The sequence below is a fragment of the Paenibacillus aurantius genome (assembly GCF_032268605.1).
GTDB lineage: Bacteria > Bacillota > Bacilli > Paenibacillales > NBRC-103111 > Paenibacillus_AO > Paenibacillus_AO aurantius.
In genome coordinates this window covers 4,490,934-4,547,695 of sequence record NZ_CP130318.1, presented here as the reverse complement: position 1 = coordinate 4,547,695, position 56,762 = coordinate 4,490,934, and the positions used below count along the sequence as shown (strand labels likewise).

The following is a 56,762-nucleotide window of genomic DNA, read 5'->3' as shown; positions in this document are numbered from 1 at the left end:
GAAAGCGGGGCTTGCGGCAAGGGTGATCCGGCCGGTTTTCTGGTTCTGGTATGCGGCCGGGCTGCTCCTGATGCTTTTCTACAAGGTGCCGGAGGCGCTTGGCTTCTCGAACGGGCTGTTCCTGCTGTTCTTTGCCTCCTATGCGGTCTTTCTGGAAACGAGAACGGGGAGAGGGATCCCGGGGATCGTCTTCCGCACAACGCTCGTGGCCGCGGTTACCTTCGGCGTGGAAGCCATGGGGGTGGCGACCGGGTTCCCGTTCGGATCGTATGCCTACACGGATGTTCTCGGCATAGCCGCGGGGGGTGTCCCGCTCGCCATAGCCTGCGCCTGGATCGGCGTGATGGTGACGATGCTGCTGCTCGCCGAAGACGGGCCGCGCTGGGTTCGCGCCCTGCAGGTGGGGGGAGGTCTGCTTCTCTTTGATCTGGTGCTCGATCCGGTCGCCTACGCCAGAGGCTTCTGGGTATGGGAAGGGACGGGTGTATATGCGGGCATTCCCTGGACGAATTTTGCCTCGTGGTTCCTGATTGCGGCCCTGCTCTCCTTCGTCTATCCGCGGAGGACCGTACCGGCTCCTGTCCGCCGGGAGGCAGGCCTGCTATATGGCCTGATGCTCGTTATGTTCGCCCTTCTCGGGATAAAGGAAGGGATGCTGCTTCCGGCGGGATTCGCCGCCGTGGGCCTGCTGCTGGTGTATGGGAGGGTCCAGAGGAAGGAGGGGAGCGCCCGATGATCGAAGCCGCCAAAAGCCTCTGGTTCGAGCGTCTGTTTGACCGCTACAACCGGCATTATTTGCTGCCCCGACACTTTCATTCCGTAAGTCTGTCGGGGGATCCGGACACCGGCTCTCGAGGCCCCCTTGTCTATATGGCCAACCACTGCTCCTGGTGGGATGGCCTTCTTGTCCATTATGCCGTTCGCCGGGCCTCGAGGGGGGATCACTACGTCATGATGGAGGAGAAGCAGCTAGAGCGCTATCCCTTCTTCCGCAAAATCGGCGCCTTCTCCATTAACCGAACGAGCCCCCGCTCCATCCGCGACTCTCTCCGGTATGCGGAAACCCGGATTAGGCACGGGGGAAGCATCTGGCTCTTCCCGCAGGGAGAGATCCGGCACCTCGAGGAGAGGCCGCTTGCGTTCCAGGGAGGGATCGGCAGCCTGCTCGAAAGGGTGCCGGAGGCGGCGGCCGTCCCGGTTACCCTGTACTATTCGCTCGCCGGCCATCAGAAGGCGGACGCTTCCCTCCTCTTCGGAACGCCCGTGAAGGAGGATTGGCGCCGGCTCGGCAGAAGGGCGGCAGCGGAGGAGCTGCGCCGCCTGCTCCAAAGCCAGCTCGACGGCCACCGGGAGCTGGCCCTGCGGGCCGTTGCCGCGGAAGACGGGGGCATGCCCTGCGGCTTCCGTCCCCTCATGAAGCCCGGTGTCTCGACCAGCGACGCCTTCGATTCCTTCAAGAAGAGGGTGGGCCTATGACAGCCCTGCTCTGGATAACCGCCGGCCTGCTGGCCGCCCAGCTGCTGTTCGTCTGGTGGAACCTGACGCAGCTTCCGAGCCTTGGAAACGGCCAGTGCTCCTCCGACGGGGAGAGGCCGGACACGGCTGAAGGAGGCTACTCGGCGGGAAAAGGTTCGCCGAGGGATGCTCCCTTCCTGTCGGTGCTGATCCCGGCCCGGAATGAAGAGGGCAATATCGGGGACTGCCTCCGGTCCGTGCTCTCGCAGAGCGGCGTCCCTCTGGAGGTGCTCGTGCTGGACGACGGCTCGACCGACGGCACGGCGGAAGCGGTCCGGGAGGCGGCGAAGGGCGATCCGCGCCTGCGGCTGCTGCATGGGCTGCCGAAGCCGGACGGCTGGGTCGGGAAATGCTTCGCCTGCCACCAGCTTTCGCTCGAGGCGAAGGGAGACTGGTGGCTCTTCCTGGACGCGGACGCCAGGCTGAGACCGGGCGCACTGGAGCGGGCAATGGGGACAGCCGAGGGTCAGGGAAGCGGCCTCATTACCGGCTTCCCCCGCCAGGAGGTCGGCTCCTGGCTGGAAAGGCTGGTGGTGCCGCTCATGATCTTCACGGTGGCGTGCCACCTCCCCGTCCGCTTGGTGCGCACGTCCCCCGATCCCCGCTTCACCGCCGCCCACGGAGCGTTCCTCCTCATCGAAGCGGAGAGCTACCGGGCGGCAGGTGGCCATACCGCCTGCCGGAATGAGCTCGTCGATGACATGAGCCTCGCGCGCGCAGTCAAGCGGGCGGGGCGGCCGGTTCTGCTTGCCGACGTTACCGGTGAGGTCTCCATGCGCATGTACCAGGATGCGCAGGGCGTATGGAACGGCTACAAGAAGAATATTTACGCCGGCGTAGGCCGGAGCCGTCTTCTGTTGGCGGGAATTCTTCTCCTGTACGGAGGGATGTACCTCTTTCCTCCGGCTGCGGCTCTCTTTGCCTGGGCAAGCGGAGGAGACGGGCTTGTTCCCGCCCTGATCGGCTGGGGGCTCGGGACGGCCGTCAAGCTTTCGGTCGACTTGCGGAACGGACAGCCGTTCTGGCTTTCCTTCCTGCTTCCGGCCAGCATCGTCTGCCTGACCGGTATTGCGCTTGCTTCCTGGAAGGCCGGAGCGGGAGGCCAAGGGTACGTATGGAAAGGGAGGCGGTATTCATGAAGAAGGTCATCGTCATCGGCGCCGGACTCGGCGGGCTGTCGTGTGCGATCCGGCTCGCCCACGCGGGGTACCGGGTCACGGTAGTGGAGGCGCAGGAGACGGCTGGCGGCAAGCTCCAGCGGGTCCGGATGGGAGAGTATTCGTTCGACCGGGGCCCGAGCACGATCACCATGCCGCATCTCTTTGAACGGGTGTTCACCTCGGTCGGCCGAAGAATGGAGGATTATTTGACCCTCCGCCGGCTGGAGCCTGCCGCCCGCAATATCTTTCCGGACGGCAGCCGGGTGGACCTGACGGAGGACCGGGAGGCCATGCAGGAGCAGATCGCCCGCTACAGCCCCGAGGATGCGCTACGCTACCCGGCCTTCATGAAGGAGGCGGAGGCTTTGTACCGGGAGGCGGAAAAGCATTTTCTGAGCCGGATGCTTCTGACCTGGAAGGATAAGCTGAGTCCCCGCCTGGCGGCCGGTTTCCTGAGAATCCGGCCGCTCACGACGCTGCAGGAGAGATTAGAGAAACACTTCCGTCATCCCTACACGCTCGGCTTGTTTGGCCGGTACGCGACATACGTAGGGTCGTCCCCCTACCGCGCACCGGCCATCTTCGCGATGCTGGCCCATGTGGAGGCCTCTCTCGGCATCTACGCTGTACAAGGCGGAACGTATGCGATTCCGGAAGCGTTCGTCAGGCTGGCCCGGGAGCTTGGCGTGGACATCCGAACCGGGGGTAAGGTCAAGCTGATTCTTGTCCGCGGTGGAAGGGCAGCCGGCGTGGAGCTGCAGGAGAGGACGGAGCCGCAGGGGGGACCCGGCGAATCGGCGGATGCAGGGTACGGCGCCCGGACGACGCCGCAAGGAGAGCGGCTCGAGGCCGATCTCGTCGTGGCGAACGGGGATGTGCTGACCGTCTGCCGCGAGCTCTTGGACGAAGAGGACCGGCCGGCCATGCCCGACAAGCGGATCGACCGCTACGAGCCCTCCTTGTCCGGCTTTGTTATACTGGCCGGAGTACGGAACCGGTATGAGGAGCTGCTTCATCATACGGTTTTCTTCCCGGAAGACTACGGCTCGGAATTCGGCGAGATTTTTGACAGCCGGACGGCTCCCCAAAGCCCCGCCATCTACTTGTGCCACAGTGGACATAGCGAGCCGGGACTCGCCCCGGAAGGAGGGAGCAATCTTTTTATTCTCGTGAACGCTCCCTATACCTCGAAAGCCTGGGATTGGGAGGAGCACGGGGAACGGTACCGCGATTTCATCCTCCGCCGGCTTGCGGAGTACGGGTTGAAAGGGATCGACCGGCCGGACGTGTCTGCCGTCTACACCCCCGAGCAGCTGAAGCGCGACACCGGTGCCTACCGCGGGGCGATCTATGGCATCTCCTCGAATTCCGCCCGCCAAACGTTCTTCCGGCCCACCAACCGGGCGGCGAATATTCCCGGTCTCTGGTTCACCGGAGGCACCACGCATCCCGGCGGCGGAACGCCCATGGTGACCCTGTCCGGGCAGCTGGTGGCCGAGCGCATTTTGGAGGAAGACAGGGGGCGGGCTGCGGCCTTTCGTCAAGCGCGGTTGTGAAGGCAGGGGAAAACGCGCTATACTAATACCGCTATTAAAGTGGACGGCGGCATAAGTGCGCTTATCCGGTAACGAGGGTCCGCCATCCTAGAGTTAGGGAAGCGCGAGACACAGACTTTCTTGCCAACCAAGGGGACGGATAAGGAGCTAGAACACAACGGGAGGTTACAGCAGTGGGGACGGAGCGACGCAAGAACGAGCACATCGGCATCTGCCTGAACGAGACGGTGGAAGGAACGGGGATTACGACAGGGCTGGAGGAGTACCGGTTTCTTCACAACGCCCTTCCTGAGCTGGACTTCGCCGCGGTTTCCCTCGAAGCGGAGTTCCTCGGTCGGAAGCTAAAAGCCCCGCTGCTCGTCAGCTCCATGACCGGCGGCACGACAGAGGGCGGAGCGATCAACCGGAGGCTTGCCGAGGCAGCCGAGCGGCATGGCTGGGCGATGGGGCTCGGCTCCGTACGGGCGGCGATCGAGAATCCGGCCGCAGCGGAGACGTTCCGGGTGCGTGATGCCGCGCCGTCGATTCCGCTGCTCGCGAACCTTGGCGCGGTTCAGCTGAATTACGGCGTATCGGTGGAGGACTGCCGCCGCGTGATCGAACGGGTGGACGCCGACGGCCTGATTCTCCACCTGAACAGCCTTCAGGAGGTGTTTCAGCCGGAAGGCGACGTCAACTTTGCGGGGCTGCTGCCGAAGATCGAACGGCTGGCCCGGGAGCTCAGCGTGCCGGTCGGCGTGAAGGAGGTCGGCTGGGGCATCGACGGCGGCACCGCCCGGCGGCTGTTCGACGCCGGGGTGAGCTTCGTCGACGTCGCGGGAGCTGGCGGCACTTCGTGGAGCCAGGTGGAGAAGCACCGCTCCCGCGACGACGTCCTCCGGGCGGCGGCCGATGCCTTCGCCGGCTGGGGCACGCCGACGGCCGAATGCCTGCGCCGCGTGTGCGAGGCCGCGCCGGACGGCACCGTCGTCGCGAGCGGCGGGCTCGCCACCGGCGTCGACGCCGCCAAGGCGCTGGCGCTGGGCGCCAGCCTGGCCGGCTTCGGCCGGTCGCTGCTTGCGCCCGCGGTCGACTCCGCCGAACGGCTCGATGCGTTGTTCGCGCGCATCACGCTCGAGCTGCGGGCAGCGATGTTCGGCATCGGCGCCCGGGACGTGACGGCGCTTCGAGCGACAGACCGGCTCGTGCGCATTTAGTGCCTTAGCCGCAAATGAAGTTCTGCTTTCTTATTCATTTTCGTGCGCTTAGAGAGGGTCTTCTCACCAAGAAAGTTACCGGCTAAGGCACTAGTGCCTTAGCCGGTAGTGTCGATCCGCTTCCTAAGGCAGCGGGCGAACGGAAAAGGCCGGACCTCTGACCGGCTCTCCTTGGTGTTTTGGTTTCCTCCTGCTAAGCTGGACTTCGTCTCCTCCTCCATACCGCAACCTTCAGCCCCTTCCCCCGGAAGGGCTTTTTTGCATTTCTTCCGTTTTGGGATTGAAAGGTGTGGTATGTTGGCGGATAATGAAGGGAGTTGACTAGTCCTCCAGCCGCTGCTGCCGGTATTCGGTCGGGGAGAAGCCGGAATGCCCGCGAAAGGCGCGGGAGAAATAATGAAGCTGAAGGCCCACTTCCTCGGCAATCTCCGAAATGCTTTTGTCAGTCGTGACGAGGAGGGTTTTGGCCTTTTCCATCCGCCGTTTGGTGATGTAGAGGATGGGCGGGGAGCCCAGCATCGTTTTGAAGAAGCGGATGAAATAATTCGGATGAAAATGCACGAGCTTGGCCAGCTCCTCGACGGTTACGCTTTCGGCCAGGTGGCTATCGATGTACTGCAGCACCCGGTTGATCTTCTCCATGGAGGAGCCGCCGGTTCGGATGGTGTCGACGGATGTATGCTCGATATAGAGGCAGATGATGTCCAGCAGGACGGCTTTGCTTCGGAGGGCCGAGGTAAACTCCCCGCTTTCGGTCAGGTCCATCAGCCGGCGGAAGCATCCCTCCAGATAAGCCTCGTCCCGGACGTCGATGACGGAAGGCAGAACGAGTAGATCGAACAGGCTCACATCGCCGATCTCGGCCGTAAAATGGCACCAGTATTTCAGGTAGGTGTCGGCAGGCTCCGTTCCGTACGAATAAACGGTACCCGCCGGAATGAGGACCAACTGGCCCGGGACCGGGCAATAGACCTTTCCGCCGATTTCGATTCGTCCCCTGCCTTGCCGGATGAAGTAAAACCGGTTGTAAGGGGATATGTTGTTCGTGTCCTTCCAGCTCTCGGATACTTTGGTATGGGCCACCACCTCCAGATTGACCTGGGTGTTGGACAAGTAGCTGTGAATAAATGCTTGGTTGGATTCCTTCATGGTTCACCTCGGAGTCAGGGGTAGCAGGGCCGCAGAAATGGCCTGTTTCCATTATAAAAGGGTCAAGCCCTCATGAGAACGCAAGAATGAGAGGCGCGGCCGAAAGGAGTAGAAGAGCATGCCGGATTCGGTTCCCCCAATCCCGGACGGCGCTAAGAACGTCATCTGGATCTTCGGCGATCAGCACCGGGCCCAGGCCATGAGCTGCAACGGAGATCCCAACGTCTCCACCCCCCATATGGACATTCTAGCCGCAACCGGTGTTCATTTCACCTCCGCCGTAGCGGGCTTCCCGCTATGCTGCCCTTACAGGGGCTCGCTGCTGACAAGCAAATACCCTCACGAGGCCGTCCCCGGGCACCAGAAGCAGCTGCCGCCGGATATGCCGACCGTCGCCCATGTCTTCAACGATCATGGATATGATACCGCTTATTTCGGCAAATGGCATCTCGACGGCTTCCAGGAGGACAAGGGCAGAGCCGCCATGCACATCGTGCCGCCGGAACGCCGGGGAGGCTTCTCCCGCTGGGTCGGGTACGAGAACAATAACAGTCCCTGGGACTGCTGGGTTCATGGAGGCGAAGGGGAGGAGGCCTTTCATTACCGGCTGCCCGGCTTCGAAACCGACGCCCTGACGGACCTGCTGATCGATTATGTACGGGAAATAGGGGGCGCACGCCGGGAAGGGCGAAGCCAGCCGTTCTTCGCCGTGCTGTCGGTGCAGCCGCCCCATGACCCTTATGCGGGCCCTGAGCCGTTCATGGGGCGCCGCCGTCCCGCGGAGATCCGGCTCCGGCCGAACGTCCCGGCCGTGGAGAGAGTGACCGCGAGAGCCCGAAGAGAGCTGGCGGGCTACTACGCCATGATCGAGAATCTGGACTGGAACCTGGGCCGCCTGCGGGAGGCGCTGGAGAGCGCGGGACTTGCCCGCGATACCCACCTGGTCTTCTTCAGCGATCACGGGGATATGCACGGGTCCCACGGGCAGATCCGCAAAACGACCGCCTACGAAGAAGCGATCCGGGTGCCTTTTATCATGAGCGGGGCCCAGCCTTATTACGATGAATACCGCAACGGCTTCTTTCCCGTGCCTTTGAATCACGTCGATATTGCCCCGACGACCTTGGGGCTGTGCGGAATCGAACCGCCCGCTTGGATGGACGGGACGGATTATTCCCATTACCGGCTCGCGACGCGTCCGAAGAAGGAGGAACCCGATTCCGCCTATTTGCAGTGCGTCGTTCCGACGGGGCACCATAACAGCGTAGACCGGGCTTGGCGCGGAATCGTTACCCGTGACGGATGGAAGTACGTTTGCTTTGAGGAAGTGCCGTGGCTCTTGTTCAACCTCAACGAAGACCCGTTCGAGCAGGTCAACCTGGCCCATAACCCGCTTTACCGGGAGGAACGGCGGAGGCTTGGCCTTAAGCTGCAGGAATGGATCGACCGGACGGCGGATTCCTTCCGCCTGCCGCTGCCCTAGGGCACTCCGGATACAGTAACCATATTGGCGGATAAACCGGTCCATCCGCAGCAGGATCCTAAGAGGCGGGCGACTTTCCATTGCGGCCAAGGCACGGGGAGTCCCCCAATAAGTAACCCCTTTTAAACCCGCTTCGTGCTCCTGGCTCCAGGAAAACGGCGGGTTTTCTTACGGGGATGGGAGAAAAGCTAACGTTAGTAGGCCATAAGTCATGGAATAGGGTAAAGTAGAACGGCAAAATCCAAAAACCGGGTTCCTAATCACCCGGGCTTGGGTTATAATATTTGTAAAAGTTTGTCTAATTTTGGCGATTTCTTAAGCGTAATCCGGGAAGGGGATCCATTTGCTTCGCGATTTTATTATCAATATCAGTCTCCTCATCTCCTGCTTCGTTATTTTGGGCGAAGTCTTCAAAAGCCGGCCCTTGTCCCCGCATTTATCGTGGCCCCTTCGGGCGGGCTGGGCCGTCGGATACGGAATCGTGGGGATTATCCTCATGCAGTTCTCCCTTCATTTGAAGTTCGGCGTTATTGCCGATCTGCGCCATCTGGCCATTGTCATTCCCGCCGTCTACGGAGGCATGGGGGCCGCTCTGGCAGCGGCGGGAATCATGGCGGCCGCCCGCCTGGTCATGTTCGGCGTGACCCCCACTTCAATTTATGCCGCGGCAGGTATCCTTCTGATCGGGCTGATCTGCGGCCTCCTGTTTCGCCTCAGGCTTGGGTTTGCGCTCAAAGCCTTTCTCATGAACGTGTTCAGTCTGGCTGCGATTATTGTGTTGTTCTATCTGCACCTTGAGGAGCGGGAGCTTCTCTGCCTGGTGCTTTCCTACCATATTCCCATTTCGCTCCTTGGCGGGGCCGTCGCCTTCTATGTCACCCACTTTATCCGGTACAGCAATGAAGCCCGCCGGCGTGTGGCGGAGAACGAAGGGAAATTCCGCCAGCTTACCGAGAGGTATGAATCGGTTGTCAACAATGTCCAGGAGATTATCTTCCAGACCGACTGGAAAGGGCGCTGGACCTTTCTTAACCCGGCGTGGGAGCACCTGACCGGCTACCCGGTGAAAGAGAGCCTCGGTACTCCGTTCACCCGGTACCTGCATCCCGACGATCTGGCGGGCAAGGAAGAGCGTTATTCGGCGGTCACTTCGGAATGGAAGGAGTCTCTGCATCTCATCACCCGGTACGAAACACGGGAGAAGGAAACCCGCTGGATGGAGATCAGGGCCAAGGTTCTAAAGGATGAGAACGGCCTCGTGACCGGGACCTCCGGCACCATGAATGACATTACCGTCCGAAAGGAAGCGGAGGATGCCCTTCAGGAGGCGAACCGCAAGCTGCAGGTGCTCTCCTCCATGGACGGTCTGACCAACATTGCGAACCGGCGGTTCTTTAACGAAAGACTGGAGCACGAGTGCCGGGTGGCGGGGGGCAGCGGCCCGGCACCCGCCCTTATTATCTTCGATATTGACTGCTTCAAGGCTTACAACGACAACTATGGGCACCTGGCCGGCGACGATTGCCTGAAGCTCGTCGCATCAACTGCAGAATCCCTTCTGCGGGACCGGGAGGCGGTTGTGGCCCGCTACGGCGGAGAGGAATTCGCCGTCATCCTGACCGGCCCGGATGCCGGAAGGGCGTTGGAATGGGCCGAACGGATTCGCTGCGGAATCGAGCAACTGGCGATCCGCCACGAGCACTCCCAGGCAGCGCCCTGGGTGACGATTAGCGCGGGGGTGGCCGCCACTGTCGGCAATCCATACCCCAATGAATTGATTGATGCCGCCGACCGGGCTCTGTACCGCTCCAAGCATGCGGGACGCAACCGCTGCTCCGCCGCGGAAGCGGTCGTCGGGCGCCGCCAAATTGACAGGCCCCGGAAGGTACCGTCATAATCGAAGGAACAAGGAGGCGGTTGTTCTTGAAGACGAATCCAAACAAGGAAAGCTTGCTGTTTGTCGGAACCTATGCGCAGAAAGAATCGGAAGGCATTTATGTATGCACGTTGGACGGGGATTCCGGTGAAATCCGGACGAAAGGCTCCGTTTCCGGGATCGAGAACCCTTCGTTCCTGACAGTGGACAGCGAGAAGGCTGTCCTGTACGCCGTCAGCGAGGCTTCTTTCTTCGGAGAGATCCCGGGCGGATCGGTGAGCTCCTATTCCTTCTCTCCTGATGACGGCGGCCTCATAGGGCTTCAAAGCGTTCCCGCCCACGGTGAGGCGACCTGCTATGTCAGCTTGGATCCCCCTCGGCGATGGCTCCTCGTTTCCAATTATTCCGGGGGGAGCGTCTCCGTTCACCCGCTGGATGAGAACGGGGCGGCAGGCGAGAGCGCGGACCTCGTCCGGCATGAGGGTTCTTCCGTGAACAAGGACCGCCAGGGGGAGCCTCATCCGCATTCCATCCTGACGAGCCCCTCCGGGGAGTATGCGTTCGTCCCGGACCTCGGAACGGACAAGGTGGAAATCTACAAGCTGGACGGGTCATCCGGGAAGCTCACGCCGCATGGAAGCGCCGCGCTGGCCCCGGGCGCCGGTCCGCGCCATATGGCTTTTCATCCGACGGGCCGATGGGCGTATGTCATCAATGAACTGGATTCCACGATCACGGCTTTCCGGTATGACGCCGGGGAAGGCAGGCTCGAGGAGGTCGGAACGGTCTCCACGCTCCCGGACGGATTCAGGGGAACGAGCTATGCGGCGGATCTCCATGTTCATCCTTCGGGACGCTTTCTGTACGGCTCCAACCGGGGGCATGACAGCATTGCCGTCTTTCGGATAGACGGGGAAACGGGAAGGCCGGAGCCGCTCGGGCATACCCCGACCGGCGGGAAGACGCCGCGCAACTTCGCTTTGTCCCCCGAGGGGCACCTGCTGCTAGCCGCTAATCAGGATTCCGATACGGTCGTCTCCTTCCATTTGGACGGGGAGACGGGGCTTCTTAAGGAGACCGGCTACACGGTCCGTATTCCTAAGCCGGTTTGCCTTGTGTTTCAGTGAGGTAAGCTTCCGGCCATAAGGTTTCTCTTACGCCGCTCAGAGAGTCTGGGCGGTATTTTTGTGTGCTGGTGGCGGAAGGGAAGGGGGGCTGCGGCTTTTTGGCTTTCGGGAAGCTGGCGTCACCCCTCTCTTCGATGCTTGATCAGGGCTCGGAACAGTCCTGACACGGCCGGGCCGGTCGGATGCCTTGAGAACCATTGGGCGATTGCCACATATACTGTAGCAACTACGGGATAAAGGATGTCTGTTTATGCCCTCCATTGTAGGCAACATCAAAATATTGACGGTCGGTCCCAGCTCCATCGTGCATATCGGGGATTCGCTCGTACTGAACCCGGTCAGCTCCTCCAAAACCTATGCCGGTTCAGGATCATTCAATACTGGTGATTTGCCGGTAACCAACAACGGAGTCAACAACACCAACACCTATGACCCCGATGGCGTTGACGGGTCCGTCGGAGGAGGAGTGGTATGAACCTCACCGTTCACCAAAGCATCGTCATCCACACCTTGAAGGTAGACACCATCACCAACTCCTCCGTGCTGCAGATCGGAACGGCGGGAACGGTACGGGCGCTTTCCAATCTTTATAACACCGGGGGGTTCACGGGCCCGGCTCCGGTGCCGGGCCAGCCCCCCAAGCTTCCGCCCATCGTGGTCCCCCTTCCTTCTCCCCGCAAATGGTGACATGAACGGATGGAGCCCAGGCATAAGATGTAGAAGCCGTTATCCGTGCCGCTGGCCAGGCCCGGTCCCGGCTTACCGGCATCAGCCGGCAGGCCGCAGACTAAGACGGCGGGGAGGCGGGCTATGGACTTTTACGGTATGCTTTGTCAAATCAAGGGTCATCTGGAGTGGCAGAGCCGAAAGCTGCTGGAAGTGGAGGCGAGGCTGGTCAAGCTGGAATCCTCCGTGGCTTCCCTGCAGGATAAGCCGCAGACCCGGATCGATAAAATTGATTATCATTTTGACCAGCTGAAGGTGGAACGCTTGGACGGTACCCTGAATATCGGCATCACGCCCGGTAAGGACGGGGCTGATTCGATAGAGGAATTTGCGGTAAACCAAAGGAAGCCGGTACAGGCGGAGGGGCAGCCGGCGGAAGCCGGTGCCCCTTCGGAGGAGCTCGTCCGGGAGGCGGGAAATGTGGTGGAGGGCTACTTGCGCCGGGAGCTTCCCGGGGTCATCCGCGCTTTGGAGGAGTGCCACCGGCTTCCGCTCGGCGAGAGGTACCGGGAATGGATGGTGGAGGACCTGCGCAAGCAGCTTAAGCCCCGGGTAGAGCATTACGCCCGCGGAATCGGGAAAGCGGAAGACGGGGAAGGCGCCTCTCCTGCCGAACGGATAGCCGATCAGGTGAAGCAGGATATCGAGGCGGCGCTGCAAAGCCATTTTGAACGTTTGCTCGAACAGGGAGGAGAACGGAATGAATCTGACGGTTTACAATGACGAGGTGGCGGTGGGGTATATCCGGATCATTGCGGTAGCGAGCTCCTCGGTCTTTCTGCTCGGGGATACGGCGGAGGTTAACCTCTCGTCCTTTGCGGATACTCCCCCCGAATCGGTCCAGATCGGCCCGCTCGTTCCTCTTCCCCCCTCGAGAGAGCTATAAATGAGCCGGCCGGTTTTCCTAGGTTTCCTTAAAGTCCGGACCGTTCTCTTCTCGTCTACGGTGTTCGTAGGGGACAACCGGGCGGTGATTCCGCAGACGCTGGCAATTGCCGTGCTGAGGGAGATACCGGATTTCCTTGGCCGGGAAGGAGACTACCGGGATTACCCGATCTTCGGTCTTCCCGTGCTCCGTCTTGGGGCTGAGGAAACCGATGCGGTTCCCCGGCTTCCCTGCAACCAGTCCGCACCGATTAAAGTGGGGGTCGTTAACATTACGAGTATTTCCACGTCGGGCGTGGTTCAAGTCGGCTCGACCCGCGTGATTGACAGCGAGTACCGGGTCAAGCAGTTCCGCCAGCTTCTCCCCCTGCCGGAGCCGCAGGCGCCGACGACCTCCTGAACCTTGCCGACTTGCCGGCAAGGTTATTCGGCGTATGGGGATGGCGGTTTAACCTTCGGAGGAAGGGATATGGAAATCCTCCTTCGGAAATAGGAGAAAGTCTCACTCAACCATTTCCCTCCATCGGTGTTCTTCCCTACGGCCTGTTTCTTCCCGCCCTCCATTGGGGTAAGAAGAACTAAACATCCAAAGAACGGGAGGGAAGCCGTATGTGGGGAAGCCGTCAATTTACGATGGGGTTTGTCAACGGGCTGTTGTTCAGCCTGTGCGCGTGGATCCTTCTTGGATCGCTTTATCTTCTTCTTCGTTAGCCCGGTTGCGAATGCGCTTACATAGAATCCGCTTAACCCAGCCTCTCGGTTCTTCCCGATGGAAAGAACGGGGGCTTTTGTCGTTTAAAGAATAGACGGCAGGAAAGAAAGGGTGACGGACAAGCCCTTAATTCCTATGGTTTAACTGGGTTTATGTCATAAAGATAAGAAGTTGAAGATATCGCTCGCTGAACTCCCTTTACACCCGTCTATTTTATCGTTTTACCGTTAGTTGGGTAAAATGTTTATTCCAATTTGGAATTAAGTCAGGTATACTTAAGGGACAGTATCTTCTATGGAGTTGAACCGGTGTGAGTCCAAAAAAGGAATATGTAAGGCAGCTGGGGTCTATCTTCTGGTCCTTTTGCAAAATCTCCCCCGTTACCTTTGGCGGAGGCTACGCCATGATCCCGGTTATCGAGCGCGAGGTAGTCCAGAACCGGAAATGGATCACGTCCAAGGAGATGGCGGATGTGTTGTCCGTATCAGGTTCCGCCCCCGGCGGGATCGGAGTTAACGCGGCGGTGTTCGTCGGTTACCGGCTGGGGGGGATTCCGGGAGCCGCTTCCGCGGTAACGGGAATTACGGTGCCGACCTTTGCGATCGTGATTGCCCTGAGCTATATGTATGTAACGCTGAGCGGGATTCCTAAGGTTGCTGCCGCCTTTCAGGGCATCCAATGCGCCATTGTGGCGATGATTGCCCTGGCCGGCTACCGGATGGGCAAGCAGGCGCTGCGGGATAAAACGACCGTCGGGCTTTTTGTCTTGGCGATCGCGCTGCTCCTCTTTTCCAATCTGCATCCTATGTTCTTTATTGCAGGCGGCGCCCTGGCCGGCTGGGGAGCCGCCAGGCTGAAGGCGGCGAAGGGAAAACCGATTGACTTTGAGGAACAGTCATCGGGATACGTCGATGAATACGGCAATCATTATAAATATTCGGATTATTTTATAGGCGACGGCATCTAGAGATATAAGGGGGGAGTGCTATGCTGTGGGACCTGTTCTGGACATTCACCAAGGTGGGGGTAATCTCCTTCGGCGGAGGCTATGCCATGATCCCGGTCATCGAGCATGAGGTGCAGGCTCATCAATGGATGACCTCGCAGCAGTTCAGCCAGGCGGTATCCGCGGCGGGCATGGCTCCCGGGCCGATCGCGACGAACAGCGCCATTTTCGTAGGCTACCAAACGGCGGGGGTGGCGGGAGCCGCCGTTTCGGCGGCGGGCATTATTCTTCCTTCCTTTCTGCTGATCATCCTGGCGGCCGCCTTCTTCCGCAAGGTTTATAAGCACCGGACGACCAAATCGGTCTTCTATGGGCTCCGGCCGGTCGTAACCGGGCTTATTCTCTATGCGGCGGTTCATTTTGCCGTGCTTAACGGTTTGTTGGGAGGGAAGGTCGTGTCGATCCTCTGGTCGGTTGTCATCATGGGGGGCGCTCTTGTCGCCCTCGGCAAATACAAGGTGCATCCGCTTGTCGTGCTCCTCGTCTCGGGTCTGGCGGGCGCCGCGTTCTTTACCGTATAATGGCGTTATCCGATTAAAGCAGGGAATGGTGCACCTTGATGAAGGGAAAGGCTTGGTCATTGAGTGGTAAGGCCAAGGAAATCTATGACTGTATCCGTAAAAAAGGAACCGTCTCCAAGCAGGATCTCGTGGACGTGAGCCGGATTACCGGCAGCACGGTGACCCGCCTGCTCGAGGAGCTTCTTTCCCAGGAGCTCATCCGTGAAGTGGGCCTTGGGGATTCGACCGGCGGGCGGAAGCCGATTCTCTACCGCATCAATCCGCTTTATGCGTATGCCTTCGGGCTGGAGATTTCGCGCATCCACTGCCGTCTCGTGCTGTGCGATCTGCAGATGGACAAGCTCGAGTCCCGCAGCTGGAACATGACGGAAAGCATGACGCCGGAGGTGCTGACCGAGACGGTCGGCCGGGAAGCCGAAGACATGCTGGAGAAGCTCGGGCTGGCCTGGTCCTCCGTCCTCGGGCTCGGGATCGGCTCAGTCGGTCCGGTCGACCGCCAGCGGGGCATTATTCTCGAGCCGCTCTACTTCCCCGCCCCGGGCTGGAGGAATGTGGACATAGGCACGGCACTCTCCCGGCGCCTCGGGATTCCGGTGTGGCTCGACAACGGAGCCAATACGGCCCTGCTGGGGGAATTCTGGGCCGATTCCTTCCAGTCCTACCGCCATATGCTGTACCTTCATGCGGGGGTGGGCATCCGCTCCGCGATGATGTCGAACGGCCATCTGGTGTACGGGGCGGTGGACATGGAAGGGGCCGTCGGCCAAATGATTATCCAGACGGACGGCCTTCCGCACCGGGAGAAGCAGGGCAACTACGGCGCCCTGGAATCCTATGCCTCCCTGTATGCGATGGAGCGCAACATGCGTTCGGCTCTTAAGCAGGGCAGGGAGAGCACCGTCCGGTCCCGGGTGTCCGACCCGGAGGAGGTCAAGTACCCGGACCTGCTGCAAGGGCTGGCGGAGCGGGACCCGCTGACCGTCGAGCTGTTCACCCAGGCCGCCGTTCAATTCGGGATCGGCCTGTCCAATCTGCTCAATATTCTGCACCCGGAGAAGGTCATTCTGGGGGGGCCGCTTATCGCCGGCAACGATCTGTTCTTCCGGGTGGCGACCCAAACGGCCGTCCGCAAAACGTATTACTACCCCGAGTATCAGGTGATGTTCTCCAGAGGCAAGCTCGGGGACGACGCGCTGGCGGCCGGGGCCGCCGTGATGGTGCTGGAGCGTTTGCTGGAGGCATAGAACCGGCCGGGATCGGCGGTCGTCGCTAAGCGGCCGCACCTCAGCCGTCCTATGCTAGTGCCTTATCCGGCAACTTTGATGGCGGGTAAGCCTTCTCCGTATGCTGCGATCATCGGCAGGAAAGCGGAGCAGGACTCACGAATAAACCACAGCAAGAAGCGGCCTTCCTTTTGGGAAAGACCGCTTCTTTTGGCATCTAGTCTTCTTGCTCCTCATCCGCCAGGGGCAGCCGGAATTCGTCGACCTGCTGGCCGTCCTCCCAAATCTCCACGAACAGGGCCGAGGAGTTCTCATAATCCTCCGGCTTCATGGCGAGCACCTGGTCTTTATCCGTGCCGACGAATACATTTCGCGTTTCTTCGCCTTCGAGGGATACTACTACATAAATGGGCATACTGATTCCCCCCTCTGTTATTTTCGCTATCGTTATCTTACCCATAAATGACCCGGAGCGGCAACCGGAAGGAACAGAATTTACATCCTTAACGTTAACGTCAGATGTGATATAATAGCGAGTAAAAGAAAGGAGCGAGAACCGTGACTGCCACTTACACCGTCGAGGAAGTTTGCCAGCGTCTCGGGATAACCGAGAGCCAGCTTCATGAATATGAGGAAATGCACTTGATCCGGGATGTGCCCCTTCTCTCCGGTGACCAGCGGTTTTATGATGAGGAGACGGTAAACCGAATCGAGCATGCCATCAAAATGAAAGAGCTGCTCGGAAGCTCCCTTCCGGAAATTTTGAGCGTACTGGAGGCCGAGGAGGACCTGGAAAGACTGAAGGCTTCCTACCGGGAAAAGGCGACCGAGGAGGAGCGGAGAAGCGTCATCGCGGACGTAACCACGCTGCTTCAAAGCCAGGTTCACCGGATTGACGACCGGATCGACAAGCTGATCAAGCTAAGGGAGAACTTCGACCGCAAGCTTATGCGGATACGGGAGATGAATCTGCCTTCTGACCAGCCGCATTCTTCCGAAACAGCAGACGGGCAGGCGGAACAACGCTGACCATCACCGTAAAAGTTTCCCTTGACAAAAAAACTTTCGCCAGTACAATCTGAAATAGAATCCTTTTTACGGGGCTCGCATATAATTCCTTTCAAGAGCTTCTTTTTTTTGGATTAAAAGTTTCCCTCGAACAACTTTTATAGGATAAGGCAAATGAGTTAGATAAGACAAACTTTACGTGAGATAGGAGGCCTGAACGGCATGAACACCAAAGCCATTTCGTCGGAAACAGGGCCAGGCTGGAAAAGACAAAGGACCCAAGGAAGTCTGCCTGAGGTGCACCGGTCGCTGGCCGTTCCCCTTAAGGGATCGTGGCTCAAAAAATTTCTCGCTTTCTTCGGTCCCGGTTACCTCGTGGCGGTAGGCTACATGGATCCCGGAAACTGGGCCACGGATATAGCGGGCGGCTCGAAGTTCGGCTACACGCTGCTGTCCGTCATCCTCGTTTCGAACCTGATGGCCATCCTGCTTCAGGCTCTCTCCGGCAAGCTCGGCATTGTAACGGGACGGGACTTGGCCCAGGCGTGCCGCGACCATTACCGCAAGCCGGTGGCGATTGTCCTGTGGGTTCTGTGCGAGCTGGCCATTGCCGCGTGCGACCTGGCGGAGGTTATCGGCTCGGCGATCGCCCTGCAGCTCTTGTTCGGATTGCCCCTGCTGTGGGGGGTCATTATTACCGCGCTGGACGTCATTGTGATTCTGCTGCTGCAGAACAAGGGCTTCCGTTTTATCGAGTCGCTTGTCATCGTCCTCATGCTTACGATCGGAGGCTGCTTTGCGGTCGAGCTGTTCCTTTCCAAACCGGACACCACCGGCATTCTGACTGGATTCGTCCCAAGCTCCGAGATCGTAACGAATCCCGCCATGCTGTACATTGCCATCGGGATTCTCGGGGCAACGGTTATGCCGCATAATCTGTATCTGCATTCCTCCATCGTCCAGACCCGGCGTTTCGACCTGTCGAAGGAAGGGAAGAAATCGGCTATCCGGTATGCGACGGCGGATTCGACCATTGCCTTGTTCTTTGCCCTATTCATCAATGCTTCCATTCTGATTCTTTCGGCCGCGACCTTCCACAAAGCCGGCTTAACGGAGGTGGCGGAGATCCAGGATGCTTATCACATGCTCACTCCGCTCTTAGGCACGACGGTGGGCAGCATCCTGTTCGCCGTGGCGCTGCTCGCCTCCGGACAGAACTCCACCTTAACGGGGACGCTCGCCGGCCAGATCGTGATGGAGGGCTTCCTGAACATCCGGCTAACCCCGTGGCTCCGCCGGCTGATCACCCGTCTCATAGCCGTCATTCCGGCCGTCATCGTGACGGCGGTCGCGGGCGAGAAGGGAACGGTCGATCTGCTGATCCTGAGCCAGGTCATTCTTTCGCTGCAGCTGTCCTTTGCCGTTGTGCCCCTGGTGCAGTTTACCTCGGACCGCCGCAAGATGGGCGAGTTCGTTAACCCCTTGTGGGTTAAGATTCTAGCCTGGACGGTCACCGCCGTCATCATCCTGCTGAATGCTTACCTGCTTTATCAAACGTTCTTTGGTTGAGGCCTGACCGGTTCGGCTTAAGGGAACCGATAGAAAACCGTTCTTTCCCGCGTCTCGCGGAGGAGGAGCGGTTTTTTGACGGGGAGAGAGAACGTTTCGGCTGTCGGGAGATAGTGCCTCGTTAGGTCCTCTTCCCGGGGGAACAGTGGGGGGGCGGATGGTTGCATTTTCGGACGGGTACCTTCACAATGAATCTTATATACCATATGGGAGTTGATCCAACGTGTACGGAGCGCCTTATTCCGCCAATGCTAAGAAGATGATGCTGCTCGGCTCGGGAGAGCTGGGCAAGGAAGTGATTATCGAAGCTCAAAGGCTCGGGGTGGAGACCGTGGCGGTCGACCGATATGAGAATGCCCCGGCCATGCAGGTGGCCCACCGGTCCTACTGCATTAACATGCTGGACCGTGCCGAGCTTCGCCGGGTGATCGAGGCCGAGCGGCCCGATTACATCGTCCCGGAGATCGAGGCGATCGCCACCGACGAGCTCGTGGAGCTGGAGAAGGAAGGCTACCGGGTTATCCCGACGGCCAATGCCTCCCGGTTGACGATGGACCGCGAGGGAATCCGCCGTCTCGCCTCCGAAACGCTCGGCCTTCCGACCGCGGCCTATGCGTTCGCCGACAGCCTGGACGAGCTCCGGGAGGCGGTTGCCCGCATCGGCACGCCATGCGTCATCAAGCCGATCATGAGCTCCTCCGGCAAAGGCCAGAGCGTCTGCCGGACTCCGGAGGATGCCGGCACGTGCTGGGAGTATGCCATGGAGGGGGGACGGGCGAAGAACACCCGGGTGATCGTCGAGGAGTTCATCTCGTTTGAATCCGAAATTACGCTCCTGACCGTCCGCTCGGTCTCCGGAACCACCTTCTGCCAACCGATCGGCCACGTCCAGAAGGACGGAGATTACATAGAATCGTGGCAGCCTCACGGCATGAGGGAGGAGCAGATCGCCGAAGCCCGCCATATCGCCAAGACGGTGACCGATGCCTTGGGCGGGTATGGGATCTACGGCGTAGAGCTGTTTCTCGGCAAGGAGAAGGTATATTTCAGCGAGGTTTCCCCGCGGCCGCATGATACGGGGCTCGTTACCCTCGTTACGCAGGACTTGTCGGAATTCGCCCTGCACGTCCGTGCCATTCTAGGCTTCCCGATTCCCGGCATCCGCCTTCTGACGCCGGGAGCTACTCACACGCTGAAGGCGTGGGAGGAGAAGGCGGACTACCAAATTTCGGGGATGGAAGAAGCGCTGGCCGTTCCCCATACGCAGCTCCGCCTGTTCGGCAAACCCGAAACGCGCCACGGCCGCCGTATGGCGGTGGCGCTGAGCTCCGCGGATACCGTGGAGGAAGCAAGGAAGCGGGCGGCCGAAGCCGCGGGCCGGCTCTCCATTCACTAAGGAGCAAGAGTTTGAAGGAATGGCTGGACGTCTTACCATTTTCATCAGCAAGCTAGCGGATCAGACACTACCTAGTGCCTATCCGCTTGTTTTGTTGGGTGAAACCTGCGGATGCGTTCCAGAGCAATCCGGCTACTGACGTACCCAGGGGAATGGGGTATAATGGAAGCGGTTAACACGCTAAATGCCTTTAACCGAAGGCAGGAGGAGGAGAACATGGGATCGCTTATTAAAGAAGGAGCAAGGGTGCTCCTGATTGGGGACAGCATTACCGATGCGGGACGCAACCGGGAGAACGGGGACGACCTCGGCAAAGGCTATGCTTTCCTGGTGGCCGCTCTCTACGGGGCCCAACAACCGGGGCAGGGAGTGAAATTCTACAACCGCGGCATCGGCGGAAACCGCGTCAAGGACCTGCAGGAGCGGTGGGACCGGGACTGCCTGGAGCTGAAGCCGGACCTCGTTTCGATCTACATAGGCATCAACGATACGTGGAGAAAATATGACCGCCAGGATCCGACGTCGGCGGAGGCATTTGAGGCCGGCTACCGGGACATCCTGAACCGCACGAAGGAGAACCTGACGGCCGGGCTCGTCCTGATAGAGCCGTTCGTCCTTCCCGTTCCGCAGGACCGCGAATCCTGGCGCGAAGACCTGGATCCCAAGATCCAAGTCGTCCGCAAGCTGGCGAGGGAGTACGGGGCCCGGCTCGTCCCGCTGGACGGGCTGTTCGCCCAAGGCTCTATGCAGGCGGAGCCCGCTTACTGGGCGCCTGACGGGGTTCACCCGTCGCCGGCAGGGCATGCCCTGATCGCCGATGCGTGGCTGCGCACCGTCACCAACTAACCCTGCACGCCTAGGGGTGGCTAGCCCCAAGAGCCCCTATGCTGAACAGCATTAACCAAAAAAAACCTGAAAGCGAGCCTCGCGGCGGCTTTCAGGTTTTTTTGGCGTTCCGTTTTACTCCTCAAACAGCTTGGGGAGATTCTCCTGATAGTTGGGATATACAATCCCCTTCTCGGTAATAATGGCCGTGACGTACTCGTTCGGGGTAACGTCGAAGGCCGGGTTGTACACCTTGACGCCCTGGGGGGCCGTACGCTTGCCGAAGCCGATGGTGATCTCGTCCTCATGCCGTTCTTCAATCGGAATCTCCTCGCCCGTCGGGGTCTGGAGGTCAATGGTGGATAATGGGCAGGCTACATAGAAAGGAATGCCGTGCGCCTTGGCCAGCACGGCTACGCTGTACGTGCCGATTTTGTTCGCCACGTCGCCGTTCGCGGCCACCCGGTCGGTGCCGACGATGATGGCCTGAACCCAGCCCTTCGCCATGACCATTCCGGCCATGTTGTCGCAGATCAGGGTGACGTCCACGCCGGCCTGCTGCAGCTCGAATGCGGTCAGCCGCGCTCCTTGAAGGACGGGGCGGGTCTCATCGGCGAACACCTTGATGTCCCAGCCCTTCTCCTTCGCCAGGTAGAACGGGGCAAGCGCCGTCCCGTACTTCGCGGTGGCGAGGCCGCCCGCATTGCAGTGCGTAAGGACGCCGATGCCGTCATGCAGCAGCGTCAGCGCGTTCTCGCCGATCAGCCGGCACGTTTCTTCGTCCTCGGCCTGAATCTGGCGGGCTTCCTCCAGCAGAGCGCCCTTCAGCTCGTCGGCCGTCATCACGCCTTCGGCCGCCAGCGCCTGGGCCGTTGCCCGCATCCGGTCCAGCGCCCAGAAAAGGTTGACGGCGGTCGGCCGGGACGTTGCCAGGTAGTCGGCGATGCGGCCGACCTCGGCGGACAGCTCCTCCAGCGCTTCCCGTCCGCTTCCGGCCGGCTCGAAGCCGCGGATGCCGAGGTAAACGCCGAAGGCGGCCGAAATGCCGATGGCCGGAGCCCCTCTGACCTTGAGGTGGCGGATGCCCTCCCATACCTCTTCGGCCGTATTCAGTTCGAGGAAGACGATCTCCTCGGGAAGCAGCCTCTGATCCAGCATCTCCAGATGGTCGCTGTTCCAGCGGACGGATTGCAGATGCTCCGCAGCCGCCGTTTCTTGTTGGTTTTCCATGATGAAAGCCTCCTTAGGAATGAAGCTGGACGGCCCGGCGGGCCAAGTCCGTCATTTCCTTGATGTCCGCCGCTTGGCGGTTGTGCTTGATCAATGCCGTCCCGATGTGCAGGGCGGTCCGTTCCGCCACCGCGCGGACGCCGGCATCCTCGATGCGGTTGATATCCGCCACCTGGGCGAGACCGTGAATCCGGCGGACCATTTTCGCTCCCGTAAAGCCGAACGTATCCTGCAGGAGACGGGCAAGGAAGCTGTCTAGGAAGCCGGGCGTGCGGGCCATCCGGTCCACCGTCTTCTCTTCCCACAAGGCGCGGAATTCCTGCTCGAAGCGGGTCCAAACGGCTTCCACGGTTTCGAGCAAATAGTTGCGGAAGCTTTCCAGGTCGGCTTGATCCGACTTCCAGCCGGCTTGTCCGCAGTAGTTAAGGAGCAGGTTCGCGAGCACCGCCCCGATATCGAAGCCCATCGGTCCGTAGTAGGCGAATTCGGGATCGATGACCTTGGTCGATTCCGGAGTCACGAAGATGCTTCCCGTGTGCAGGTCGCCGTGCAGCAGCGCCTGGGCATGGGTAAGGAATTTCTCCCTTAAGAACGCCACCTCAAGCAGAAGCTCCTGATCCGCCCAAAGCTTCTCGACATCGGGACGGATGGGCTCGTGAATATTGTTCGTTTCGGCATCCCGGTACGGATCGTCGAAGATAAGGTCTTCCGTGATTTTGCACAGGTCCGGATTAATGAATCGGCCGAGCCGCTCTTTCTTCTCCTGCTGGTTCATCCCCCAGTCGGAGGTGTAAAAGAGGGTATGGGCCAGAAAATGTCCGATATGTTCCGCGAACAGCGGATACCGGTTTCCTTCCACCAGCCCCCTTCGCATGATCACATGGTCGCTCAAATCTTCCATTACCGTCAACGCTAATTCCGTATCGTAGGTATAGACATGAGGAACAAGGCCGGGGCACAGCGCCTCCTGGACCACCAGAGCCTCGCTTTCAATTCTCGAACGGTCGAGAGACAAGGGCCACGATTCCCCCACGACTTTGGCATAAGGGAGAGCCTGCTTCAGGATGAGGCTGCGTCCGCTTACCGAATCGGTTATATGAAAAACGAGATTTAAATTGCCGTCCCCGATTTCACGGGAGGACAGTTCAGCGTTAGACGGAAACACGTCCGGGAGACGGCGGGCGTAGTCGATGGCTTCCTGTTCGGTTAAAGGATGATAGTGGGACATGGGGACCCTCCTGATGGTTGGATTAAATAATACCCATCATACTATATTTTAAGACTCAATGCCTAGTGTTCCAGTTGGTTTTAGGAGACGAGGGCAAGAGCCTTCTTCATTTATCTTTTACATCGGATAAACACTTGCCGAACAATTCTCCTTTATACTTGGCCAAAAGGATAACAAGGGAGGTGCGGATGCCCCATGAAAGTAACCGGCTTGACGCTCGCAGTCGTGTTGGCAGGCTTTCTGATGGCCATGTCCGGCCGAATGCCGATAGGGGATAAAAGCTTATCGGAGTCCGTCCAAACGGGAGGGACGAATCCGAATCCGCATAACATCGACGTGGAACGCTTCGAGAGAATCCAGGCGCAAACCGGCCACTATTCGAGATTCAAATAAGGGATACAAAAAAACAGAGGCGGGGAGACCCGTCCTCTGTTTTTCCCTATTTCCGCCCCCAAGCGGGGCTGGGCGGAGAGACCTAAGCTTGGCAAGGCCGGTTGGCTTTCGCTTGCGCAGGACTTTCCTTTACACCCACGGCTGGTGGCGGTGCTCCACCAAATCGATCGCTCCCAGAACGAGGTGAGCGGCTCCGAAGCCCATAACCGCCCACGCCGCCGCGGAGTTACGGTTCAACAGAGCGGCTCCTGTGGCGGTAACCGCCGTTCCGAGAATAGCAGGTATCAATCCTTCACGCATGGATCTTCCCTCCTGAGTCAATGGTTTGGACGAGCTTTTATAGAATGGAAGGGACGCCCCCTTTTTATGCGGGAAACCGGTTGTTTTGTTTTGCCATTTGTTTATATAATGGAGTAGTTTTGACGTTAGAGCCGAAAGGAGGATGTCCCTATGAGCACGGAAACCATCGCCTTGAAGGAATGGGCGGCGGCGATTAAGGCGCTGGAGGACGGCACCCAGATTCTCATCATGAGAAAGGGCGGAATCGTCGAGGAGACGAAGGCGTTCACCTTGAAAAGCCGCTCCTTTTATCTATATCCCACCTACGAGCACCAGCAAAAGGTACTCCTGCAGGATAAATACCACCCTTATTTGGAGGAAACACTAAAAGGGTGGACGCCGGACGACCGAACGGTAACCATCACTTCCCGGGCGGAAGTGGAGGAGGACCTGGAGGTGTTCGAGGCGGAGGAGTTGGAGAAGCTGAAAGGCTTTCATATCGGAACGGACCGGTTCGCCGAGGAAAGGCTGAAGTGGAAACGGAAGAACCCCCTTCACCTTCTGCTGCTGCGGGTATACAAGCTGGACGAGCCTCTGGAGATTCCCGTCAAGCCGGAGTATAACGGCTGCAGGTCCTGGATAGGCTTGGACGTGGAGCTGTCGGGAAGGGCGGAGAAACCCGTCCTCGATGAGGAAGCCTTTCGCAAACGGATGGCGGAAATCCGCCGGGCGATAGGCCGTTAGAAGCGCTGGGGCTGACAAACAAGGATAAAGGACGAACCAGAAATAGGCTGTGACCTTTTTCACAGTAAGAGGGGTTTGGACTTTATTGTCGGAGGCAAGTGCGCTATAATAGAAATATGTCATTGAGAATCACTGATAATCATTTAATAATCATTATAAACTGATTGTCGGGATCGGACCAGGAATCAAACCAATACAATCCGGAGGGAATAGGCAAATGAGCAACTCGCTTAAATTCGTCATTGACGGCTTGAAAGCCGAGATCGAAGGAAAAGAAATATTGAAGGGCTTCAACCTCGAGATCAACAACGGGGAAATCCACGCCATCATGGGACCGAACGGTACCGGGAAGAGCACGCTCGCTTCGACCCTGATGGGCCATCCGAAATATGAAGTAACGGCCGGAAGCGTTACGCTGGACGGGGAAGACGTCCTGGATATGGCGGTAGACGAGAGAGCCCGCGCGGGCCTGTTCCTCGCCATGCAGTATCCGAGCGAAATCGCCGGGGTAACCAACTCCGACTTCCTGCGCAGCGCCATCAACGCCCGCCGCGGGGAAGGAAACGAAATCTCGCTTATCAAGTTCATCCGCCAGATGGAAGGCAAGATGAAGGAGCTCGAGATGAACCCTGAGTTCGCTCACCGCTATCTGAACGAGGGCTTCTCGGGCGGAGAGAAGAAGCGTAACGAAATCCTGCAGATGCTGCTGCTTGAACCGCGTCTTGTCATTCTGGACGAAATCGACTCCGGTCTCGACATCGATGCTCTGCGTATTGTAGCTGAGGGTGTCAACGCTATGCGTAACGAAGACCGCAGCTTCCTGATCATCACCCACTACCAGCGCCTGCTCAACTACATCAAGCCGGACTTCGTCCACGTCATGATGCAGGGCCGCATCGTACGCTCCGGCGGACCGGAGCTCGCCGAGCGGCTGGAAAACGAAGGTTACGATTGGATCAAGGAAGAGCTTGGAATCGTTGATGAAACGGTCGGTCAAGAAGCCTAAGATGAGCCTATAACCACTCGGGAGGAATAGAGATGAGCACGCAAACCATTCTTCCAATCGACCGCCAATCCGTAACGGAACGATCCCAAGCCAGCCGCGAGCCCGAATGGATGACCGCTGTCCGCTTGAAAGGTCTGGAATTGGCCGGAACATTGGAACTGCCTAAATTAGAGAAAACAAGAATTGACCGCTGGAATCTGGAGTCCTATGGCACCTACCGTGCTCCGGGCCGGCTTAACGGAACGGAGGAGCTGCCGGAAGCCGTCCGCAGCCTGGCCGGAGACTCGGCGCAGGGCAACCAGCTTATTCAGAAGGATTCGGGGACCGTATGGGCCCGCGTTTCCGAAGAGCTGGCTTCCCAGGGTGTGATCTTCACCGACCTGGAGACCGCTGTCCGGGAACACGGCGATCTGGTACAGAAGTACTTCCTGAAGGCGGTAGCCCAGGACGAGAACAAGCTGACGGCCCTTCATTCGGCCGTATGGAACGGTGGGATCTTCGTCTACGTTCCGAAGAACGTGACCGTGGAGCTGCCCCTGCAGGCCTTGTTCGTATCCGAGGAAGCCAACGCTTCCTTTGCTCCCCACGTACTTCTCGTAGCGGAAGCGAACAGCTCCGTTACCTACGTCGACAACTTCATAACCGCCGGCAACGCCGAAAGCCTTGTGGCGAGCTCGATTGTCGAAGTGTTCGTTAAGCCGGGAGCCAAAGTCCGCTTCGCTTCTGTTCATAACATGAGCGTGAACGTGACGGATCTTTCCTACCGCCGTGCGGTGGTAGAGAACGACGGCAGCATGGAGTGGATCATCGGCGAGATGAACGCGGGCAACGGCATGTCGGATACGACCTCGCTTCTGAAGGGCGATGGCTCTTTCTCCGATATGAAGGTCATCTGCGTCGGGAACGGCGAGCAGAAGCTTAACCTGACGACACGCAACGTTCACTTCGGCAAAATGTCCTCCTCGGACATGATCACCCGTGCGGTAATGCGCGAGAGTGCGACGGCCATTATCAACGGCGTCACGAAGATCGAGAAGGGGGCTACGGGAGCGAACGGGCAGCAGACGGAGAAGGTGCTGATGCTGAGCCCGGGCGCGCGCGGCGACGCGAACCCGATCCTGCTGATCGACGAGGACGACGTTAAAGCGGGTCACGCGGCAAGCGTCGGCCAGGTGAACCCCGATCAGGTGTACTACCTGATGTCCCGGGGAATTTCGAAGGAAGAGGCCGAGCGCCTCATCATCTACGGCTTCCTGGCGCCGGTTGTGTCCGAAATTCCGCTGCCGCAGCTCGAAGAGCAGTTCCAGCGGCTCGTCGAAAGGAAGCTGGGCCAATGAAGGCGAGTGAACTCCGCCGGCATTTCCCGATTCTGGACCAGGAAATAAACGGGCATCCGCTCGTTTACCTGGACAGCGCCGCCACTTCCCAGAAGCCGGTTGCCGTTATCGAAGCGCTCAAGCATTATTACCAGTGGGAGAACGCCAACGTTCACCGGGGGGTTCATACCCTGGGCTCCCGTGCCACCGATGCGTATGAAGGCGCCCGGGAAACGGTAGCGGCTTTCCTTAACGCCCGTTCTACGGAAGAGATCATCTTCACCCGGGGAACGACGACGGCGATTAACCTGGTCGCTCAGAGCTACGCCCAGTCTGTATGCCGGGAAGGCGATGAGATCGTCATCACCCCGCTGGAGCATCACAGCAATCTCATCCCGTGGCAGCAGGTGGCCAAGCGCACCGGCGCCACGTTGAAATACATTCCTCTGCAGCCGGATGGAAGCATCCGCTTGGAGGATGTGGAAGCCACCATAACGGAACGCACGAAGATGGTGGCGGTCGTCTATGTTTCGAATGTTATGGCTGTCGTCAATCCCGTTAAGCAGATTGCCGAAATCGCCCATCGCCATGGAGCCAAGATCTTAGTGGATGGCGCCCAGAGCACCCCGCACCTGAAGGTCGATGTGCAGGAGCTCGACTGCGACTTCTACGCTTTCTCGGGACATAAGATGTGCGGGCCGACCGGAATCGGCGCCCTGTATGGCAAGAAGGAGCTTCTCGAGAACATGGAGCCGATCGAGTTCGGGGGCGAGATGATCGATCATGTCGGCTTGTATGAATCGACTTGGAAGGACCTGCCTTGGCGCTTCGAAGGGGGAACCCCGATTATCGCCGGAGCGGTCGGCCTTGGCGCCGCGATCCGCTTCCTGGAGGAGATCGGGCTGGACGCCATTGACCGCCACGAGAAAGAGCTGACGGCTTACGCCATGGAGCGTATGTCGAAGATCGACGATCTGGTGATCTACGGGCCCAAGGAAGAACGGGCCGGGCTTATCACCTTCAACCTCGGGGACATTCATCCGCATGATGTGGCGACGGTCCTCGATGCGGAAGGCGTCGCGGTACGGGCCGGCCACCACTGCTGCCAGCCGCTTATGAGATGGCTGAATGTCAGTGCGACGGCGAGAGCGAGCTTTTATCTATACAATACGGAAGAAGACGTGGACCGGCTGGTCGCAGCCCTACTAAAAACAAAGGAGTACTTCGGTTATGCAGCTGGATGATTTGTACCGCAGGGTCATCATGGACCACTACAAGAACCCCCGCAACCGAGGGAAGCTGGAAGGCGAAGCCATTACCATCGACCTGAACAACCCGTCCTGCGGCGATAAAATTTCGCTGCAGATGGCAGTGGAAGACGGACGGGTAAAGGACGCCAAGTTTGAAGGGGAAGGCTGCTCGATCAGCTTATCCTCCGCCTCCATGATGACCGACGCCGTCAAAGGCAAGACGATAGAGGAAGCCCTTCAGATGGCCGAGAATTTCTCGGGCTTGATGAAAGGCGAAGAAGCCGAGTTCGACTATGAAGACATCGAAGCCCTGTCGGGAGTCAACAAATTCCCGGCCCGCATCAAGTGCGCCACCCTCGCGTGGAACGCCATGCGTAAGGGGATCGAGAAGTCCGGCAAGTAAATTACGGCCTAGGGAATGAAACACCGGCCGGGGGACCATCCAAGGATCCCCGGCCGCCTCCCGTAAGGTCAAGAGGAGGGAATCCAAATGGCAAAGCAAATGCCTGAATTGGAAGATTATAAATATGGGTTTCGCGACGAGCACAAGGCCATTTTCCAAAGCGGAAAAGGGCTGACGCCCGAAATCGTAACCGAGATTTCCCGCATGAAAGGCGAGCCAGACTGGATGCTCGAGTTCCGTCTGAAGTCGCTGGAGCAGTTCTTCAAGATGCCGATGCCCAAATGGGGCGGCAACATGGACGATCTGGATTTCAACGATATCCAGTACTATGTAAAGCCTTCGGAGAAGCAGGGCAAAACCTGGGAAGAGGTTCCTTCGGAAATCAAGGAAACCTTCGATAAGCTCGGCATTCCGGAAGCGGAGCAGAAGTTCCTAGCAGGGGTATCCGCCCAGTACGAATCCGAGGTTGTTTACCACAGCATGCAGAAGGACCTCGAAGACCAAGGCGTTATCTTCACCGACACGGATACGGCTCTGCGCGAGCATCCGGAGCTGTTCCGCAAGTACTTCGGAACGGTCGTGCCTCCGAGCGATAACAAGTTCGCCGCTCTGAACAGTGCGGTCTGGTCGGGCGGAAGCTTCATCTATGTTCCGAAGGGTGTAAAATGCGAAGTGCCTCTGCAGGCGTACTTCCGCATCAACTCCGAGAACATGGGACAATTCGAGCGCACCCTGATCGTGACGGACGAAGACAGCTTCGTCCACTATGTTGAAGGCTGCACGGCTCCGATCTACAGCACGAACTCGCTGCACAGCGCGGTCGTCGAGATCATCTGCCTGAAGAACTCCCGCGCCCGTTACACGACCATTCAGAACTGGGCGCCTAACATCTACAATCTGGTCACGAAACGGGCGGTTGCCGAAGAGAATGCCACCATGGAATGGGTGGACGGCAACATCGGCTCCAAGCTGACCATGAAATACCCGGCGGTTGTCCTGAAGGGCCGCGGCGCGAAGGGCAGCGTCCTCTCGATCGCCGTAGCCGGCAAAGGCCAGCACCAGGATGCCGGCGCGAAGATGATTCACCTCGCACCGGAAACGACCTCCACGATCGTCTCGAAGTCGATCAGCAAGCACGGCGGAAAGGTCACCTACCGAGGGCTCGCTTCCTTCGGCCGCAATTCCGAGGGTTCCAAAGCAAACATCAAGTGCGATACGCTGATCATGGATAAGGAGTCGACGTCGGATACGATTCCTTACAACGAGATCATGAACGATAACATTACCCTGGAGCACGAAGCGACCGTCTCGAAGGTGTCCGAGGACCAGCTCTTCTACCTGATGAGCCGCGGATTGACGGAAGCCGAAGCGACCCAGATGATTGTCATGGGCTTCATCGAGCCGTTCACGAAGGAGCTGCCGATGGAGTATGCGGTCGAGATGAACCGTCTCATCAAGTTCGAGATGGAAGGCTCCATAGGGTAACTTGTTCCCATTACCGGGGCGGCACAGAGCCGCCCCTTTCTTTATTCCTAAACGTGTCCGTTGGGACCTGCACGCTTGGCGTGTCGGTTGGTTTGCGGGCACGTTTTTTCTTTTGAGCGGCGGGGGGAGGAAGGATATAATGAAGGAAGTTTGAGCATGGGCACTTATTCCCTTGAAGTTAGGAGACGATGAAAATGAAAGCGCCTTTATTTCGCGACCCCCTCTTCGATGGCGCCGCCGATCCGGTGGTCGTCTGGAATCGGGCTAAGCAGGAATGGTGGATGATCTATACGAACCGGAGGGCGACGGCGGAAGGGCCGGGCTTTGCCTGGGTGCACGGAACGGATCTCGGTGTCGCCTCGTCCCGGGACGGAGGCGCCCATTGGGTATACCGCGGCACCCTGACGGGACTGGACATCGAGTGGGGACGCAATACGTTCTGGGCTCCGGAAATCTTGTGGCACGAAGGCATCTATCATATGTATGTCAGCTACATCCAGGGGGTTCCGGAGGAATGGGCCGGGCATAAGCGGGAGCTGCTCCATTACACAAGCCCGGATCTGCTGCAGTGGACCTTCCGCAGCAAGCTGGAGCTGAGCTCGGACCGGGTCATCGATGCCTGCGTTTATCCGCTTCCTTCGGGAGGCTTCCGGATGTGGTACAAGGATGAGGCGAACGGATCTTTCACCTATGCGGCGGATAGCCCGGATTTATACGAATGGAAGGTCACTGGGCCGGTCATCACCGGAAGGCCGCATGAAGGCCCCAATGTGTTCAAGCTGTCCGGCTTCTACTGGATGATTGTGGACGAATGGCGGGGACAGGGCGTTTACCGGTCGGATAACCTTACCGATTGGGAGCGCAGCGGCCTGATCCTGGATAAGCCGGGGATCCGGGACGACGACGGAACGATCGGGCTGCATGCGGATGTGGTGGTGCAGGGGGAGGAGGCGTTTATCTTCTATTTCACCCACCCGGATAGGAGGGGGGCGTTGAATACGGTCAACCAGCCTCAAACCTATTCCACGAGGCGCTCTTCGATCCAAGTGGCGAAGCTTAAGGTAAGGGACGGGGAGCTCCTCTGCAACCGGGATGAAGAATTTACCCTGACCCTCCGACCGGAGTAAGGGCCGGAGCCTCGTTCCACTAAAAAAGCCCCGCCACCGGCGAGGCTGCTAATGTATAGGCGGCATGGTGAGTCTTTACGCGTAGATTTTCTCAATCTGGACCGTAATCTGCTGGCTGAGGTCGATGAATTCGTTCTGAACCCGAATCAACGGGCGGAAGTAATCGGTCGGGTTCGTCATGACGATGTTCCCGGTCATTCCGCTGTCCAGAACGACCTGCTTGCCGATCAGATTGGGCAGCATTTTCTGAATGAAGAGATGAGTCAGGATGGGATCGAGCTCCGAAAAGCTCAGCCGGTGAAGCTCCTTGAGAACATGAAGCAGGTCCCGTTCCTTCTGGTATACCCTGGAGGAAATCATGGCGCTGTAAATATCGGCGATGGCTACGATTTTGGAAATGGGATGAATGGCGTCCCCCCGAAGACCCGACGGGTATCCGCTCCCATCCAGGCGTTCATGGTGCTGAAGCGCGGCAACCGCCGGGAGGGAAGAGTCCAGAGAGCGGATCAAGATTTCATGTCCGTATACAGGATGAAGCTTGATTTCCGCGAACTCCTCCTCGGTCAGTTTGCCGGGCTTGTTCAGAATGGAATCGGGAATCCGGCTCTTGCCGATATCGTGAAGGTACCCCGCTTTGCCGGCCATGGCGGCATCCGCCTCGGACCTTCCGGACCATTTGGCTAGAAAATAGGAAATCATGCCGACCTGCACGCAATGCTGGTAGGTATACTCATCCTTCTGGTTGAGGGTGAGCAGCAGGGAAACGACATCGGTTTGGCAGTTGATGTTACGGGCCAGGGGAGCATAGGCTTCCTCGATGACCGCTTCGTCCACCACGCCTTTCTCCAAAGCCTGGGCGAATAATCCCTTGACGGCTTCATAGGCGGTTTCAAAAAGACGGTTCGTTTCCTCATTCGCGATAGCCGGGACGGAACCGGAGGGTAACGGGCTTCCGGATAAGGTGGCCACATAACCAATGTTATGATGAAGAAGCTTGGCGATCGCGGCCGCATCCAGTACCGTGCCTTTGGACAGAATCAACAACCCGTAATCATTGTATACATCTTTCTCCAGCTCGTCTCCAGCCTGCAGATCCATGACATGAACTCTCAATTGCTTTCACCCTTTTGTGTCGTCTTTAGCTAGCGCCCAATCTAGGCCTTTAAGACCAGCTCAGACGTATAGCTATTTTATCACAAAAGAAAATTATGGCAATACACTTAAATTTTTGTCGAACCGCCATCATACTTACATCCCGATAAAGCGGCTGTACAGGCTTTTGGCGGTGTTAACGTCTTCCGTGCCCTGAACGATGACCCGTCCGTCGGGAAAGAGCACTAATCTCCGGTCTTCGTCCAGATGGAGCTTGAGCAGAAAGGGGGTCCGCTCGACTCTTCCTACCGGCGACCAGCGTTCCTCCCATTCGGTAAGGCTGAGCTGTCGTGGGGAGACCGGAAAGATCTGGACCGAATCCCGTCCGCACATGGATTGAATCGTATCCCCTTCGATCTGCGTTTCCAAGTAATCGTAGCGGTTTTCTCCGCAAGCGGGACAGTCGGGCTTACGGGCCTCGGCCATATCGACCCCCCCCATTTGGTTGTGCCACAGGTCAAAATGGAGCATTTTGCGGTTTACGCGCTGCCGGTCACCCACGAGAATCTTAAGGGCCTCCGCCGCTTGAAAGGAAGCGACGACGTGGATGATCGGGCCGATGACCCCGGCGGTGTCGCAGGTCTCGGCCGTTCCCTGCTCCGGAGCCTGACCGAAGATGCAGCGGAGGCAGGGCGTGTCCCGGGGTAGAATGGCGAGTGCCGTTCCGCGTGAACTGACGGCTCCTCCGTACACCCAGGGAATGTCGTGCTTCAAGCAAACATCATTGATAAGGAAGCGGACGGAGAAGTTATCGCTTCCGTCCAGAACGAGATCGACGTCGGCAAGCAGCTTTTCCGCATTGGACGGGTTAAGATCCGTCACATGGGGTTCGATTTCAACGAGGGAATTGACCCTTCGGAGCCGTTCCGCCGCGGCAACCGCCTTCGGAGCGGAGTTCCACGCATCCTCTTCTTCGTAAAGCATCTGCCTCTGCAAATTGCTCGGCTCCACGAAGTCACGGTCGATGAGCCGCACGAACCCGGCCCCGGCGCGAACCATATGATTGGCGAGAACCGAGCCGAGGGCTCCCATTCCCACAATGGCTACGCGCGAACGGCTTAACTTAAGCTGGCCCTCCCGTCCGATCGGACCGAAGAGCAGCTGCCGGGAATAGCGGGGATCGATCCCCAGGTCTTCGGCTCGCTGACTCATGATCTATCCCTTCCTTCCTCAGGAGCGTCCGCAAGGCCGGCTATCGGGTTCCAGGGTCCCTGCTGGTGGCCCTTCCATTCCGAGCCGTCCTCCCATATTTCTTTCTTCCAGATCGGAACGATCTGCTTGAGGCGCTCGATGGCATAACGGCTTGCTTCGTAGCAGGCTTCCCGGTGAGGGGAGGATACGGCGATGACCACGCTGGCCTCCGCGAGATCCACCGGACCGATGCGGTGGGTAATGGCACAGCGGGTGCCCGGCCAGCGTTCGTCAAGCTCGATTCCGATCCGTTCAAGCATAGATAAGGCCATCGGAACATAGGCATCATATTCGAGGCGGATCGTCCGCTTGCCGTGAGTGAATTCGCGGGTAGTGCCGACGAACGTCAAGGCGGCTCCGTGATGGGGATGAATCACTTTTGCCGTGACGGCTTCTACGGAAATCGGGCTGGAATGCACAACAAAGAGAGGCTCTTCGGTTTCGGCCGAAGGGCCGTCGGATTGACCGCCCGATACCGGTGGAATCAGGGCCAGTTCGTCCTCTTCGGAAAGTGCGGTATCTCCCGGAGCATACGCCTGGTTGCGCGCGACGAAAGACTGCAGGACGGCTTGGGCGGATTCGGGGTAATCCCGTGCAATTAACTGCTTAAGCCCGTCGGCCGTGACCGGCCCATCGGGGATATCGACGGTAAGATTCGGACTGCCGAGCCGCTCGGCTAACCCGGCAAATAGCTGGATCGTCAGTTTCATGGTTAACCTCTCCCGGTATAGAGATAGAATTGCTTTTAAGCATATCATATTCCGCCTGAAAACGCGTTTCAAATGGACGAGTGGAGGCCGTTTCACTATACTAAAGAGCATAGACTGCCAGCAGGGAAGAACGCCTGCCGGCTAAAGGAGTATAGGGCGATGACGATTGTGGTTTCGGAAGAGGAACGCCGGGAATCCAAGACGCTGGAAGAACTGAAGGAAGAGGCCCCGGATCATGTGGAGCTGGCGGAAAGGGTCCCCGGCAAGGAAGGCCGAGGCTTCGATCTTACCGCCTGGTATCAGGCATGGACGAGCCGTTCGGACGGGCAGGAGCTGCCTACCCATCTGGAGGTGGAGGCGGCGGATGAATTCCGTGCGGTCATTCCCTGGCGGGAGCTGGGTTCCGCCGTTCTCGTCTATGAGCAGAACGGGGAGCCGCTTAGAAGGGGAGGCCCTTTGAGGCTCTATGTCCCGGAAGGGAGCAGCGACTGCCTTCATGTGAAAAGCGTCGTGAAGCTTTCCTTTCTTCATACCCAGAAGGAAGCGAAGGACAAGGCCCGGTTCGGCTTTGCCAACCGCGTATCGCCCGAATCCATGCTTAAACGTTAAAAACGAATGTAGGGAAACCACTCGCGTGAACTTTACTCAATCTGGAAAAGACCGGGGGATATTAGAATGAAGCAGGTGCAAAAGCTGGTCATTCTTCACACGAATGACATCCACAGCCACTTCGAAGCCATGCCCCGGATTGCAACGGTTATGCGAAAGCTGAGAAGGGAGCATGCCGGGGCCGGCTTGGTGACGGTGGACGGCGGCGACCATATGGACCGGATGCGGCAGGAGACCGAGGCAAGCCTGGGTAAAGCGAATGTCGCCGTAATGAACGAGGCCGGCTACGATTTGGCGGTGCCGGGCAACAACGAGGGGCTCACCCTTTCCAAGAATGACCTGGAAAAGGCTTATAGCGGAGCGCGGTTCGAAATCATCGGCAGCAATCTGTACGAGAGCGGAACGGGCCGGATTCCCTCTTGGCTTAAGCCGTATTCCATCCTAGACCGCGGAGGGGTCCGGATCGGCTTTATCGGCGTTACGGCTTACTTTCCGGCCTTTTACAATCTTCTCGGATGGGATATTCAGGAGCCGTTCGGATCGATCAGGCATTGGCTGAAGGAAGTACGGGAGCGGGCCGATGTCGTTGTGCTGATCTCTCATCTCGGAATCGCCCATGACCGCCGGATCGCCGAGGAAATAAGCGGAATCGATGTCATCCTCGGAGCCCATACCCATCATCTTCTGGAAGAGCCCTTGAGAATCGGGGGAACGGCCATTTTGGCGGCAGGAAAGTGGGGACAGTATGTCGGCTGCGTCGAGATGGAGTATGACCGGGAGGCCGGCGCCCTTGTCAAGGTGGAGGGACGAGTCTACCCGACGGAGGGAGAAGCGGAGGAGCCGGGGACGGTTCGAACCATCGACGGCTACGAAAGCTCCAGCCGGACGGTTCTGCAGGAGCCGGCCGCTGTGCTGAATCGGCCCCTTCCGATCCACTGGCACGAAGAATCCGAGCTCGGCAACCTGCTCGCAGCCGGACTGAGAAGCTGGGTAGGAGCCGAAATCGGGCTCGTCAATGCGGGACAGCTTCTGGAAGGCCTCCCCAAGGGGACCGTCACGAGAGGAGAGCTTCACCGGATCTGCCCTTCGCCCATTAACCCCTGCTCGGTAAACCTGAAAGGCTCCGATCTGCTGACTGCACTCGAGGAGTCCCTGCTGCCGGAATTCACGGAGAAGCCGATCATGGGCTTTGGCTTCCGGGGGAAGGTTCTCGGGGCCTTATGCGTGGACGGGCTGCAGGTGGATTATGACCCCGATGGAGAGCCCTATCGCAAGATCCGGTCGGTTCTCGTCAACGGAGAGCCGCTTGACCCCGCCCGCCTGTACCGGACAGGCATGATCGACATGTTTACCTTCCGGGTCGGTTACCCGACGCTCGCGGAAGGAACGGAGGTGCGCTACTTCCTCCCGGAATTTCTTCGCGACCTTCTGGCCGGCCTCCTCTTGGACGAAGAGGCGCTGGCCCGTGCCGTTCCCAGGAGATGGCGGCCATCGTCCTCCGGCAAAGAAGCCTGATCCGGTTGCCTCAGGGCTTATCGAACGATAGAATAAACAGGGTGCCTTCCCGTGGGACGACAGCACCCGGGGTTCCCCTATCCCCAATCTTGGGATAGGCACTTGGATTCAGCAAAAGAGGAGGAATAAACCCGTTTATGTATGAATTGTGGAAATCGATTATTATTGGAATTGTGGAAGGGTTGACGGAGTTTCTTCCCGTCTCGTCCACGGGGCATATGATCCTCGTCGGACATGCCATCCAGTTTACCGGCGACAAGGCGGATACCTTCGAGGTCGTCATTCAGCTCGGAGCCATTTTGGCCATCGTCGTGCTGTACTGGCGCCGGTTTCTCGTTCTGTTCGGCTTAGGAGACAGAGGCGTCGCCAGCCCGAGCGGGCAGAGGCTCAACCTGATGCACATCTTCATCGGGATTGTGCCGGCCCTTGGAACGGCGTACGTGCTGCGCGACCAGATCAAGAAGCTGTTTATGCCGGAAACGGTAGTCATCGGTCTCGTGATTGGCGGCCTTTTCATGATTGTGGCGGAGAAATGGTCCCCGCGCATCCGCTCCGAAAAGCTGGACGACTTCACCTACAAACAGGCGTTCTTTGTGGGAGTCGCCCAAATCCTTTCTTTATGGCCTGGCTTCTCCCGCTCCGGCTCGACCATCGCAGCCGGCATGCTGGCGGGGACGAGCCGGGCGGCGGCCGCCGATTTTACTTTCCTGATGGCCGTTCCTATCATGTGCGCCGCCTCCGGGTATGACCTGCTGAAATCGTACAAAAACTTCAGCTCGGATGATTTCGTCTTCTTTGCCGTCGGCTTCGTGGTCTCGTTCCTGGTGGCCCTGGCCGCGGTCGCCACGTTCATCAAGCTAGTCGGGAAGCTGAAGCTTACTTATTTTTCCTATTATCGTTTTGTTCTGGCCATCATCGTGCTCGTGTATATGAAAGTTGTGGGCTTCTAAAAGCCTTGCGCAGCTTTCGACAAACGAAAGCCGCATATAGAAGAAACCGCTCGAATCCGGGCGGTTTTTGTATTGTTAAAAGTTAGAAAATCCATTAAAGTTAGAGAGAACAGATGACAAGCCAAACCGCAACCAAAGGACAGTGAATGCATGCGACTGCTGCCGATCGGCGCCTGTCAGCCGGGGATGAAGCTGGCAAAAAACATTTATGACGAAGACGGCCGGGTTCTTCTCGGCCAAGATGTGGAACTGACGGCGACCATCCTGGCGCGCTTGAACCGGTATGGCATCGGCTTTCTCTATATCCGGGACCCGCTTACGGAGGACGTGCATGTCCAGGACCTGTTAAGCGACGAGACCCGGGTCCGCGCCTCCCAGACGATCCGGACTCAATTCAGCCGGCTGATGGGGGAAACCTTAAAGAGCACCACCGTTTCCCGCCCCGATCTGGGCAGTGTGTTTCGCCGGCTGCTCGATCTGATCATAGACGATCTGAGCCGCAACGAGAATGCCATGTCCATGGTTTGCGACATCCAGCTGGCGGATAACTACTTATACCATCATTCCCTTAACGTATGCACGTACTCGACGATGCTGGGCATGATGAAAGGCTATACCCGCGATGAACTGTCCACCTTAGGGCTTGGGGCCCTTCTTCACGATATCGGCAAAACGAAGATCCGCCGCAGCACCCTCCTCAAGCCGGGAGAGCTGTCGGAGGAGGAATTCGAGGAAATGAAGCGCCACGCGAAGCTTGGCTACGATCTGCTCCGTGTCGAGCCCAACATTCCTCTGCTGGCCGCCCACTGTGCTTTTCAGCATCATGAGAGACTGGACGGAAGCGGATACCCGAGGGGCCTGAAGGGAGCCGAAATTCATGAATATGCGAGGCTTGTCGCTCTAATCGACAGCTACGACGCCATGACGAGCCACCGGATCTACCGGCAGGCCATGCTTCCCCATCAGGCGATGGAAATTTTGTACGGGGGAGCCGGCGGGATTTACGACAAGTCGATGATCGAGCTCTTTCGGGATAAGATCGCCATCTATCCGATCGGCGTGGAAGTGACCTTGAATACGGGGGAATCGGGGGTCGTGGTGGAGCTGAACGCCCACGTTCCCCACCGTCCGGTCATCCGGCTGTTCAAAGACAGCGAGGGCGTTCCCTATGCGGCGCCCCGGGAGTTGGACCTCTCGCAAACCTTGACGGCTCTCATTTCCTCCGTCGGGCACAGCCGAACCGAGCAAACCGTATAGTGATCTCCGGATGTTACCGTCAGCTGCGGAGCCGGAGTGCCTCCTAACCGACCGGGCCGTTTGGGCTCCGGTTTTTCTTTTGTCCCCTTCTTTGTGCCATAATAAGGGCAGAAGCAAAACGTGCAAGCGGGAGGGCGGGAGGACCACATGAGAGAAACGGAAAGCAAGGGTTGGTTCTGGCATTGGGGCATGGCCATGTACCGGTACCGGAAGGTGGTGCTGGTGGGCTGGCTGCTGCTGTTCATAGGGTTAGGGTGGTTTGCCCAGAAAGCGCCGGGGCTGATGAACGACAGCGGGTTCACCCCGAAAGGAAGCGATTCGGACAAGGGGCTCCTGAGCCTTCAGGAGAAGCTCGGGGCCGCTCCTTCTCAACTGACCTTTGTCTATTCGCCTAAGGAAGGGACAGGGGAACAAGAGGAAAGCCAGACGGTTAAGGCGATTCTTGAATCCCTCGAGCCGGTTAAAGCTCTTCCGTATGTGTCCGGCGTTCAGCTGAATCCCGCCGCGCGGAAGGAAGGCGGGCCCCCCGTTCACACGGTATTGGTGAATTTGGAGCTTGGCACGGATGCCTCCCTGGAGAAGTATCCGGACATTCGAGAGAAAACCGTTCCCCCAGCGGGGATGAAGGTGGACGTAACCGGGGGCCCTGCCATTCTCTATGACATGCAGCAGGCCTCCAAAAGCGATATCGCGAAGGCGGAGGTGATCGGGCTGCCCATTGCCCTGATCGTTCTTCTGCTGATTTTTGGAACCGTTCCGGGCGCTCTTCTTCCCATGGTGGTGGGCGTCATGAGCGTGGCCTCTACACTTGGGATCGTCTATTTCATCGCCCGGGAGCAGTCCTTATCGAATTTCCTTCCCAACATGGTCACCATGCTCGGGCTTGCGGTCGGAATCGATTACGCCCTGTTCATGGTGAGCCGGTTCCGGGAGGAGCTGAAGCGGAGGGAATCCGTTGGGGAAGCGGTGGCGATGACGAGCCAGACGGCCGGCCGGTCCATCTTCTTCTCGGGGGCTGCCGTTCTCATCGGCCTCTTCGGCATGCTGTTCATCAACCTGTCGATCTTCCAGTCGTTATGCCTAGGGGGAGTACTCGTCGTCATGACGTCCGTCCTTGCGGCCAATACCCTTCTTCCCGCTTTACTGGGCCTTCTCGGCACGCGGATCAATTCCTGGCGGGTACTGCCGGCCCGTCTGCAGGGAAGGGAGTCTCGTCTATGGGAGACAGTGTCTTATGCGGTGATGAAGCGGCCGCTGCTTCTTGTGCTCGTCATGAGCTGCGCCCTGATCGCCCTGATGCTCCCGCTCGGGGGCCTCAAGCTCGGGGTGCCGAATGCGGAGGTTCTGCCTCCCCGCTATGAATCCCGAAGCGGATCGGATCTGATCAAGCAGGCGTATGACCCGGGCCAAATGAATCCGCTGCAGGTTTATGTCGAGGCCAAGGGGGAAATTTGGAGCGAGGAGACGATCCGCCAGGTTCAAGCCTTCGCTGAGATTATCCGCAGTACCTCCGGGGTGAAGGAGATTCAGAGCTACGCCACCCTGCCGGGAAACCTTCCGGCCGAGCAGACGGCGGCCTTCTACGCCCAGGAAGCGAACCGGCGGGGCGTGGAGGAGAGGCATTTGGCGAAGGACCGTTCCGCGCTCCTTACGGTCATTCCTTCGGTCGATCCGGACGGGAAGGAGGCGGAGCAGCTCGTCAAGGAGCTTCGCAAGCTGGACGCCGGCGGGCTGAAAGCGCTCGTAACCGGGGGGCCGGCCTACCGGGTGGACATGCTTGACCGGATCAACCGGGGCACCCCGTATGTCGTCGGCTTCGTGATGGTGGTGACTTATTTCGTCCTGCTCCTCGCTTTCCGTTCGGTCCTGCTTCCGCTGAAGGCCGTGCTCATGAATGTGCTGAGCCTGGGAGCCAGCCTCGGAATTGTGGTGAGCGTGTTCCAGCACGGCTATGGGGCGGGCTGGCTGAACATCACCTCGACCGGCTACGTCATGGCCACGCTGCCTGTTATTATTTTCTGCGTGGTGTTCGGGATATCCATGGATTACGAGGTATTCCTCATTTCCCGCATCATGGAGGAATACGAGAAGACCGGCGATAACGAGAGAAGCACGGCGGAAGGCCTCAAGAAAACGGGAAGCCTCATTACGAGCGCGGCGTTCATTCTGGTCGTCGTGGTGGGCTCGTTTATTTTTACCGACATTGAAATCATCAAGGCGCTCGGGATCGGCCTGTCCTGTGCCGTCTTTATCGATGCTACGCTCATCCGCGTCATCATGGTGCCCGCCCTTATGAAGCTGCTCGGCCGGGCGAATTGGTGGGCGCCCCGCTGGATCAAGGGAAAGACCCCGGCGGGAGGCGGCTGAAGCAAGGTTTTTATTTTGCGGGAAGATGCGATAAAATAAAGGTCAAACCGATAAGTCAGGTGTGAAGAGTGTGAATAAAGCCGTCATGAGTCCGGTCAACGATCCGTGGGATCCGATCGGCTCCTTGCAGAAATACGGAAAGCATGTGTTAACCAGTGTGGAAATGACCGTCACCAATCTGTGCAACATGAGATGCGAGCACTGCGCGGTAGGGGATTCCCTTGTGATGACGGAAGGGGAGAAGCTGCCGCTTGCGGTTATGCTGAGGCGCCTCGATGAGGTGGAGACCCTTCAGACCATTTCCCTAACCGGGGGGGAACCCTCCTACCGGATGTCGACGATCAAGGACTACATCGTTCCCCTGCTGAAATACGCCCAGGACCGTGGTGTCCGCACGCAAATCAATTCCAATGTAACGCTCGACCTCGGGCGGTACGAGCTGATGGCGCCTTATCTCGACGTCATGCACATTTCCTTCAATTATTTGAACGCGGACGATTTCCACCGCGTGGGTTTCGCCAACTCCGCTCATCCCGTCGGACGGGAGGCGGCCGTCAAGCTGTACGAGCGGATGGTGGAAAACACGGCGGCCTTAAGCCGGGGAGGCCTCTTCGTCTCCGCGGAATCCATGATCAATTTCCGCACGCACGAGAAGATCGGCGCCATTCACCGGCTGATCCGGGACATGGGCTGCCGCCGGCACGAGGTTCATCCGATGTACCCGAGTGCTTTTGCCGCCGGGCTGCCATCGCTTACGCTCGAGCAGATCCGCCAAGCCATTCACCGGCTGCTCGATGCCCGGGACCCTGACCTGTGGATGCTGTTCGGCACGCTGCCCTTCTTCGGCTGCAGCGACAAGGAAGAGGAGCTGGAGCTGATCCGCCGGCTTCGCCGGGAGCCGGGGGTGACGGTACGCAACGACCCTGACGGACGCAACCGGTTGAACGTCAACCTGTTTACGGGGGATGTGTACGTCACCGATTTTGCCGCTATGCCTCCTCTCGGGAACATTAGCCGGGACCGGCTCCCCGATGTTTTCCGTGAGTGGGAGGACCATCCGCTCAACCGCACGGTTAACTGCCATTGTCCCGAAGCGGCCTGCTGCGGGCCGAACCTGCTCGTCGCGGATTCCTATTATGCCGGCATGGATTTCAAGAAGCGGCGCGCCGTGCCGCTCTAGGTATGACGCCTTTGATGGATTCAAGGAGCGGATAACGAGGGTAAAAGGGATAAACGTCACAATACGCCGGTTTCAAAGGAGACTGTCATGGAAACTGAATTCGAGCTTGGCAAAATTACCTGGAATCTGCTTATCGTTCTCCTGCTGGTCGCCCTGAACGGAATCTTCGTCGCGGCGGAATTCGCCTTCGTAAAGATCCGGCAGACCCGTCTCCAGGAGCTCGCTAACGAAGGAAAAAACGTGAAATATGCCATGACTATCACCCGCAGGCTGGATACTTATCTGTCCGCCACCCAATTGGGGATAACACTTGCTTCCCTCGGACTCGGGTGGGTGGGGGAGCCGACCATTTCGGAGCTGGTGATGGATCCGCTGCTGGAGCGGCTTAACGTACATAACGACACGCTCAGCAGCGTGCTTTCTTTCCTCGCTGCGTTTCTGACCATTACCTTCTTTCATATCGTGTTCGGGGAGCAAGCGCCGAAGACGCTGGCGATCCGCAAGGCGGAAGGGACGGCGATGCTGCTGTCCGGCCCCATGATCCTGTTCAACAAGATTTTCCGTCCCCTGATTTGGGTGCTCAATGCCGCCTCGGTAGGAGTGCTTAAGCTGATCGGGATCCAGCCCGGAGGGGAGCATGAGGCCCATACGGAAGAAGAAATCCGGATCCTGATGAACCAGAGCGCCAAAAGCGGGCATATCGACCGCGACGAGCTGGTCCTTTTCGATAACATCTTCGAATTCTCCGACCGGCTTGCCCGGGAGATCATGCTTCCACGGACGGACATCGACTGTCTGTTCACCGACGCTACCATGGAAGAGAACCTTCTGCTCGTCCACAACACGAGACACACCCGTTATCCCGTAGCGGTGGAAGACAAGGATCAGATTATCGGCTTCGTGCACATTACCGATATTCTGACGGGCGGCGAGGAGCCGCCGAAGGAGCTGCGCAAGCTGGTGCGGCCGATTCTCACCGTGCCGGAATCGATGGAGATCAGCCATGTTCTGCGCCTCATGCAGAAGAGAAAATCCCAGCTTGCCATCGTGGTCGATGAATACGGCGGAACGGCGGGGCTTCTGACCGCCGAAGACATCCTGGAAGAAATCGTCGGAGAGATCCAGGATGAGTTCGACAACGAGCGCCCTGAATACGAAGTAAAGGAAAATATCGTCTCGGTGGACGGACGCATGCTCATTGAAGATGTATCGGACCTGCTTGCTCTAGACCTTCATGATGAGGAAGTGGATTCCATCGGCGGCTGGCTGTTCAAGAAGCTGGAAGGGGTTCCCGCCAAAGGCAAGAAGTTCGTCTTCGGGGGCCATACGTTCGAAGTGGCGGAGGCCGAGCGGCTGCGGATTGTCCGGGTGAACATTTACAAGCCGGAGAAGCCGTCGACTCCGTCGGCGGGCGCGGTGCCGACCTCTTGATAGGAAAGGAAAGCCCCGTAAGGCCATAGGAGGGAAAACGTGTCCATCAAATCATTGATCACCATCGTTCTGGGGCTTCTGCTCCTTTACGGTTTCTTCACCTACGGAGCTCCGTTCCTGCTCGCGTTGGTGTTCGCCATCCTGCTGGAGCCGCTCGTTCAGCTGGTCATGAGGTTCAACCGGATTAAGCGTCCGCTTGCCTCCATGCTGATCTGCACGCTTTTTACGCTGGTCCTGATCGGATTCATTTACGGCATCGGGGCCAAAATCGTGTTCGAAACGGCCAGCTTCGTCAAATCCGTCCCTACCCACTGGACCGATCCTGACGGCCTGATCCAGCAGGCGACGGACAGCATCAAATCCATGGTCGCCTCCTTCTCTCCGCAGCTGGCGGACCAGCTCGAAACGGGACTGGGCTCAACGCTTCGTTCCCTCACCGGCATTTTCACCGGGGTGACGGGTTATTTTCTTAATTTTGCGGCCAAGGTCCCCAATCTGCTGATCGCGATGATTGTTTTCCTTCTCGCCTTCTACTTGTATTCGATCAACCTGCCCAAGGTCAAGGAATCCTTCCTGTCTCTATTCGACGAGCAGACCCGCCCGCAGATCGATTCCGTCCTCCTGGTTCTGCGCCGCGCGATTCTCGGCTTCATCATGGCCCAGCTGATCTTAAGCGCCATAACGTTTGTTCTCATGCTGGTGGGCCTGATGCTGCTTAAGACGGGCTACGCCCTGGCTCTTGCCTTTCTCGTGACAATCGTCGACCTTCTTCCCATTCTGGGGACGGGCTCCGTTCTCGTTCCCTGGGCCATCTATGAAATCGTCATGGGGAATACGTTCCTCGGCACCGGCCTTCTCATTATGTTCGCGGTGGTCACCGTCGTCCGGCGGATCGTCGAGCCGAAGGTTCTCGGCAATGCCGTGGGGATCGGTTCTCTCGCCGCTTTGGTCAGCCTTTACGTCGGATTCAAGCTGGTGGGGGTGATCGGCCTTTTTCTCGGCCCGCTGGTCATCATCATCTATACGGCGCTCCGTCAGGTCGGCCTGCTCAAGATCCGGATCAAGCTGGAATGATAACCATGTACTAAAACACCCTACGGGTGTTTTGGGGCAGATATCCACGAACTAAAACACCCCACGGGGTGTTTTTTCTGTTTCAGACCGGACCCAACCTCTAAGGGATACGGCATTTTACAACAAAAAAAGGATTAGGGCTAAACCAACGAGAAGTAAAGAACAAGACAAGCCGGGCCAGGTCATTTCCTTGGATGGGCCAGGCCTCTCCCTTACCGGAACTTGGCCGGATGGGATCAAGGCGGAAAAGAGGCGTTGAGATGGAGCATACGGTTATAAAATCCATGACAGACCGGATAAAAGAGAATCTTCAAACGGTCATGGTAGGCAAGGACGAAGTGATGGACCTTCTGCTGGTGGCGCTTTTGTCCTCCGGGCATGTTCTGCTCGAGGATGTCCCGGGCACCGGCAAGACCATGCTGGCGAAAGCGCTGGCTCGTTCCGTGGGCGGGACCTTTAAACGCATTCAGTTTACACCGGATTTGCTTCCTTCGGACTTAAGCGGTATTAATTTCTTTAACCAGAAACAGAGCGAATTCGAATTTCGGCCGGGTCCGCTTTTTGCCAATGTCGTCATTGCCGATGAGATCAACCGCGCTACCCCGCGGACCCAATCCAGCCTGCTCGAGTGCATGGAGGAAAGGCAGATCAGCATCGACGGGGTAACCCGCGAGCTGGAGAGGCCGTTTCTGGTCATGGCCACCCAGAATCCGATCGACAACCAGGGCACCTTCCCGCTTCCCGAAGCCCAGCTTGACCGGTTCCTGGTTCGCATCCGGATGGGCTATCCAAGCACGGAGGAGGCGCTTGCCATTCTTACCCGGTTCAGCGGAGCGAATCCGATGGACGGGCTGCAGCCGGCGGCGGACCGCGCCGATCTGGCGGAGGCGCAGAAGGAGATTGGGAGGATTCGGGTGGCGGAGGACCTGCTCCGCTACATCGTAGCCATCGTGGAGGCCACCCGGACACATCCCGAGGTGGCACTGGGTGTCAGCCCGCGGGGCAGCCAGGCTCTCCTGAAGGCGTCGCAGGCGTACGCCGTTCTGCGGGGACGGGATTATGTCCTGCCCGACGATGTGAAGGCGGTGGCGAAGCCGGTGCTGGCCCACCGGCTCCTGTGCCGGCAGCAGATCCGCTCCGGCCCGGCGCCGGCGGAAGCCGTAGTGGATTCGGTTCTGAGGGCAACCGCCGTACCGGCGGAGGCTTTGAGCTGACGCTTTCCTTGCGGGATGGGGGAGCTTTATGGATGGAACAGGGGCCATGGATCGGCAGGAGAACCGAAAGGAGGGGACAGGGTGGGCATCGGATGGCTGCTGGTAACGGCTGCCCTGACGGTAGGAGGACAAAGCTTGATCGTGCGCCGCTGGGGCTTGTCCCGCATCCGTTATACAAGGGAATTCAGCGCGGAGACGTGCAGCGAAGGAGAACAAGTGGAGCTCGTGGAGATCATCGCCAATGCGAAGAAGCTCCCCGTCCCTTGGCTTCGGGTAGAGTCGCTTATTTCGGCGGGACTGGAATTCCAGAGCCGTTTTGAAATGGAGGTCAGCTCCGGGGAGTATTACCAGAATCATAAAAGCCTCTTCAGCCTCATGCCTAACACCAAGGTGGTGCGAAGGCATAAGGTTCATGCGGCCAAACGGGGATGCTACCGTCTTCGCTCCGCGGTGATGGAATGCGGGGACTTTCTCGGGATTCGCGCAGGGAACCGTCCCCTCTCGTTCGAAGCGGAGCTTCTCGTCTACCCGAAGCTCTATCCTTTGGACGAGCTTCCGCTTCCGAGCCGAAGCTGGCAGGGAGAACAGCTCGCGAAGCGCTGGATCGTAGACGATCCCTTCGTGACCGCCGGGGTCCGGGAATACCGGTACGGGGACGCCCTCAATTCCGTCAATTGGAAAGCGACGGCCCGGACAGGGGAGCTTCAAGTCTACAAGCGGGATTACACGACCGACCACAAGCTGATGCTCTGTGTCAATGTAGAGGAATCGGACATGATGTGGCAGGGGGTGACGGAGACCCAGCGGATCGAGCTTGGGATCTCAGTGGCGGCTTCCTTGATTGACCGTTTCGGACGGGTTGGGATGGAGGTGGGCTTCGCCTACAATGGAGCGAGTGCGGATACCCCTAAGGAATCCGTCCGGGTGGAGCCGGGAAGCGGAACGCTTCACACCCGGTTTCTGATGGATACCCTGGCCAAGCTGCTCTTGGAGAGAATCCGTCCCTTCGAGCTGTTCCTGGCGGATGAGGCGGATACGGGAATAAGCGGACGGGACTACCTCCTCATTACCCCGTATGTTTCCGATAAGGTAACGGCTGCGGCGGCCAGGCTCCGCCAGAACGGCAATACCGTTGAATTTCTGCTTACGCCGGATGTTACGCCGGGGGGAGCGGAGAAAGGGGAGGATCCTTTATGAAGACAGGATGGAGGCTGGCTGCGGGACAAGCGGCAGCCGAGCTTATGCTGTTCTTTCCCGTTCTTCTCCTTTATTGGAAATATACGCTTGGAGGAGGCTCCCTCTGGCTGTTCCTCGCGGCGGGACTTGCCGCCTATGCCGGCGGTTATGGAGCCGGGCGCAGCGGGAAGCTGAACCGGCGCATCCTGGAGCTCCTCTTCGGTTTGGCCGCGGCAGCGGCCATCGCCGGAGTGTGGAGCGGGGGCGAGGCCTGGAGCTTCGGCTGGCTGTTCCCGTACGCCTTTCTTGCGGTGATGCGGGGGTCCCGTCTCGGCCGGTCATCGGAGGTTCTTCCGGACAGGGTTTACCTGGCGGGGTTGGGGATTTACCTGGTCTTGTCCCCTTTCTTCAGCCGATTCCCGGAGTGGCAGGCGCATCAAGGAGCGGTTAACGTCTTCGGTCTTGCGGCGCTGTTGATCTTCCTCTTCGTGCTTAGCGGGAGGCAGCTCGAGGAGGCGGTCCGCTCCGACGTACGGCGCTCCGCCGCCGGGCGATTGCTGCTGCGGCGCAACCGCGGGTGGACGCTTGCCGTCGCGGGACTCGCCCTGCTGGCCGCCAACCTGGGTGCACTCCGACGGGCCGCCGACGGGCTGCTTCTCCTCATCCGAAGCGGAGTGGCTTGGCTGATCTCGCGGTTTTCGGGCGGGGAAGCTCCGGAAGCCGTCCCGCCGCCTCCACCGCCCCGCCAGCCGGAGTTCCCGTTGGGAGAGCCCGGGGAACCGTCCCGTTTGGCCAAAGCGTTGGAGGTGGTCTTCCTCTACGCCGCTTATGCCGTACTCGCGGCACTGGCCGTTTGGCTCATCGTGGTCGCTTGGCGCAAGCTGGTTCCCCTGATCCTTAAGCTGTGGGAGCGGTACGTCCGGAGCGGCGGCCGGGAAGCCGCCGGGAACGAGGAGCTGGGCTACCGGGACGAGAAGACGCGCCTCACCCGGGAGCCCGCCCGTAAAAGCCCGGAGGCGCTTCCCTTCTGGAAGCGCCGGACTGCAGCAGACCGCGAGGGAAGAGATAACCGGGAACGCGTTCGCCAGCTGTACCGAAGCGCTCTTCAAGCCGCCGCCCGCAAAGGCTATCGGCATGAAAGCCGCTATACCCCGTCGGAAGCGGGCAGAGAGCTGGAGAAGAGGGGAATTTACCGGGTGGAGCCTCTAAAGGAGCTCATTACCCTTTACGAATCCGTCCGTTACGGGGAGCGGCAGCCGGATGACCGGGAATGGGAGCAGGTGAAGGAGAAATGGAAGCAGGCGGGTAAGGGGAGATGACCCTCGGCTCCCGGCCCCAGAAATCATAAGGAGGAAGCAGGCTTGGACAAAGAAAGGATACTGGCCGCGGCGGAAGACCTGGTGAAGGACAAGCTTTCCCGCGATTCCAGCGGCCATGACTGGTGGCACATTCACCGGGTCGTCCGGATGGCCCGAACGATAGCGCGGCAGGAGAAGGCGGACGCCTTCGTATGTGAACTGGCCGCCCTGCTTCACGATTACGCGGACGAGAAGCTGAACCCGGATCCCCGGGCCGCCGAGGAGGAGCTCAGCCGCTGGATGAAGGCGAACGGAGTGGACCCGGATACGGCCGGGCATGTAGAGGAGATTATCTCCACGATGTCCTTCAAAGGCGGAGGGCGTCCTCCCATGCGTACGCTCGAGGGAGCCGTCGTCCAGGATGCAGACCGGCTCGATTCGCTCGGAGCGATCGGGATCGCCCGGACCTTCGTATATTCCGGCTGGAAGGGCCGGCCCATGCACGATCCCGGAGTGAAGCCCAGGGAAACGATGACGGCGGAAGAGTACCGCAGCGGCAACGACACGGCGGTGAATCATTTTTATGAGAAGCTGTTTAAGCTGAAGGACCGGATGAATACGGCGTATGGCCTTGAGCTGGCGGAAGAGCGCCACCGGCTGATGGAGACATTTCTCGAGCAGTTTTACCGGGAATGGGACGGAGAGGAATAACGGCTATCTCGGGTCCTATGCCCAAACAAGAAAAGAAGGAAAAAGCCCGGCGGAAGAGCCGGGCTTTTTCGTCGTTGGCAAGCAGGGACGCCGGATAGGTATACCCCTTTTGCCCGAAATAGTACAGGACCCATCCGGGGGGAATAGGCGGGCGCCCATACCGATGATGGGCGTTTGTCATATGGTAAGGAGAAAAGACTTACAGACCTTGCCAGGAGGAACCGCCATGTATACAAGTAATTTTAAAGCGTACGTCCCGTTCCGCGGGCCGTTCGACCCTTGTCCGCCCATCCCCGTCAAGTTCTATAACACTCCGCCGAATCTTTATCTCGGCTTCCAGCCGATGAATTTGCCGCAGTTCCCCCCGATGCTAGCACTGCGGCACGGCGTTCTATGGCCCTGTCTCATGAGCCCATACCCCGGACAAAAGTGCTAAGGAGGGAAACCGATGGCTATCAAACTGGATGAACAGTATTACCGGCTGCTCGAGGAGCTGCAGGCGCTCGATTTCGTGCTGGTGGAGCTGACCCTCTACCTCGACACCCACCCCCGCGATCCTCAGGCGCTCGCCCAATTCAATCAGTTCAGCCTGAAACGGCACCAGGTGGCCGCCCAATACGAAGCGGCGTACGGTCCCCTTCTGCAGTTCGGGCACAGCCCCACCCGGGAGCCCTGGGATTGGGCCCAGGCGCCATGGCCGTGGCAGGTTTAAGGAACATACATCGGGAGGTTTACCCACATGTGGATTTATGAGAAAAAACTTCAATATCCCGTCCGTGTGAGCAAATGCGATCCCCATATGGCTAAGCTGCTCCTGGAGCAGTACGGGGGAGCCGACGGAGAGCTGGCGGCCGCTTTGCGCTATTTGAACCAGCGGTACACCATTCCGGATAAAGTCATCGGCCTGCTTACGGACATCGGAACGGAGGAGTTCGCCCATCTCGAGATGATTGCGACGATGGTCTACAAGCTGACGAAGGACGCCACCGTGGAGCAGATGAAGGCAGCGGGACTTGGCGATCAGTATTCGCAGCATGACCGGGCGCTCTTCTACTCAAACTCCTCCGGCGTGCCCTGGACCGCCGCCTACATTCAGGCCAAGGGCGATCCGATCGCCGATCTGTATGAAGATATCGCCGCCGAAGAGAAGGCGAGGGCGACATACCAATGGCTCATAGACCTGACGGACGACGTGGATCTTCAGGATGGGCTGAAATTTCTCCGCGAACGGGAAATCATTCACTCCCAGCGCTTCCGGGAGGCCGTTGAAATTCTCAAATCGGAGCGGGATGCCAAGAAGGTTTTCTAAGCTCGAACTACAAAAGCGCTGCCAGGCCGGACCGGGTGTCCGGTTTTTTGGCGCGTGGGAATGCCTGCACAGGGACTAATCCTCCAAAGTGAACGAAAAGGTCCTTCGGCAGCTTCGGAATTTGACTTTCGTTTTCTGGTTTGTTTTCATGAAATGGCGTTAATCTAAGAGAGATGAACCAATCGGATAGGGGGACAGGCATGATAAGACACAAGCTTCATCAGCCCGAAGCGATGATTTTCGATCTCGACGGAACACTGTTTCAATCCGAATCCATTCTGCTGCCTGCCTACCATGCCACCTTTGAGCAGCTTCGCCGGGAAGGGCTTTATGAGGGCGAGACCCCTCCCGAAGAGAGGATAACCTCCTGCCTGGGAATGGTTATTCGTGAAATCTGGCGGAAGGTCCTTCCCGAATCGCCGGCTTCCGTACACCGCCGCGCGGACGAGCTTCTCCTTCAGCATCAGCTGTCCTGTCTGAAGCGGGGCGAAGGCGCTCTGTATCCTGGCGTGGAGGACACGCTTAGGAAGCTGCAGCAGAGCGGAATACGGCTGTTCATCGCCAGTAACGGATTGGAGAATTATGTTAAACTGGTGAGCCGGCATAAAGGAGTGGCCGACCTGTTCGAGAATCTGTACACCGCAGGAGAATACCGGACCGAATCGAAGGTGGATCTCGTCAAACAGCTGCTGGACAACCACCGTGTCCAATCGGCCTGGATGGTGGGAGACCGTTCCTCCGATGTGGAGGCGGGCAAGAAGAACAGGTTGTTCGTCGTCGGCTGCGATTATGCCGGGTTCGGCAAAGCGTCGGAGCTGGACGGCGCCGATGTTAAAATACGAAGCTTCCCGGAGCTGCTGGAACTTTAGAAGGAAACAACGGAACCCCCGTCTTTATCGACGGGGGTTCCGTTTATAGGGAGGATTCCCTCCTAGGGCGCCGTTTGGTCCGGCGCTGTTTAAAGTACGGTGCCCTAAGCCCGGTTCCGGGAAAGCCAGAGGGCGTACTCCAGCGGGCGGGTGATCGACCGCCGGTACGTTTCCTCTTCTCCGATCAGCCGGAACACCTCCCGGGCCGGCTTGGGGTTGACCTCGAGAAGCCAGGTCTTTCCTTCGGGATCGACCGCAATGTCGAGCGCCATTTCGCACATGGAGCCGAAATGCTTCTCGAGCTGCCTGACCGTCGAGTGGCACAGCCGGTCCATGGAGGCCCGGATGGAAGACGCTTTCACGGCCGAGAACCGCGAGCGCAGCAATTGGTCGCAGGGAACCGCCCGGCCCCCGCCGTGAATGTTGGAGGTCACGCTTCTCTTCGCCCCAATGCGGCCCGCTCCACCGGTTACTTCCCATTCCCCGTTCCCGTTTTTCTGGATAAGAAGCCGGTAATCGTGAACCCTTCCGTCCTCCAGCTCCAGGTCGATTCCCTGCTGAACGAGGTATTTCTTCTGAAGCCCCCAGTCCTTTAGCCGGCCGGGGATCGAGGAGGCTCTTAGTACGGCAGGCCTAAGGATTTTCAGCCGGGGGTCCCGGCCTTGGAGAAGATAGAGGCCGTCTCCTCTCCTGCGGATGCTGGCGATTCCCCGGCCTCCCGTCCCGTCTCTCGGCTTGAGATAGACGACCGGGTATTTCTTCAGGAAATAATCCAGATCCGCCCTGCTTTGATAATGGCGCGTCTCCGGCAGATGGCGGCGGACGTGGGGATCCTTGGATAACCGAACGTGATTGCCCCACTTGTGCGCAAGCGGCCGGTTAAGGTAAAGGATCTCGGGATACCGGGCCCGAAACTGCCTCATCAGCCGGAAGCGGGGATGGCTCTGGTAGCGGCAGCGGTCGAAGACAAGACGGGGCATAGGCACCGATTCCCGGTACCATTCGCCGGCCGGGTCGAGACGGGAGGCATGGATGCGGCGCTCTTCATGCCGGACATCCTCCGGGGTAAAAAGGAACACATCCAGACCGAGCCGTCTTCCCTCCGTAATCAGCTTGCGGAAATAAGGGAGCTCTTCCCGGGAGTAGGCTCGGTCCCGGACGTAGAGCGCCATGATCCCAAGGGCGGTCGTCATGGGCTCACCTCCTCTTTCTTCCCGATATCGTGGCCGTGGACGTCACCCGCCCGTTGGATAAGTGAAGGCTGTACTGGATAATCCTTTCGAGCGACCGCCGGCGGATATCCGGCTCATCGAACTTCATGGGGCGGGAATTCGCTTCGAAGAACCACAGGCGGCCATCGGTGTCGATCCCAAGATCCATGGACATCTCGCCCAGCTTCTCTCCCGACGCCTTCTCAATCCGGGAGGCGAGCAGCAGGGCCGTTTCCTTCACCTTGTTGAGAAGATCTATACTGCGATCTCCCCCGAATGCGGACGTGAGCACCTTCTCCGGAGTATCGATGCGTCCTCCCCGGGGCACGTGAGTGGTGATGCTCTGTTTACCCGCTACCCGGGCTCCGACTCCGGAGAAGCTCCAGTCGCCGTTATGGTTTTTCTGCACGAGCACCCTCAAGTCAAAGGGCCTTTTGCCGGCACGGGCGAGCTTGATGCCCTGCTGGATGATATACTCCTCGCTGCCTATCCCCTGCTTGAGGGCGGCCCACAGCTTCGAAGGGCTGTCGTAGGTCGAAACCTGGCTGTTCTTATGATCCTGGATCGTGAGCCGGCACCAGTACTTGTCGCGCGGGGTCCCGAGCTGCACCTTCATGATCCCTTTTCCGGCTTTCCCCCTCACCGGCTTCAGATAAGCGGCGGTATGCTTCTGCAGAAAGTCTTCCAGTTCCTCCAGGCTGGCCAGCTTTTTGGTGGCCGGAATGTATCGGCGGGTGGCCTTGGATTTATGGAGCCATTCGAATAGAGACCATTTGTTGAAGAAGAAAGGATTGAACAAGGAGATCGAGGGGTTCTTTAAGCAAGCCTTGATCGTCTGCTGAACCTCCGGCTGCTGTTCATCCTTGCGCGTCGGGATCCGGTTATAGATGACCTGGGGAAGGGGAAGCAGCTGGCGGGTCCACGTTTTCTGCTCGATGTTGTAGACATAGCCGTGGACCCTTTTTTGCCCGAGCTTCAAGTCGCGGGGAGTCACCACAAAGACGAACGCCCCAAGCTCCCTGCCCTTGCGGATCAGATCGATGAAGTTGATGTGATTGCCGCGAAACGGCCGGACCGAGTCCGGCATGGTGAGAATGGCCATGGACGCTTTCGGCATGGTTTCGAGAACGAAGGCACTCAATCAGGACTCCCTCCTCGCCCGGAACCGGCTCAAAAACAGGCAGTGCTCCACCAGGTTGTTAAGCGATTCCTTTCCTTGGACCTTCAGGGCCGGGTGTTTAAATATCGAACGGCCGGGCTTGGCGTTGGCCTCGAACATCCAGATCGTTTCGTCCTGGTCTATGCCTAGATCGAAGCCCAGCTCCCCGAGCCGGTGGGGATAATTTCGTTCAATCGCCTCCGCCAGCTTGACGGCAACCTCCTTCGCCTTGACGAGAATATCCGCTCCTCGGCTTCCATACACGGTGGAGAGCACCTGCTCCGGAGTCATCAGCATGCCGCCGGTCCGCACATGGGTCGTCACGCTTCCCCGGCCCGCCTTTTTGGCCCCAACGGCGGCCACCACCCACTCGTCTTCCCCGTTCTTCGTCATATGGAAGCGGAAGTCGATCGGGCAGTTATCCAGCTCAATCAGCCGGATTCCTTGCTGAACGACGTAATTCGGAAGCCGGATGTTCTGCCGCCTCAGCATGTTCATCAGCCCCTCGAAGCGGGGGAACCGGATAAGCACGTTACTTCCGTCCTTCCGGTACCGGGCAAAGTACCCTTTCTCCGGATTGTAGGTAAGCCGGTAAATGCCGAAGCCGAGACTGCCCGCCGTCGGTTTCAAGTAAACGAATCGATGCTTCTCCATCATGCGGCGGATTTCTTCCGGAGAGGGTCCGCTGCTCGATTCCGGAACGTGGGAGAACGCCTGAAGATCGTCCTCCAGCAGGCGGTAAACGTCCATCTTGTCAAAGAAGCTCCAGTTGAAGATCGGAATCCGCCGGCTGACGAACCTTTCCTTGAACTCCCGGATCGACATCGTTTTCTCCGCTCCCCGGTGGCCCAGCCGGTTATACACGACATCGGGGAGGGGCACGGTCCGGCGGACCCACTTGCCGCCGGGCAGGGGGAAATACCCCGTCACGACCTCATCCCTCCAGTTCACTCCTGACGGGGAGAAGGCAAACGTATACGAACGATCATGTCCCGCTTCCAGAAATTCACGGATGAACTGCTTCTGCTGGCCCGGCTTGCCGTCCGGAATGTTGATTCCGGTAAGGAAGCCGATCAGGGGGCCGATCTGCAGCTCGCGGTTTCCGGTTGCCTTCACCTGGCACTTGCCGGGGCTGGGGAGACGAATGGAGGTCGCAACGGAAGCGGGGATGACCAACAGATTCCCTTTGCGGTTTAACGGCTTCAGCGCTACCGTGACATTCTTCGAGCCGAGCCTCAGGTTGACGGTTTTGGCCGTGCCGAGCTGCAACGCTTTGCTTAAAGACCGGGTCAAAGCAATCGACCTGTCGGTCTGTTGGGTGATAAGGATAGTGCACGATGCTAAACTCATCAAAATATCCTCCTAAACGTATTGCGGCTGCTTCAGGCAGAGCTTCTGCCGGTCGAGAAGAAACCGCGCGTAGGCGACGGGATTATGAATAGAACCGAGCCGGGCCCTGCGGTCGCCGGTCATATGGAACACGGCGCGTCCCGGCTTGGAATTGGCTTCCAGAATCCAAACCTTACCGCTGGTGTCGATTCCGAAGTCGAGGCCGAGCTCGGCTAATGGACCGTAATGGTCTTCAAGCACAGGCGGAATGCTCCCGGAGAGGCGGTGCAGCACGGAGAGAAGGGCACGGGCCGCATCCATTCCGAACTGCGCTTTAAGAAAGGGGAGCGCTTCGGAGGCGGAGCCTCCTCCATGCAGATTGGCCGTGAGGCTGCCTGCCTGCCCATGCCTCGCTGCCATCCCCGTCAAGCTCCACTCTCCCTTGCCGTTCTTCTGCATCAAGGAGCGGATATCGTACGCCAGACCGCCACGGGTACGAAGAGTCAAGTATTCCTGAAGCAAATAGCGGCGTTCTCCGATCATTTCTTCGATCCAGTCGAAGAGCCCGGAAGAACGGGAGAAGGTCCGGTCGACCGGATGGTTCGCCGCATCGCGGCCGGATACCCGGAAGCCTCCTTCGGGGCTCTTGGCGATAAGGAGAATTCCCTTACCCTGGGTGCCTCCATCCGGTTTGAGAATGACTCTGCCCCAGGAGGAAAGCACACGTATGAGACGGGAAGCTCCCTGATATCTCTCCGTACGGGGGAGGTGAGGAGCAAGGGAAGGGTCCTCCCGCAGCAAACGGTAAAGGCTCCATTTGCCTTCGAGGCGGCGGCCGAGAAGACGGACTCCGTTTTGCCGGATCAGCCTTTTGAGCTGCTCGCGGCTTGCCCGGTAGAGACCGGGATCGGAGTAGAACATCCGGTCGTAAAGCACGGAAGGAAAGGGATAGCTCCCGGATTCCCATCCGGCGGAGTCCGGGTTGTAACGGTAGCCGTGAACCCGGCCGGTGTCCGCGTCGATTCCTTCCGGAGAGAAAACCGTAACCGCCATCCCGAGACGGGCTCCCGCCTTGGACATGCGGCGGTAGGTTTCCCGTTCGCCGAACGGCGGATCTCCTGCTGTACGGCAGGCCAGAATCCCGAGCCCGCCTGCATTTGGTTGTTTGGCCATGGCGCACCTTCATGACTTCGCCTTTAGGGGCGGTACTTGGAAATGAAAATAGGACAGGGAGGGGGAATTTACTTCTATAGGGGAATGGTGTACGCTGGGTCTGTTCCTCCTGGAAGGTTCTTTCCCCGGCGAACGCCCGCCCGCTTTAACCAACTGCTTCATCATATGAGGACATATTTCCCTTGGTGATTGGGAAGCGCCCATTTCCGGGGGTGGGAAGGGCTGCCGGAACACGGACCGAATGACCAAATCGATGGCCCGGTAGAGGGCCCAAAGGAGAGGGTAACATGAACATTCACGACAAGGCTCATGAGCTCGCCAGGGCGGTTAAGGAAAGCCCCGAATACAAAGACATGCTTCGTCTCCGCTCGGAAATCGATGCCGAACCGGAAGCTAAACGGATGCTCTCCGAGTTCCGGGAGAAGAACATGGAGCTGCAGCAAAGGATGATGGCCGGCGACATGCCGGGTCAGGAAGACATGG

57 protein-coding genes (2 of these 57 cut by a window edge) are annotated in these 56,762 nt (G+C 58.7%); 45 read left to right on the top strand and 12 right to left on the bottom strand.

Features of this window, described 5'->3' with window-relative positions:
• The 5 genes from MJA45_RS20700 to fni form a co-directional block, all read left to right on the top strand.
• On the top strand, nt 1–736 hold the 3' portion of the coding sequence (locus tag MJA45_RS20700; RefSeq protein WP_315603795.1) for a carotenoid biosynthesis protein. 110 nt of this gene lie to the left of the window's left edge; only the last 736 of its 846 coding nucleotides appear in the window; the start codon falls outside the window, past its left edge; the stop codon is at nt 734–736.
• Complete coding sequence (locus MJA45_RS20695) at nt 733–1,476, top strand: lysophospholipid acyltransferase family protein (RefSeq protein ID WP_315603794.1); 744 nt, start codon at nt 733–735, stop codon at nt 1,474–1,476. Before MJA45_RS20700 ends, MJA45_RS20695 begins: the two co-directional genes overlap by 4 nt.
• Nucleotides 1,473–2,654 (top strand): glycosyltransferase family 2 protein, encoded by a 1,182-nt coding sequence (locus tag MJA45_RS20690; protein WP_315603793.1) that lies wholly within the window; start codon nt 1,473–1,475, stop codon nt 2,652–2,654. The genes MJA45_RS20695 and MJA45_RS20690 overlap by 4 nt, the downstream gene beginning before the upstream one ends.
• The gene (locus tag MJA45_RS20685) at nt 2,651–4,231 is read left to right on the top strand and encodes a phytoene desaturase family protein (RefSeq protein ID WP_315603792.1); all 1,581 of its coding nucleotides are present in this window, start codon (nt 2,651–2,653) and stop codon (nt 4,229–4,231) included. Before MJA45_RS20690 ends, MJA45_RS20685 begins: the two co-directional genes overlap by 4 nt.
• A gap of 173 nt (nt 4,232–4,404) precedes the next feature.
• Nucleotides 4,405–5,427 (top strand): type 2 isopentenyl-diphosphate Delta-isomerase, encoded by a 1,023-nt coding sequence (gene fni / locus MJA45_RS20680; protein ID WP_315603791.1) that lies wholly within the window; start codon nt 4,405–4,407, stop codon nt 5,425–5,427.
• A gap of 321 nt (nt 5,428–5,748) precedes the next feature.
• On the opposite strand, the gene MJA45_RS20675 is transcribed toward fni, so the two are convergent.
• Nucleotides 5,749–6,576: an AraC family transcriptional regulator gene (locus MJA45_RS20675; RefSeq protein ID WP_315603790.1), complete on the bottom strand. Its 828-nt coding sequence runs from the start codon at nt 6,574–6,576 to the stop codon at nt 5,749–5,751.
• 118 nt (nt 6,577–6,694) lie between these two features.
• Between MJA45_RS20675 and MJA45_RS20670 the strand changes: the two genes are divergently transcribed.
• From MJA45_RS20670 to MJA45_RS20620, 11 genes are all read left to right on the top strand, one after another.
• Nucleotides 6,695–8,059: a sulfatase family protein gene (locus MJA45_RS20670; RefSeq protein WP_315603789.1), complete on the top strand. Its 1,365-nt coding sequence runs from the start codon at nt 6,695–6,697 to the stop codon at nt 8,057–8,059.
• Nucleotides 8,060–8,402: 343 nt separating this feature from the next.
• Nucleotides 8,403–9,956 (top strand): GGDEF domain-containing protein, encoded by a 1,554-nt coding sequence (locus tag MJA45_RS20665; protein WP_315603788.1) that lies wholly within the window; start codon nt 8,403–8,405, stop codon nt 9,954–9,956.
• Between the two features lie 26 nt (nt 9,957–9,982).
• Complete coding sequence (locus tag MJA45_RS20660) at nt 9,983–11,062, top strand: lactonase family protein (protein ID WP_315603787.1); 1,080 nt, start codon at nt 9,983–9,985, stop codon at nt 11,060–11,062.
• A gap of 250 nt (nt 11,063–11,312) precedes the next feature.
• Entirely contained in the window at nt 11,313–11,537 is a 225-nt protein-coding gene (locus MJA45_RS20655; protein WP_315603786.1) for a spore germination protein, read from the top strand.
• Nucleotides 11,534–11,749, top strand: a complete 216-nt coding sequence (locus tag MJA45_RS20650; protein WP_315603785.1) for a spore germination protein GerPB — start codon at nt 11,534–11,536, stop codon at nt 11,747–11,749. Before MJA45_RS20655 ends, MJA45_RS20650 begins: the two co-directional genes overlap by 4 nt.
• Before the next feature lie 123 nt (nt 11,750–11,872).
• Nucleotides 11,873–12,511, top strand: coding sequence for a spore germination protein GerPC (gene gerPC / locus MJA45_RS20645; protein ID WP_315603784.1), 639 nt, complete (start codon nt 11,873–11,875; stop codon nt 12,509–12,511).
• Complete coding sequence (locus MJA45_RS20640; protein ID WP_315603783.1) at nt 12,489–12,674, top strand: spore gernimation protein GerPD; 186 nt, start codon at nt 12,489–12,491, stop codon at nt 12,672–12,674. Before gerPC ends, MJA45_RS20640 begins: the two co-directional genes overlap by 23 nt.
• Nucleotides 12,675–13,073 carry a spore germination protein GerPE gene (locus MJA45_RS20635; protein WP_315603782.1) on the top strand — a complete coding sequence of 133 codons (399 nt, stop codon included), beginning with the start codon at nt 12,675–12,677 and terminating at the stop codon, nt 13,071–13,073.
• Between the two features lie 622 nt (nt 13,074–13,695).
• The gene (locus MJA45_RS20630) at nt 13,696–14,352 is read left to right on the top strand and encodes a chromate transporter (RefSeq protein ID WP_315603781.1); all 657 of its coding nucleotides are present in this window, start codon (nt 13,696–13,698) and stop codon (nt 14,350–14,352) included.
• A 20-nt stretch (nt 14,353–14,372) separates the two neighbouring features.
• Nucleotides 14,373–14,912 carry a chromate transporter gene (locus MJA45_RS20625; protein WP_315603780.1) on the top strand — a complete coding sequence of 180 codons (540 nt, stop codon included), beginning with the start codon at nt 14,373–14,375 and terminating at the stop codon, nt 14,910–14,912.
• Nucleotides 14,913–14,971: 59 nt separating this feature from the next.
• Nucleotides 14,972–16,156: an ROK family protein gene (locus tag MJA45_RS20620; protein WP_407083062.1), complete on the top strand. Its 1,185-nt coding sequence runs from the start codon at nt 14,972–14,974 to the stop codon at nt 16,154–16,156.
• Nucleotides 16,157–16,352: 196 nt separating this feature from the next.
• Here the strand turns inward: MJA45_RS20620 and MJA45_RS20615 are convergent, their stop codons facing one another.
• Entirely contained in the window at nt 16,353–16,550 is a 198-nt protein-coding gene (locus MJA45_RS20615; RefSeq protein WP_315603779.1) for a hypothetical protein, read from the bottom strand.
• A 143-nt stretch (nt 16,551–16,693) separates the two neighbouring features.
• Here MJA45_RS20615 and MJA45_RS20610 point away from each other — a divergent pair, with 143 nt between their 5' ends.
• The 4 genes from MJA45_RS20610 to MJA45_RS20595 all read left to right on the top strand — a co-directional run bounded on the left by MJA45_RS20610 (nt 16,694) and on the right by MJA45_RS20595 (nt 20,954).
• A complete protein-coding gene (locus tag MJA45_RS20610; RefSeq protein WP_315603778.1) occupies nt 16,694–17,164 on the top strand; it encodes a MerR family transcriptional regulator in 471 nt (156 codons plus the stop codon).
• 201 nt (nt 17,165–17,365) lie between these two features.
• Nucleotides 17,366–18,712, top strand: a complete 1,347-nt coding sequence (locus MJA45_RS20605; RefSeq protein ID WP_315603777.1) for an Nramp family divalent metal transporter — start codon at nt 17,366–17,368, stop codon at nt 18,710–18,712.
• Nucleotides 18,713–18,935: 223 nt separating this feature from the next.
• The gene (purT, locus tag MJA45_RS20600) at nt 18,936–20,108 is read left to right on the top strand and encodes a formate-dependent phosphoribosylglycinamide formyltransferase (RefSeq protein ID WP_315603776.1); all 1,173 of its coding nucleotides are present in this window, start codon (nt 18,936–18,938) and stop codon (nt 20,106–20,108) included.
• 216 nt (nt 20,109–20,324) lie between these two features.
• Nucleotides 20,325–20,954, top strand: coding sequence for an SGNH/GDSL hydrolase family protein (locus tag MJA45_RS20595; RefSeq protein WP_315603775.1), 630 nt, complete (start codon nt 20,325–20,327; stop codon nt 20,952–20,954).
• Nucleotides 20,955–21,068: 114 nt separating this feature from the next.
• Here MJA45_RS20595 and mtnA read toward each other — a convergent pair whose 3' ends face one another.
• On the bottom strand, nt 21,069–22,163 hold the full coding sequence (gene mtnA / locus MJA45_RS20590) for an S-methyl-5-thioribose-1-phosphate isomerase (RefSeq protein ID WP_315603774.1): 1,095 nt from the start codon (nt 22,161–22,163) through the stop codon (nt 21,069–21,071).
• A gap of 13 nt (nt 22,164–22,176) precedes the next feature.
• Nucleotides 22,177–23,391: an S-methyl-5-thioribose kinase gene (gene mtnK / locus MJA45_RS20585; protein WP_315603773.1), complete on the bottom strand. Its 1,215-nt coding sequence runs from the start codon at nt 23,389–23,391 to the stop codon at nt 22,177–22,179.
• 195 nt (nt 23,392–23,586) lie between these two features.
• On the opposite strand from mtnK, the gene MJA45_RS20580 reads away from it, so the two are divergent.
• The gene (locus tag MJA45_RS20580; RefSeq protein WP_315603772.1) at nt 23,587–23,784 is read left to right on the top strand and encodes a hypothetical protein; all 198 of its coding nucleotides are present in this window, start codon (nt 23,587–23,589) and stop codon (nt 23,782–23,784) included.
• Nucleotides 23,785–23,913: 129 nt separating this feature from the next.
• Here MJA45_RS20580 and MJA45_RS20575 read toward each other — a convergent pair whose 3' ends face one another.
• Complete coding sequence (locus MJA45_RS20575) at nt 23,914–24,084, bottom strand: asparagine synthase (RefSeq protein WP_315603771.1); 171 nt, start codon at nt 24,082–24,084, stop codon at nt 23,914–23,916.
• A 150-nt stretch (nt 24,085–24,234) separates the two neighbouring features.
• Here MJA45_RS20575 and MJA45_RS20570 point away from each other — a divergent pair, with 150 nt between their 5' ends.
• The 7 genes from MJA45_RS20570 to MJA45_RS20540 all read left to right on the top strand — a co-directional run bounded on the left by MJA45_RS20570 (nt 24,235) and on the right by MJA45_RS20540 (nt 31,394).
• Entirely contained in the window at nt 24,235–24,807 is a 573-nt protein-coding gene (locus MJA45_RS20570) for a DUF1802 family protein (protein WP_315603770.1), read from the top strand.
• 217 nt (nt 24,808–25,024) lie between these two features.
• Nucleotides 25,025–25,813 (top strand): Fe-S cluster assembly ATPase SufC, encoded by a 789-nt coding sequence (sufC, locus tag MJA45_RS20565; RefSeq protein WP_315603769.1) that lies wholly within the window; start codon nt 25,025–25,027, stop codon nt 25,811–25,813.
• 32 nt (nt 25,814–25,845) lie between these two features.
• Nucleotides 25,846–27,150 carry a Fe-S cluster assembly protein SufD gene (gene sufD / locus MJA45_RS20560; RefSeq protein WP_315603768.1) on the top strand — a complete coding sequence of 435 codons (1,305 nt, stop codon included), beginning with the start codon at nt 25,846–25,848 and terminating at the stop codon, nt 27,148–27,150.
• On the top strand, nt 27,147–28,373 hold the full coding sequence (locus MJA45_RS20555; RefSeq protein ID WP_315603767.1) for a cysteine desulfurase: 1,227 nt from the start codon (nt 27,147–27,149) through the stop codon (nt 28,371–28,373). Before sufD ends, MJA45_RS20555 begins: the two co-directional genes overlap by 4 nt.
• Nucleotides 28,360–28,782, top strand: coding sequence for a Fe-S cluster assembly sulfur transfer protein SufU (gene sufU / locus MJA45_RS20550; protein ID WP_315603766.1), 423 nt, complete (start codon nt 28,360–28,362; stop codon nt 28,780–28,782). Before MJA45_RS20555 ends, sufU begins: the two co-directional genes overlap by 14 nt.
• 87 nt (nt 28,783–28,869) lie before the next feature.
• Nucleotides 28,870–30,267, top strand: a complete 1,398-nt coding sequence (sufB, locus tag MJA45_RS20545; RefSeq protein ID WP_315603765.1) for a Fe-S cluster assembly protein SufB — start codon at nt 28,870–28,872, stop codon at nt 30,265–30,267.
• A gap of 194 nt (nt 30,268–30,461) precedes the next feature.
• A complete protein-coding gene (locus MJA45_RS20540; protein ID WP_315603764.1) occupies nt 30,462–31,394 on the top strand; it encodes a glycoside hydrolase family protein in 933 nt (310 codons plus the stop codon).
• A gap of 75 nt (nt 31,395–31,469) precedes the next feature.
• Here the strand turns inward: MJA45_RS20540 and MJA45_RS20535 are convergent, their stop codons facing one another.
• The 3 genes from MJA45_RS20535 to MJA45_RS20525 form a co-directional block, all read right to left on the bottom strand.
• Nucleotides 31,470–32,507, bottom strand: coding sequence for an HD-GYP domain-containing protein (locus MJA45_RS20535; protein ID WP_315603763.1), 1,038 nt, complete (start codon nt 32,505–32,507; stop codon nt 31,470–31,472).
• A gap of 135 nt (nt 32,508–32,642) precedes the next feature.
• Nucleotides 32,643–33,698, bottom strand: a complete 1,056-nt coding sequence (locus tag MJA45_RS20530) for a ThiF family adenylyltransferase (protein WP_315603762.1) — start codon at nt 33,696–33,698, stop codon at nt 32,643–32,645.
• On the bottom strand, nt 33,695–34,447 hold the full coding sequence (locus MJA45_RS20525; protein ID WP_315603761.1) for a molybdenum cofactor biosynthesis protein: 753 nt from the start codon (nt 34,445–34,447) through the stop codon (nt 33,695–33,697). Before MJA45_RS20525 ends, MJA45_RS20530 begins: the two co-directional genes overlap by 4 nt.
• 159 nt (nt 34,448–34,606) lie before the next feature.
• On the opposite strand from MJA45_RS20525, the gene MJA45_RS20520 reads away from it, so the two are divergent.
• The 16 genes from MJA45_RS20520 (at nt 34,607) to MJA45_RS20445 (ending at nt 51,407) form a co-directional block, all read left to right on the top strand.
• Entirely contained in the window at nt 34,607–35,056 is a 450-nt protein-coding gene (locus MJA45_RS20520) for a molybdopterin-dependent oxidoreductase (protein ID WP_315603760.1), read from the top strand.
• Nucleotides 35,057–35,122: 66 nt separating this feature from the next.
• On the top strand, nt 35,123–36,571 hold the full coding sequence (locus tag MJA45_RS20515; RefSeq protein WP_315603759.1) for a bifunctional metallophosphatase/5'-nucleotidase: 1,449 nt from the start codon (nt 35,123–35,125) through the stop codon (nt 36,569–36,571).
• A gap of 137 nt (nt 36,572–36,708) precedes the next feature.
• Entirely contained in the window at nt 36,709–37,521 is an 813-nt protein-coding gene (locus tag MJA45_RS20510; protein WP_315603758.1) for an undecaprenyl-diphosphate phosphatase, read from the top strand.
• Nucleotides 37,522–37,671: 150 nt separating this feature from the next.
• On the top strand, nt 37,672–38,778 hold the full coding sequence (locus MJA45_RS20505; protein ID WP_315603757.1) for an HD-GYP domain-containing protein: 1,107 nt from the start codon (nt 37,672–37,674) through the stop codon (nt 38,776–38,778).
• 147 nt (nt 38,779–38,925) lie between these two features.
• Nucleotides 38,926–41,145 (top strand): MMPL family transporter, encoded by a 2,220-nt coding sequence (locus MJA45_RS20500; RefSeq protein WP_315603756.1) that lies wholly within the window; start codon nt 38,926–38,928, stop codon nt 41,143–41,145.
• 85 nt (nt 41,146–41,230) lie between these two features.
• Nucleotides 41,231–42,325, top strand: coding sequence for a radical SAM/CxCxxxxC motif protein YfkAB (gene yfkAB / locus MJA45_RS20495; RefSeq protein WP_315608068.1), 1,095 nt, complete (start codon nt 41,231–41,233; stop codon nt 42,323–42,325).
• Nucleotides 42,326–42,412: 87 nt separating this feature from the next.
• On the top strand, nt 42,413–43,756 hold the full coding sequence (locus MJA45_RS20490; RefSeq protein WP_315603755.1) for a hemolysin family protein: 1,344 nt from the start codon (nt 42,413–42,415) through the stop codon (nt 43,754–43,756).
• Nucleotides 43,757–43,795: 39 nt separating this feature from the next.
• On the top strand, nt 43,796–44,830 hold the full coding sequence (gene ytvI, locus MJA45_RS20485; RefSeq protein WP_315603754.1) for a sporulation integral membrane protein YtvI: 1,035 nt from the start codon (nt 43,796–43,798) through the stop codon (nt 44,828–44,830).
• A 260-nt stretch (nt 44,831–45,090) separates the two neighbouring features.
• On the top strand, nt 45,091–46,044 hold the full coding sequence (locus tag MJA45_RS20480; RefSeq protein WP_315603753.1) for an AAA family ATPase: 954 nt from the start codon (nt 45,091–45,093) through the stop codon (nt 46,042–46,044).
• A gap of 81 nt (nt 46,045–46,125) precedes the next feature.
• A complete protein-coding gene (locus tag MJA45_RS20475; protein WP_315603752.1) occupies nt 46,126–47,241 on the top strand; it encodes a DUF58 domain-containing protein in 1,116 nt (371 codons plus the stop codon).
• Nucleotides 47,238–48,539 (top strand): DUF4129 domain-containing protein, encoded by a 1,302-nt coding sequence (locus MJA45_RS20470; protein WP_315603751.1) that lies wholly within the window; start codon nt 47,238–47,240, stop codon nt 48,537–48,539. Before MJA45_RS20475 ends, MJA45_RS20470 begins: the two co-directional genes overlap by 4 nt.
• Before the next feature lie 42 nt (nt 48,540–48,581).
• Entirely contained in the window at nt 48,582–49,229 is a 648-nt protein-coding gene (locus MJA45_RS20465) for an HD domain-containing protein (protein ID WP_315603750.1), read from the top strand.
• A 226-nt stretch (nt 49,230–49,455) separates the two neighbouring features.
• Nucleotides 49,456–49,665, top strand: coding sequence for a spore coat associated protein CotJA (locus tag MJA45_RS20460; RefSeq protein ID WP_315603749.1), 210 nt, complete (start codon nt 49,456–49,458; stop codon nt 49,663–49,665).
• Between the two features lie 12 nt (nt 49,666–49,677).
• Nucleotides 49,678–49,941, top strand: a complete 264-nt coding sequence (locus MJA45_RS20455) for a spore coat protein CotJB (RefSeq protein WP_315603748.1) — start codon at nt 49,678–49,680, stop codon at nt 49,939–49,941.
• Nucleotides 49,942–49,968: 27 nt separating this feature from the next.
• Nucleotides 49,969–50,538: a manganese catalase family protein gene (locus MJA45_RS20450; protein ID WP_315603747.1), complete on the top strand. Its 570-nt coding sequence runs from the start codon at nt 49,969–49,971 to the stop codon at nt 50,536–50,538.
• 200 nt (nt 50,539–50,738) lie between these two features.
• Nucleotides 50,739–51,407: an HAD family hydrolase gene (locus tag MJA45_RS20445; protein ID WP_315603746.1), complete on the top strand. Its 669-nt coding sequence runs from the start codon at nt 50,739–50,741 to the stop codon at nt 51,405–51,407.
• Between the two features lie 104 nt (nt 51,408–51,511).
• Here MJA45_RS20445 and MJA45_RS20440 read toward each other — a convergent pair whose 3' ends face one another.
• From MJA45_RS20440 to MJA45_RS20425, 4 genes are read right to left on the bottom strand one after another with little or no spacing between them, the layout of a single operon-like run.
• Nucleotides 51,512–52,600: a YheC/YheD family endospore coat-associated protein gene (locus MJA45_RS20440; RefSeq protein ID WP_315603745.1), complete on the bottom strand. Its 1,089-nt coding sequence runs from the start codon at nt 52,598–52,600 to the stop codon at nt 51,512–51,514.
• A gap of 4 nt (nt 52,601–52,604) precedes the next feature.
• Nucleotides 52,605–53,759 (bottom strand): YheC/YheD family endospore coat-associated protein, encoded by a 1,155-nt coding sequence (locus MJA45_RS20435; protein ID WP_315603744.1) that lies wholly within the window; start codon nt 53,757–53,759, stop codon nt 52,605–52,607.
• Nucleotides 53,760–55,127: a YheC/YheD family endospore coat-associated protein gene (locus MJA45_RS20430; RefSeq protein WP_315603743.1), complete on the bottom strand. Its 1,368-nt coding sequence runs from the start codon at nt 55,125–55,127 to the stop codon at nt 53,760–53,762.
• Between the two features lie 12 nt (nt 55,128–55,139).
• Nucleotides 55,140–56,279: a YheC/YheD family endospore coat-associated protein gene (locus tag MJA45_RS20425; RefSeq protein ID WP_315603742.1), complete on the bottom strand. Its 1,140-nt coding sequence runs from the start codon at nt 56,277–56,279 to the stop codon at nt 55,140–55,142.
• Nucleotides 56,280–56,566: 287 nt separating this feature from the next.
• Here MJA45_RS20425 and MJA45_RS20420 point away from each other — a divergent pair, with 287 nt between their 5' ends.
• Nucleotides 56,567–56,762, top strand: partial view of a YlbF/YmcA family competence regulator gene (locus MJA45_RS20420; RefSeq protein ID WP_315603741.1) — the 5' portion only. Its footprint extends 140 nt past the window's final position; only the first 196 of its 336 coding nucleotides appear in the window; the start codon lies at nt 56,567–56,569; the stop codon falls past the right edge of the window.

Excerpts from the sequence above, each read along its gene's own strand:
- MJA45_RS20695 (WP_315603794.1), top strand. The coding sequence starts at position 733 with ATGATCGAAGCCGCCAAAAGCCTCTGGTTCGAGCGTCTGTTTGACCGC.
- MJA45_RS20690 (WP_315603793.1), top strand. The coding sequence starts at position 1,473 with ATGACAGCCCTGCTCTGGATAACCGCCGGCCTGCTGGCCGCCCAGCTG.
- MJA45_RS20685 (WP_315603792.1), top strand. The coding sequence starts at position 2,651 with ATGAAGAAGGTCATCGTCATCGGCGCCGGACTCGGCGGGCTGTCGTGT.
- MJA45_RS20675 (WP_315603790.1), bottom strand. The coding sequence starts at position 6,576 with ATGAAGGAATCCAACCAAGCATTTATTCACAGCTACTTGTCCAACACC.
- MJA45_RS20670 (WP_315603789.1), top strand. The coding sequence starts at position 6,695 with ATGCCGGATTCGGTTCCCCCAATCCCGGACGGCGCTAAGAACGTCATC.
- MJA45_RS20655 (WP_315603786.1), top strand. The coding sequence starts at position 11,313 with ATGCCCTCCATTGTAGGCAACATCAAAATATTGACGGTCGGTCCCAGC.
- MJA45_RS20650 (WP_315603785.1), top strand. The coding sequence starts at position 11,534 with ATGAACCTCACCGTTCACCAAAGCATCGTCATCCACACCTTGAAGGTA.
- gerPC (WP_315603784.1), top strand. The coding sequence starts at position 11,873 with ATGGACTTTTACGGTATGCTTTGTCAAATCAAGGGTCATCTGGAGTGG.
- MJA45_RS20640 (WP_315603783.1), top strand. The coding sequence starts at position 12,489 with ATGAATCTGACGGTTTACAATGACGAGGTGGCGGTGGGGTATATCCGG.
- MJA45_RS20635 (WP_315603782.1), top strand. The coding sequence starts at position 12,675 with ATGAGCCGGCCGGTTTTCCTAGGTTTCCTTAAAGTCCGGACCGTTCTC.
- MJA45_RS20625 (WP_315603780.1), top strand. The coding sequence starts at position 14,373 with ATGCTGTGGGACCTGTTCTGGACATTCACCAAGGTGGGGGTAATCTCC.
- MJA45_RS20615 (WP_315603779.1), bottom strand. The coding sequence starts at position 16,550 with ATGCCCATTTATGTAGTAGTATCCCTCGAAGGCGAAGAAACGCGAAAT.
- MJA45_RS20605 (WP_315603777.1), top strand. The coding sequence starts at position 17,366 with ATGAACACCAAAGCCATTTCGTCGGAAACAGGGCCAGGCTGGAAAAGA.
- MJA45_RS20595 (WP_315603775.1), top strand. The coding sequence starts at position 20,325 with ATGGGATCGCTTATTAAAGAAGGAGCAAGGGTGCTCCTGATTGGGGAC.
- mtnA (WP_315603774.1), bottom strand. The coding sequence starts at position 22,163 with ATGGAAAACCAACAAGAAACGGCGGCTGCGGAGCATCTGCAATCCGTC.
- mtnK (WP_315603773.1), bottom strand. The coding sequence starts at position 23,391 with ATGTCCCACTATCATCCTTTAACCGAACAGGAAGCCATCGACTACGCC.
- MJA45_RS20580 (WP_315603772.1), top strand. The coding sequence starts at position 23,587 with ATGAAAGTAACCGGCTTGACGCTCGCAGTCGTGTTGGCAGGCTTTCTG.
- MJA45_RS20575 (WP_315603771.1), bottom strand. The coding sequence starts at position 24,084 with ATGCGTGAAGGATTGATACCTGCTATTCTCGGAACGGCGGTTACCGCC.
- MJA45_RS20570 (WP_315603770.1), top strand. The coding sequence starts at position 24,235 with ATGAGCACGGAAACCATCGCCTTGAAGGAATGGGCGGCGGCGATTAAG.
- sufC (WP_315603769.1), top strand. The coding sequence starts at position 25,025 with ATGAGCAACTCGCTTAAATTCGTCATTGACGGCTTGAAAGCCGAGATC.
- sufD (WP_315603768.1), top strand. The coding sequence starts at position 25,846 with ATGAGCACGCAAACCATTCTTCCAATCGACCGCCAATCCGTAACGGAA.
- MJA45_RS20555 (WP_315603767.1), top strand. The coding sequence starts at position 27,147 with ATGAAGGCGAGTGAACTCCGCCGGCATTTCCCGATTCTGGACCAGGAA.
- sufU (WP_315603766.1), top strand. The coding sequence starts at position 28,360 with ATGCAGCTGGATGATTTGTACCGCAGGGTCATCATGGACCACTACAAG.
- sufB (WP_315603765.1), top strand. The coding sequence starts at position 28,870 with ATGGCAAAGCAAATGCCTGAATTGGAAGATTATAAATATGGGTTTCGC.
- MJA45_RS20540 (WP_315603764.1), top strand. The coding sequence starts at position 30,462 with ATGAAAGCGCCTTTATTTCGCGACCCCCTCTTCGATGGCGCCGCCGAT.
- MJA45_RS20530 (WP_315603762.1), bottom strand. The coding sequence starts at position 33,698 with ATGAGTCAGCGAGCCGAAGACCTGGGGATCGATCCCCGCTATTCCCGG.
- MJA45_RS20525 (WP_315603761.1), bottom strand. The coding sequence starts at position 34,447 with ATGAAACTGACGATCCAGCTATTTGCCGGGTTAGCCGAGCGGCTCGGC.
- MJA45_RS20520 (WP_315603760.1), top strand. The coding sequence starts at position 34,607 with ATGACGATTGTGGTTTCGGAAGAGGAACGCCGGGAATCCAAGACGCTG.
- MJA45_RS20515 (WP_315603759.1), top strand. The coding sequence starts at position 35,123 with ATGAAGCAGGTGCAAAAGCTGGTCATTCTTCACACGAATGACATCCAC.
- MJA45_RS20510 (WP_315603758.1), top strand. The coding sequence starts at position 36,709 with ATGTATGAATTGTGGAAATCGATTATTATTGGAATTGTGGAAGGGTTG.
- MJA45_RS20505 (WP_315603757.1), top strand. The coding sequence starts at position 37,672 with ATGCGACTGCTGCCGATCGGCGCCTGTCAGCCGGGGATGAAGCTGGCA.
- MJA45_RS20500 (WP_315603756.1), top strand. The coding sequence starts at position 38,926 with ATGAGAGAAACGGAAAGCAAGGGTTGGTTCTGGCATTGGGGCATGGCC.
- yfkAB (WP_315608068.1), top strand. The coding sequence starts at position 41,231 with ATGAGTCCGGTCAACGATCCGTGGGATCCGATCGGCTCCTTGCAGAAA.
- MJA45_RS20490 (WP_315603755.1), top strand. The coding sequence starts at position 42,413 with ATGGAAACTGAATTCGAGCTTGGCAAAATTACCTGGAATCTGCTTATC.
- MJA45_RS20480 (WP_315603753.1), top strand. The coding sequence starts at position 45,091 with ATGGAGCATACGGTTATAAAATCCATGACAGACCGGATAAAAGAGAAT.
- MJA45_RS20470 (WP_315603751.1), top strand. The coding sequence starts at position 47,238 with ATGAAGACAGGATGGAGGCTGGCTGCGGGACAAGCGGCAGCCGAGCTT.
- MJA45_RS20460 (WP_315603749.1), top strand. The coding sequence starts at position 49,456 with ATGTATACAAGTAATTTTAAAGCGTACGTCCCGTTCCGCGGGCCGTTC.
- MJA45_RS20455 (WP_315603748.1), top strand. The coding sequence starts at position 49,678 with ATGGCTATCAAACTGGATGAACAGTATTACCGGCTGCTCGAGGAGCTG.
- MJA45_RS20450 (WP_315603747.1), top strand. The coding sequence starts at position 49,969 with ATGTGGATTTATGAGAAAAAACTTCAATATCCCGTCCGTGTGAGCAAA.
- MJA45_RS20445 (WP_315603746.1), top strand. The coding sequence starts at position 50,739 with ATGATAAGACACAAGCTTCATCAGCCCGAAGCGATGATTTTCGATCTC.
- MJA45_RS20440 (WP_315603745.1), bottom strand. The coding sequence starts at position 52,600 with ATGACGACCGCCCTTGGGATCATGGCGCTCTACGTCCGGGACCGAGCC.
- MJA45_RS20430 (WP_315603743.1), bottom strand. The coding sequence starts at position 55,127 with ATGAGTTTAGCATCGTGCACTATCCTTATCACCCAACAGACCGACAGG.
- MJA45_RS20425 (WP_315603742.1), bottom strand. The coding sequence starts at position 56,279 with ATGGCCAAACAACCAAATGCAGGCGGGCTCGGGATTCTGGCCTGCCGT.